General features: G+C 56.2%; 55 protein-coding genes, 1 tRNA gene and 1 other annotated feature (1 of these 57 only partly in view). Of the genes, 37 read left to right on the plus strand and 19 right to left on the minus strand.

Annotation, left to right across the window (positions count from 1 at the left end; all coding sequences use genetic code 11):
• The 3 genes from ACQZ5M_RS00005 to fnrN all read right to left on the minus strand — a co-directional run.
• Window positions 1-513, minus strand: a 513-nt coding sequence (locus tag ACQZ5M_RS00005) for a transposase (RefSeq protein WP_449078792.1), incomplete at its 3' end; no start/stop codon positions are given.
• Between the two features lie 84 nt (window positions 514-597).
• On the minus strand, window positions 598-2085 hold the full coding sequence (locus tag ACQZ5M_RS00010) for a SulP family inorganic anion transporter (protein ID WP_449078793.1): 1488 nt from the start codon (window positions 2083-2085) through the stop codon (window positions 598-600).
• 75 nt (window positions 2086-2160) lie between these two features.
• Window positions 2161-2216, minus strand: a sequence feature (sul1 is cis-regulatory element that is thought to sense ions involved in sulfur or methionine metabolism; They are found in Alphaproteobacteria).
• Window positions 2217-2567: 351 nt separating this feature from the next.
• Complete coding sequence (gene fnrN, locus ACQZ5M_RS00015; protein WP_296018404.1) at window positions 2568-3293, minus strand: transcriptional regulator FnrN; 726 nt, start codon at window positions 3291-3293, stop codon at window positions 2568-2570.
• Between the two features lie 195 nt (window positions 3294-3488).
• On the opposite strand from fnrN, the gene hemN reads away from it, so the two are divergent.
• The 9 genes from hemN (at window position 3489) to ACQZ5M_RS00060 (ending at window position 12610) form a co-directional block, all read left to right on the plus strand.
• The gene (gene hemN / locus ACQZ5M_RS00020; protein ID WP_296018403.1) at window positions 3489-4838 is read left to right on the plus strand and encodes an oxygen-independent coproporphyrinogen III oxidase; all 1350 of its coding nucleotides are present in this window, start codon (window positions 3489-3491) and stop codon (window positions 4836-4838) included.
• Between the two features lie 132 nt (window positions 4839-4970).
• The gene (locus ACQZ5M_RS00025) at window positions 4971-5249 is read left to right on the plus strand and encodes an acyl carrier protein (RefSeq protein WP_027675812.1); all 279 of its coding nucleotides are present in this window, start codon (window positions 4971-4973) and stop codon (window positions 5247-5249) included.
• A 198-nt stretch (window positions 5250-5447) separates the two neighbouring features.
• The gene (locus tag ACQZ5M_RS00030) at window positions 5448-5927 is read left to right on the plus strand and encodes a 3-hydroxyacyl-ACP dehydratase FabZ family protein (protein ID WP_296018399.1); all 480 of its coding nucleotides are present in this window, start codon (window positions 5448-5450) and stop codon (window positions 5925-5927) included.
• 181 nt (window positions 5928-6108) lie between these two features.
• Complete coding sequence (locus ACQZ5M_RS00035) at window positions 6109-7305, plus strand: beta-ketoacyl-ACP synthase (protein ID WP_296104313.1); 1197 nt, start codon at window positions 6109-6111, stop codon at window positions 7303-7305.
• Window positions 7306-7317: 12 nt separating this feature from the next.
• On the plus strand, window positions 7318-8604 hold the full coding sequence (locus ACQZ5M_RS00040) for a beta-ketoacyl-ACP synthase (protein WP_296036711.1): 1287 nt from the start codon (window positions 7318-7320) through the stop codon (window positions 8602-8604).
• A gap of 141 nt (window positions 8605-8745) precedes the next feature.
• On the plus strand, window positions 8746-9774 hold the full coding sequence (locus ACQZ5M_RS00045; protein WP_296018392.1) for a zinc-binding dehydrogenase: 1029 nt from the start codon (window positions 8746-8748) through the stop codon (window positions 9772-9774).
• A 3-nt stretch (window positions 9775-9777) separates the two neighbouring features.
• Window positions 9778-10707: a lipid A biosynthesis lauroyl acyltransferase gene (locus tag ACQZ5M_RS00050; RefSeq protein ID WP_296036709.1), complete on the plus strand. Its 930-nt coding sequence runs from the start codon at window positions 9778-9780 to the stop codon at window positions 10705-10707.
• Window positions 10708-11004: 297 nt separating this feature from the next.
• Window positions 11005-11697, plus strand: coding sequence for a hypothetical protein (locus ACQZ5M_RS00055; protein WP_296018387.1), 693 nt, complete (start codon window positions 11005-11007; stop codon window positions 11695-11697).
• 175 nt (window positions 11698-11872) lie between these two features.
• Window positions 11873-12610, plus strand: a complete 738-nt coding sequence (locus tag ACQZ5M_RS00060) for a PAS domain-containing protein (protein ID WP_296018385.1) — start codon at window positions 11873-11875, stop codon at window positions 12608-12610.
• Between the two features lie 20 nt (window positions 12611-12630).
• Here the strand turns inward: ACQZ5M_RS00060 and ACQZ5M_RS00065 are convergent, their stop codons facing one another.
• A complete protein-coding gene (locus ACQZ5M_RS00065) occupies window positions 12631-13434 on the minus strand; it encodes a TSUP family transporter (protein WP_296081210.1) in 804 nt (267 codons plus the stop codon).
• A gap of 175 nt (window positions 13435-13609) precedes the next feature.
• Here ACQZ5M_RS00065 and ACQZ5M_RS00070 point away from each other — a divergent pair, with 175 nt between their 5' ends.
• From ACQZ5M_RS00070 to ACQZ5M_RS00080, 3 genes are all read left to right on the plus strand, one after another.
• Window positions 13610-14569 carry a nucleoside hydrolase gene (locus ACQZ5M_RS00070; protein WP_449078794.1) on the plus strand — a complete coding sequence of 320 codons (960 nt, stop codon included), beginning with the start codon at window positions 13610-13612 and terminating at the stop codon, window positions 14567-14569.
• Window positions 14570-14845: 276 nt separating this feature from the next.
• The gene (locus tag ACQZ5M_RS00075; protein ID WP_062425410.1) at window positions 14846-16066 is read left to right on the plus strand and encodes an LL-diaminopimelate aminotransferase; all 1221 of its coding nucleotides are present in this window, start codon (window positions 14846-14848) and stop codon (window positions 16064-16066) included.
• A 65-nt stretch (window positions 16067-16131) separates the two neighbouring features.
• Complete coding sequence (locus ACQZ5M_RS00080; protein WP_296018379.1) at window positions 16132-17442, plus strand: homoserine dehydrogenase; 1311 nt, start codon at window positions 16132-16134, stop codon at window positions 17440-17442.
• 518 nt (window positions 17443-17960) lie between these two features.
• On the opposite strand, the gene ACQZ5M_RS00085 is transcribed toward ACQZ5M_RS00080, so the two are convergent.
• Window positions 17961-18036, minus strand: a tRNA-Lys gene (locus ACQZ5M_RS00085).
• A gap of 182 nt (window positions 18037-18218) precedes the next feature.
• Between ACQZ5M_RS00085 and ACQZ5M_RS00090 the strand changes: the two genes are divergently transcribed.
• Window positions 18219-18965 carry a cytochrome c biogenesis CcdA family protein gene (locus ACQZ5M_RS00090; RefSeq protein ID WP_296018377.1) on the plus strand — a complete coding sequence of 249 codons (747 nt, stop codon included), beginning with the start codon at window positions 18219-18221 and terminating at the stop codon, window positions 18963-18965.
• 34 nt (window positions 18966-18999) lie between these two features.
• Window positions 19000-19944: an AEC family transporter gene (locus ACQZ5M_RS00095; RefSeq protein WP_296018376.1), complete on the plus strand. Its 945-nt coding sequence runs from the start codon at window positions 19000-19002 to the stop codon at window positions 19942-19944.
• Here ACQZ5M_RS00095 and ACQZ5M_RS00100 read toward each other — a convergent pair.
• Entirely contained in the window at window positions 19922-21136 is a 1215-nt protein-coding gene (locus tag ACQZ5M_RS00100; protein WP_449078795.1) for a UbiH/UbiF family hydroxylase, read from the minus strand. The two genes, ACQZ5M_RS00095 and ACQZ5M_RS00100, sit on opposite strands and share 23 nt — an antisense overlap.
• A gap of 206 nt (window positions 21137-21342) precedes the next feature.
• Here ACQZ5M_RS00100 and pcsA point away from each other — a divergent pair, with 206 nt between their 5' ends.
• The 5 genes from pcsA (at window position 21343) to ACQZ5M_RS00125 (ending at window position 26942) form a co-directional block, all read left to right on the plus strand.
• Window positions 21343-22074: a phosphatidylcholine synthase gene (gene pcsA / locus ACQZ5M_RS00105; RefSeq protein WP_296036695.1), complete on the plus strand. Its 732-nt coding sequence runs from the start codon at window positions 21343-21345 to the stop codon at window positions 22072-22074.
• Window positions 22075-22269: 195 nt separating this feature from the next.
• Window positions 22270-23832: an ABC transporter ATP-binding protein gene (locus ACQZ5M_RS00110; protein ID WP_449079173.1), complete on the plus strand. Its 1563-nt coding sequence runs from the start codon at window positions 22270-22272 to the stop codon at window positions 23830-23832.
• Window positions 23822-24910 (plus strand): ABC transporter permease, encoded by a 1089-nt coding sequence (locus ACQZ5M_RS00115; RefSeq protein ID WP_296018370.1) that lies wholly within the window; start codon window positions 23822-23824, stop codon window positions 24908-24910. Before ACQZ5M_RS00110 ends, ACQZ5M_RS00115 begins: the two co-directional genes overlap by 11 nt.
• On the plus strand, window positions 24910-25830 hold the full coding sequence (locus tag ACQZ5M_RS00120) for an ABC transporter permease (protein ID WP_296077324.1): 921 nt from the start codon (window positions 24910-24912) through the stop codon (window positions 25828-25830). Before ACQZ5M_RS00115 ends, ACQZ5M_RS00120 begins: the two co-directional genes overlap by 1 nt.
• A gap of 38 nt (window positions 25831-25868) precedes the next feature.
• Window positions 25869-26942, plus strand: a complete 1074-nt coding sequence (locus ACQZ5M_RS00125) for a BMP family ABC transporter substrate-binding protein (protein ID WP_296018366.1) — start codon at window positions 25869-25871, stop codon at window positions 26940-26942.
• A 186-nt stretch (window positions 26943-27128) separates the two neighbouring features.
• On the opposite strand, the gene ACQZ5M_RS00130 is transcribed toward ACQZ5M_RS00125, so the two are convergent.
• A complete protein-coding gene (locus ACQZ5M_RS00130; protein ID WP_003502827.1) occupies window positions 27129-27296 on the minus strand; it encodes a Thivi_2564 family membrane protein in 168 nt (55 codons plus the stop codon).
• Window positions 27297-27422: 126 nt separating this feature from the next.
• Between ACQZ5M_RS00130 and ACQZ5M_RS00135 the strand changes: the two genes are divergently transcribed.
• A complete protein-coding gene (locus ACQZ5M_RS00135) occupies window positions 27423-27845 on the plus strand; it encodes an OsmC family protein (RefSeq protein ID WP_449078796.1) in 423 nt (140 codons plus the stop codon).
• Between the two features lie 28 nt (window positions 27846-27873).
• Here the strand turns inward: ACQZ5M_RS00135 and ACQZ5M_RS00140 are convergent, their stop codons facing one another.
• The 3 genes from ACQZ5M_RS00140 to ACQZ5M_RS00150 are packed head-to-tail and all read right to left on the minus strand — an operon-like array spanning window position 27874 to window position 31015.
• On the minus strand, window positions 27874-28365 hold the full coding sequence (locus ACQZ5M_RS00140) for a peptide deformylase (protein WP_449078797.1): 492 nt from the start codon (window positions 28363-28365) through the stop codon (window positions 27874-27876).
• A complete protein-coding gene (locus ACQZ5M_RS00145; RefSeq protein ID WP_449078798.1) occupies window positions 28362-28712 on the minus strand; it encodes a hypothetical protein in 351 nt (116 codons plus the stop codon). The genes ACQZ5M_RS00140 and ACQZ5M_RS00145 overlap by 4 nt, the downstream gene beginning before the upstream one ends.
• The gene (locus ACQZ5M_RS00150; RefSeq protein WP_449078799.1) at window positions 28709-31015 is read right to left on the minus strand and encodes an FdhF/YdeP family oxidoreductase; all 2307 of its coding nucleotides are present in this window, start codon (window positions 31013-31015) and stop codon (window positions 28709-28711) included. The genes ACQZ5M_RS00145 and ACQZ5M_RS00150 overlap by 4 nt, the downstream gene beginning before the upstream one ends.
• Window positions 31016-31399: 384 nt before the next feature.
• On the opposite strand from ACQZ5M_RS00150, the gene mgtE reads away from it, so the two are divergent.
• From mgtE to ACQZ5M_RS00165, 3 genes are all read left to right on the plus strand, one after another.
• On the plus strand, window positions 31400-32773 hold the full coding sequence (gene mgtE / locus ACQZ5M_RS00155) for a magnesium transporter (RefSeq protein ID WP_296018424.1): 1374 nt from the start codon (window positions 31400-31402) through the stop codon (window positions 32771-32773).
• 63 nt (window positions 32774-32836) lie between these two features.
• Window positions 32837-33223 (plus strand): MerR family transcriptional regulator, encoded by a 387-nt coding sequence (locus ACQZ5M_RS00160; protein ID WP_296018356.1) that lies wholly within the window; start codon window positions 32837-32839, stop codon window positions 33221-33223.
• Between the two features lie 293 nt (window positions 33224-33516).
• Window positions 33517-35295: a putative bifunctional diguanylate cyclase/phosphodiesterase gene (locus ACQZ5M_RS00165; protein WP_449078800.1), complete on the plus strand. Its 1779-nt coding sequence runs from the start codon at window positions 33517-33519 to the stop codon at window positions 35293-35295.
• Between the two features lie 44 nt (window positions 35296-35339).
• Here ACQZ5M_RS00165 and ACQZ5M_RS00170 read toward each other — a convergent pair whose 3' ends face one another.
• Both ACQZ5M_RS00170 and ACQZ5M_RS00175 read right to left on the minus strand, forming a co-directional pair.
• Complete coding sequence (locus ACQZ5M_RS00170; RefSeq protein ID WP_449078801.1) at window positions 35340-36299, minus strand: heparan-alpha-glucosaminide N-acetyltransferase; 960 nt, start codon at window positions 36297-36299, stop codon at window positions 35340-35342.
• 64 nt (window positions 36300-36363) lie between these two features.
• The gene (locus tag ACQZ5M_RS00175) at window positions 36364-37062 is read right to left on the minus strand and encodes a DUF599 domain-containing protein (RefSeq protein WP_449078802.1); all 699 of its coding nucleotides are present in this window, start codon (window positions 37060-37062) and stop codon (window positions 36364-36366) included.
• A gap of 533 nt (window positions 37063-37595) precedes the next feature.
• Here ACQZ5M_RS00175 and cobU point away from each other — a divergent pair.
• From cobU to ccoP, 5 genes are all read left to right on the plus strand, one after another.
• Window positions 37596-38120, plus strand: coding sequence for a bifunctional adenosylcobinamide kinase/adenosylcobinamide-phosphate guanylyltransferase (cobU, locus tag ACQZ5M_RS00180; protein ID WP_449078803.1), 525 nt, complete (start codon window positions 37596-37598; stop codon window positions 38118-38120).
• A 226-nt stretch (window positions 38121-38346) separates the two neighbouring features.
• A complete protein-coding gene (gene ccoN, locus ACQZ5M_RS00185; RefSeq protein ID WP_449078804.1) occupies window positions 38347-39969 on the plus strand; it encodes a cytochrome-c oxidase, cbb3-type subunit I in 1623 nt (540 codons plus the stop codon).
• A gap of 11 nt (window positions 39970-39980) precedes the next feature.
• Window positions 39981-40712 (plus strand): cytochrome-c oxidase, cbb3-type subunit II, encoded by a 732-nt coding sequence (ccoO, locus tag ACQZ5M_RS00190; RefSeq protein ID WP_296077266.1) that lies wholly within the window; start codon window positions 39981-39983, stop codon window positions 40710-40712.
• Between the two features lie 11 nt (window positions 40713-40723).
• Window positions 40724-40876 (plus strand): cbb3-type cytochrome c oxidase subunit 3, encoded by a 153-nt coding sequence (locus tag ACQZ5M_RS00195; RefSeq protein ID WP_296018344.1) that lies wholly within the window; start codon window positions 40724-40726, stop codon window positions 40874-40876.
• A 4-nt stretch (window positions 40877-40880) separates the two neighbouring features.
• Window positions 40881-41744 carry a cytochrome-c oxidase, cbb3-type subunit III gene (ccoP, locus tag ACQZ5M_RS00200; RefSeq protein WP_296077263.1) on the plus strand — a complete coding sequence of 288 codons (864 nt, stop codon included), beginning with the start codon at window positions 40881-40883 and terminating at the stop codon, window positions 41742-41744.
• A 44-nt stretch (window positions 41745-41788) separates the two neighbouring features.
• Here ccoP and ACQZ5M_RS00205 read toward each other — a convergent pair whose 3' ends face one another.
• Window positions 41789-42139 (minus strand): VOC family protein, encoded by a 351-nt coding sequence (locus tag ACQZ5M_RS00205; protein WP_296036666.1) that lies wholly within the window; start codon window positions 42137-42139, stop codon window positions 41789-41791.
• A complete protein-coding gene (locus ACQZ5M_RS00210) occupies window positions 42136-42549 on the minus strand; it encodes an SRPBCC family protein (protein WP_296077259.1) in 414 nt (137 codons plus the stop codon). Before ACQZ5M_RS00210 ends, ACQZ5M_RS00205 begins: the two co-directional genes overlap by 4 nt.
• Before the next feature lie 112 nt (window positions 42550-42661).
• On the opposite strand from ACQZ5M_RS00210, the gene ccoG reads away from it, so the two are divergent.
• From ccoG to gndA, 5 genes are all read left to right on the plus strand, one after another.
• Window positions 42662-44245: a cytochrome c oxidase accessory protein CcoG gene (gene ccoG / locus ACQZ5M_RS00215; RefSeq protein ID WP_296077257.1), complete on the plus strand. Its 1584-nt coding sequence runs from the start codon at window positions 42662-42664 to the stop codon at window positions 44243-44245.
• Complete coding sequence (locus ACQZ5M_RS00220; RefSeq protein WP_296077254.1) at window positions 44242-44742, plus strand: FixH family protein; 501 nt, start codon at window positions 44242-44244, stop codon at window positions 44740-44742. Before ccoG ends, ACQZ5M_RS00220 begins: the two co-directional genes overlap by 4 nt.
• Window positions 44739-47039 carry a cation-translocating P-type ATPase gene (locus ACQZ5M_RS00225; RefSeq protein ID WP_296077248.1) on the plus strand — a complete coding sequence of 767 codons (2301 nt, stop codon included), beginning with the start codon at window positions 44739-44741 and terminating at the stop codon, window positions 47037-47039. Before ACQZ5M_RS00220 ends, ACQZ5M_RS00225 begins: the two co-directional genes overlap by 4 nt.
• Window positions 47036-47191, plus strand: coding sequence for a cbb3-type cytochrome oxidase assembly protein CcoS (gene ccoS, locus ACQZ5M_RS00230; protein ID WP_296077245.1), 156 nt, complete (start codon window positions 47036-47038; stop codon window positions 47189-47191). Before ACQZ5M_RS00225 ends, ccoS begins: the two co-directional genes overlap by 4 nt.
• A gap of 148 nt (window positions 47192-47339) precedes the next feature.
• Window positions 47340-48776 (plus strand): NADP-dependent phosphogluconate dehydrogenase, encoded by a 1437-nt coding sequence (gene gndA / locus ACQZ5M_RS00235; protein ID WP_296077242.1) that lies wholly within the window; start codon window positions 47340-47342, stop codon window positions 48774-48776.
• Between the two features lie 110 nt (window positions 48777-48886).
• Here the strand turns inward: gndA and ACQZ5M_RS00240 are convergent, their stop codons facing one another.
• Window positions 48887-49921 carry a GlxA family transcriptional regulator gene (locus ACQZ5M_RS00240; protein WP_296018327.1) on the minus strand — a complete coding sequence of 345 codons (1035 nt, stop codon included), beginning with the start codon at window positions 49919-49921 and terminating at the stop codon, window positions 48887-48889.
• 363 nt (window positions 49922-50284) lie between these two features.
• On the opposite strand from ACQZ5M_RS00240, the gene ACQZ5M_RS00245 reads away from it, so the two are divergent.
• Window positions 50285-50701, plus strand: coding sequence for a response regulator (locus ACQZ5M_RS00245; RefSeq protein WP_296036652.1), 417 nt, complete (start codon window positions 50285-50287; stop codon window positions 50699-50701).
• Between the two features lie 178 nt (window positions 50702-50879).
• Here ACQZ5M_RS00245 and glgX read toward each other — a convergent pair whose 3' ends face one another.
• Window positions 50880-52955 carry a glycogen debranching protein GlgX gene (glgX, locus tag ACQZ5M_RS00250; protein WP_449078805.1) on the minus strand — a complete coding sequence of 692 codons (2076 nt, stop codon included), beginning with the start codon at window positions 52953-52955 and terminating at the stop codon, window positions 50880-50882.
• Between the two features lie 135 nt (window positions 52956-53090).
• Window positions 53091-53291, minus strand: coding sequence for a hypothetical protein (locus ACQZ5M_RS00255; protein ID WP_296018320.1), 201 nt, complete (start codon window positions 53289-53291; stop codon window positions 53091-53093).
• A gap of 180 nt (window positions 53292-53471) precedes the next feature.
• Between ACQZ5M_RS00255 and ACQZ5M_RS00260 the strand changes: the two genes are divergently transcribed.
• Together ACQZ5M_RS00260 and ACQZ5M_RS00265 are read left to right on the plus strand one after the other, a co-directional pair.
• The gene (locus ACQZ5M_RS00260) at window positions 53472-54419 is read left to right on the plus strand and encodes a LysR family transcriptional regulator (RefSeq protein ID WP_296018318.1); all 948 of its coding nucleotides are present in this window, start codon (window positions 53472-53474) and stop codon (window positions 54417-54419) included.
• 122 nt (window positions 54420-54541) lie between these two features.
• Window positions 54542-54703 carry an entericidin domain-containing protein gene (locus tag ACQZ5M_RS00265; RefSeq protein WP_296018316.1) on the plus strand — a complete coding sequence of 54 codons (162 nt, stop codon included), beginning with the start codon at window positions 54542-54544 and terminating at the stop codon, window positions 54701-54703.
• Window positions 54704-54764: 61 nt separating this feature from the next.
• Here the strand turns inward: ACQZ5M_RS00265 and ACQZ5M_RS00270 are convergent, their stop codons facing one another.
• Complete coding sequence (locus ACQZ5M_RS00270) at window positions 54765-55502, minus strand: ParA family protein (RefSeq protein ID WP_449078806.1); 738 nt, start codon at window positions 55500-55502, stop codon at window positions 54765-54767.
• 220 nt (window positions 55503-55722) lie between these two features.
• On the opposite strand from ACQZ5M_RS00270, the gene ACQZ5M_RS00275 reads away from it, so the two are divergent.
• Window positions 55723-56478, plus strand: a complete 756-nt coding sequence (locus ACQZ5M_RS00275) for a phosphodiester glycosidase family protein (protein ID WP_296077233.1) — start codon at window positions 55723-55725, stop codon at window positions 56476-56478.
• On the opposite strand, the gene ACQZ5M_RS00280 is transcribed toward ACQZ5M_RS00275, so the two are convergent.
• Window positions 56473-56646 carry the 3' end of a hypothetical protein gene (locus ACQZ5M_RS00280; protein ID WP_296036641.1) on the minus strand. The gene runs 180 nt beyond the window's last position, so 174 of the gene's 354 nt are visible here — the last part of the coding sequence; its start codon lies beyond the right edge, outside the window — the gene reads right to left on this strand; its stop codon occupies window positions 56473-56475. The genes ACQZ5M_RS00275 and ACQZ5M_RS00280 overlap by 6 nt on opposite strands.

Here is a 56646-nt window from a genome sequence, read left to right on the forward strand (position 1 = left end):
GTAATCGGCACGCGATTTCTGAAGCAGGGCCAGATCGTATTTGCCCTTGTTGGCATTCGCCTTCAGGTGGGTGGAATCCGTATAGAGGACAGTCCCATCCACCAGACCGTGCTTGATCGCCTGCTCCACGATCGCATCGAAAATGTCCTGGGCCACGGATGTATCGTTAAAGCGACGGCGGCGGTTTTGTGATAGCGTCGAGGCATCGAAGACAGGGTCCGTCAGCTTCATGCGCAGAAACCAGCGATAGGCGACGTTCACCTCGATCTCGCGCACCAACTGCCGTTCCGAGCGCACACCGAACAGGTAGCCGATGAACAGCGCCTTGAACATCAAGGTCGGGTCGAGCGGTGGACGACCGTTGTCGGCGCAGTAGAGGCCCGCAACACGATCATGAATAAATGAGAAGTCGATCACCGCGTCGATCTTGCGAAGCAGATGATCTTTAGGGACCAGGCTATCGAGCGTCACCATCTCAAGAGCAGTCTGTTCAGGAGCAGGTTTCTTTAACATGTCCCAATGACTCATAAACCCCCAGCTCACGCCAGGGGTTTGTCAGCAGTCTGGGGCCATTCAAGAGAATGGCCCAAACCTTTGCTAGTGTAGGGTTGCACTGGCGGCCAGCCGTTCGCTTTTGTCGTGAAGCGCGAACTTGTCGACCATCTCTGCGCTGGCCTGGTTGAAGCCTACCACGTCGACCTGAATTCCGGCTCGTCGATATTTCAATACCACCTTGTCCAGCGCGCCCACTGCGGTGATGTCCCAGAGATGGGCAGCGGAAACATCAATGTTGATCTGGTCTGCCTGTTCGTTGAAATCGAAGGCGCGGATAAAGTTCTCTGCCGAGGCAAAGAAGATTTGGCCTTCCACGACATAAGTCACGGTTTTCGCCACGGTCTCTTCGCTTCGAGTGACTCGAAAGAGCTTGGAAACCTTTCCGGCAAAGAAGATGCCGGACAGTAGAACGCCGACGATAACGCCCTTTGCAAGATCGTGCGTTGCCACGACAGTGACGACCGTTGCGAGCATCACAACCGATGACGGCAGCGGATTCTTGCGCAGGTCGAGAATGGAGCGCCAGGAAAATGTTCCGATCGACACCATGATCATGACGGCAACGAGCGCTGCCATAGGTATGATACGGACAAGGTCATCAAGCACGACAATCAGAAACAGCAGAAAGGCGCCTGCGACAAATGTCGAAAGCCTTCCCCGGCCACCGGAGGTCACATTGATCACGGACTGCCCTATCATTGCGCAGCCCCCCATTCCACCGATCAGCGCTGAGGCAATATTGCCAGCGCCCTGGCCCACGCATTCCTGGCTCTTGTTGCTCGGCGTATCGGTCATGTCGTCGACGATTTGCGCAGTGAGAAGCGACTCAAGGAGGCCAACGGCTGCGAGTGTGACGGAATAGGGGAGGATGATCCGAAGCGTCTCCCAAGTCATCGGCACCTGCGGAAATGTCAGGATTGGAAAGCTGGACGGGAGCTCGCCAAGGTCGCCCACTGTGCGCAGTTCCATTCCGGTCCACCATGCGATCACCGTCAGGACGGCAATCGCAACCAGAGGCGAGGGTATTGCCTTGGTCACATACGGAAAGAGATAGATAATCGCGAGGCCACCTGCGATCATGACATAGGTCAGGCTGGGAACACCGATCAGTTCAGGCAACTGCGCCATAAAGATCAGAATGGCCAAAGCGTTGACAAAACCCGTAATGACCGAGCGGGACACGAAGCGCATCACGCGGCCGAGTTTCAACCAGCCAGCAACGATCTGTATGACACCCATCAGAATCGTGGCAGCGAAGAGATATTGAAGCCCGTGTTCTTTGACGAGAGAGACCATAACCACGGCGGTTGCGGCCGTCGCAGCCGAGATCATTCCGGGACGACCGCCGACGAAAGCCGCGACACAGGCAATGGCAAACGAGGCGTAAAGTCCGACTTTGGGATCGACACCGGCGATGACTGAAAAGCCGATCGCCTCTGGAATCAGAGCAAGCGCGACGACGATGCCGGAGAGCACGTCTCCACGAATATTGGAGAACCACTCCTGACGGTAGTGTGTGAAAGTTTGCATGAATGAGTTACCACAGTTGTTGCAACGGGCCGAGCGGGACTCGGTCCTTAAAAGATGAAACAGGTTGCGTTGCTGTGTTGTCTGGCGGATCGGCGGCCAGAAGAGCCACCCGGATTTTCACCGGGTCCTTGTGGATGGATGCCTTATAACGGACATGCGCTTCTGGCGCAATCAGTGAATGTCGAGTGACGACCTTCGCTGTACTCTGCACATATCTTAACGAATTATGACTGCGACGCAGCGTTTTCGATACATCTATCGCACCTACCGATAACCGAATTCCTTAAATGAAAAGAGTGTCTTATCGGATATAACGTGCTCTCAGGGAGGCCATTCGATGGCAGGCGCTGGGGAGCGTGACGATGAAGTGCTTTTTTGTGATGTTGATCCTGACGGGAACGATTTTTACACCGGCGGAAGCGAAAGCGCCCTATATGTTCGGCGTATCGCTCAAGAACCTGCATTGGGACAGATGAAGACCGTCAGTCGTTTCCTGCAGCGTCATTGAGCGCGTCGAGATCAGGCACTGTGATATGCCGGTTGTTCTCGATCCGAATGATGCCTTCTTTCTTGAGCCTGGTCATTTGACGGCTGACGGTTTCGATGGTCAGACCGAGAAAATCTGCAATATCGGCGCGCGACAGCGGCAGATCGAAACACGAGGCGTCGCCTTTTTCGGGATCGATATGCTTTGCGATCAGATAAAGGAAGCTTGCGACTTTTTCCTGCGCCGATTTACGCCCCAGCGTCAGCATCCAGTCTCGCGCTTCGTCGAGTTCCTTGAGCGACTGGCCGTGCAGCTTACGCTCCATATTCGGCACATCGACGATCATCCGGTCTACCACGCGGCGCGGGAAAAGGCAGATTTCCACGTCCGTCGCGGCTTCCGCCGTCATGCTGCTTTCTGCATTGAAGGGACGGCCCAGAAAATCGGGCGCAAATTGCAGCCCGACAATCTGCTGACGGCCATCCGACATCATTTTCGAAAGCTTGACGACCCCGCTCAAAATGTTGGCGTAGTAGGGCACCAGTTCGCCTTGGCCGAGCAGCTCACTGCCCGTCTCGAATTTCCTACGGCTGGACTGACGGTTCAGCTCCACAAGCTGGGTCGGCGTGAGCACACCACATAGCCCGCCATGGCGCGCTTCGCATGCGCGGCAAACGACAGGCATATCCGAGTTATGGATGGTCTTCTGCAGAGTGTCCATTTATCACGTCCAAGTCGAACGGGCCTGTTGTCAGGTCATCCCAAAGCCCGTCACATCGATCCCCTCAAGCGCGTGTCCCCACACCGCTTCTGAGCAGAATGTTTATTAGCTGATTTGATCGAAGTCAAAGTTGCAAACTGTCGCAGCATGTATCTCTTAGTCGCAGAATTGATACATGCTAAAAAAGGGCGCGCGATGGCCGAGCATCTATTGAAGAAATATTCCTCGGCCGTGCCCCGCTACACGAGCTACCCGACAGCACCGCACTTTCATGAAGGCATCGGAACGGGTGAATATGCGGCCTGGCTTCAGGCGCTTGATTCGCAAAACCGGCTGTCTCTCTACATTCATATACCTTATTGCGACCGGCTTTGCTGGTTCTGCGCCTGTCACACGAAGCATACGCTCCGCTACGAGCCGATCGCCTCTTATCTCAAAGCGCTTCGCAGCGAAATCGAGGCCGTGGCTGGTCTGGTAGCACCAAGTGTTCAGGTCACCGCAGTGCATTTCGGTGGCGGCTCCCCGACGATGTTAAAGCCCGAAGACCTGATTGAGCTAATGGGGCATCTTCGTTCGGTGTTCTCATTTGCCCACGATGCTGAAATCAGTGTGGAGATCGACCCCAACGATGTCGATGAGGGACGCTATGATGCGCTTGCCGAGATCGGCATGACCCGGGCGAGCATTGGCGTGCAGGATTTCGATCTGAAGGTACAGACCACCATCAACCGAATGCAGAGCTTCGAGCAAACGCAATCCGTAGTCGATGCGGTACGGGCGAGGGGTGCTCACTCGGTCAACTGCGACGTACTCTACGGCCTTCCGCACCAAACACTCGACACTCTGCGCGCCACTATCGAGAAGATCGTGTCTCTCAGCCCCGACCGCGTTGCGCTGTTCGGCTATGCGCATGTGCCATGGATGAAAAAGCATCAGACGATGATTCCGCAGCAGGCGCTGCCGGATGTGCTCGCTCGATACCGGCAGATGAAGACCGCAGCCGAAATGCTGGTAGAGGCAGGTTACGAGGCAATCGGAATCGATCATTTCGCCAGGCCCGGAGACACTCTGGCGCTGGCGGTGAAGGAGGGAGAACTTCGGCGCAACTTCCAGGGTTATACAGATGACAGTGCGGATGCGCTGATCGGGCTTGGTGCATCGGCCATAGGCAAGCTGCCACAAGGCTACGTGCAGAATATGGTGGCGACAGGGGAGTATGAGCGAATGGCCGATGCCGAAGGCCTATGTGTCGTGCGCGGCATCGCGCTTTCGGCAGAAGACAGGGTCCGCGCGTTCGTTATAGAAAGGATCATGTGCGACTTTGCACTCGATCTTTCCGCTTTGACTGCGCTTTATGGAGAGCTGGCTTTGCCGGCCATCGAGGAAGCCAAGCTGTTTGCTGCGGGCGATCGCGATGGGCTCGTCCATCTGGAGGCAGATCATTTCGCCTTGACGGAAACCGGCAAGCCGTTTGCGCGCAGCATTGCCGCGACGTTTGATACCTACCTCTCGAATGGGCGAGGGCGCCACTCTCTGGCGGTTTGACTGTAGGGAGTGCGCAACACATATCATCCAAAATATCGCGCTCTATCACGAAACCATTGGCTTTTTGATGCAACTTCCCTATGTGGTGCCTCTGAAGAGACCTTTATAAGTAAGAACACAAAGGATACGGGCGTGACAGCTACATTCGATAAGGTTGCCGACATCATCGCTGATACTAGCGAAATCGATCGCGAAACCATTACGCCGGAAAGCCACACCATCGACGATCTCGGCATTGACAGCCTGGACTTCCTCGATATCGTTTTCGCTATCGACAAGGAATTCGGCATCAAGATTCCGCTCGAACAGTGGACGCAGGAAGTCAACGAGGGCAAGGTTTCGACCGAAGAATACTTCGTTCTGAAGAACCTTTGCGCCAAGATCGATGAGTTGAAAGCCGCAAAGGGCTGATTGACGCCGGTGCCCGTTCTGCGGGCATCCTCTGCGTCAGTCCACTCGCAAGCCTGAACTGGAGCGCCGCATTTGCGGCGCTATGCCATTTCTGGGGCTGCAGATCCGATCAGATCCGATCGCAGCTGATTGCATTCCAAGCCCGGAGGGCGGCGCAACGGCAGTTCATGGCTCTGCTCTCTATTTTACGGACAAGACATGCTTCTCGAATATTTTCAGATGGTGGACCGAATCGAGTCTATCGACAGATCCGCCCGCATCTTGAAGGCTCGATCCATCGTGCCCGATAAAAGCCCGGTCTTCGAAGGGCACTTTCCAGGCATGCCACTCGTTCCAGGTGTACTCTTGATCGAAACGATGGCTCAGACCTCCGGCATGCTGGTCCTTGCCATGACGGACTTTGCCGCCATGCCGTTCCTGATGTCCGTCGACAACGCCAAGATGCGCACATTCGTCGAGCCTAATGCCGAACTGGATATCGAAGCCTACCTTGAGCACGACGGATCGGGTTTCGCTGTGACCAAGGCCAAGATAATGTCAGCCGGCAAAAAGGTCTGTGATGCGCAGTTGAAGCTCCGCACCATGCCATTTTCAGAGATTCCACTCGCGCCGATCGTCAAGAAGCGCGCAGAGGAAGTGGGCCTGATGGCGGCCATCGCGGCCGATACTTCTCGCTGATTGAAAAAGCGCTATATGCGCCTCCAAAATGCTGAAAAATCACGCAATGCGTAAGGTCCGGTAGCCTTCGCCATTGCAAAGCCGCACCGCGCGCATTATTCCGCATGGCACGTGCGGCGTCTTAGCCGTTTTTAAGAGCTGGCCCGGCGAAGTGTTCCGGAAAGGCGACGAAGGATCACGGATGATGAAGTCTGACAATGATGTGGTGATTACCGGGGTTGGTATCGTGACCTGTCATGGTGTTGGCAAAGATGCCCATATCGCTCTTCTTTCAAGTACAGCGACGCCTGAGCCGATTGTCGAGACGGAAAAGTTCGCGCCTTATCCGATCCATCCTCTGCCGGAGATCGACTGGTCGGCGCAAATCGGTCGCAAGGATCAGCGCCAGATGGAAAACTGGCAGCGCCTTGGTGTGTTCGCCGCCGGTCTTGCGCTCGACGATGCCGGTCTGAAAGAAGACGCAGAAGCTTGTGGCACGATGGACATGATCGTCGCAGCCGGAGGTGGGGAGCGAGACATCAATGTCGATACGCTGATCGTCGACGAAGGCTTGAAGCGCAACGACCGCGAAGTCATGCTCAACGAGAAGCTGACGACCGAGCTTCGTCCGACGCTGTTTCTCGCCCAACTTTCCAACCTGATGGCTGGCAACATCTCCATCGTTCACAAGGTCACCGGTTCGTCGCGGACCTTCATGGGTGAGGAGGGCGCTGGTATTTCGGCTGTCGAGACCGCCTTCTATCGCATCCGTTCCGGCGAATCGAGCCATGCGCTTGTTGGCGGTGCATTCGCGGCGGAACGTCCGGATATGACACTTCTGTTCGAAGCGATCGGCGCGCACGCTCAAGGCGACTGGCAACCTCTTTGGTCCCGCGCGGACGGGGAGGGTGGTGGCATGATCACCGGGTCGGTCGGCGCGTTTCTTGTTCTGGAATCGCGCAAGCGCGCCGAGGCTCGTGGTGCGCACATCTACGCGCGCATCGACGCAATCGAGGGCGATCGTGGCAGCCGCGACGATGGAAAGCTTGAGAAGCGTTTAGAGCGTCTGCTTGCGCCTGCAAATGATGCCGCGCAAACCATCGTTTTCTCCGGTGCGAGTGGACTTGACGGATTGACCGCCCGCGAAAAGAACATCCTTGAAAAGGCTTTGCCGCATGCTGCTATCCGTGGATTCGGCGGCGTCACCGGCCACGGTCTTGAAGCGCAGTTCCCCCTTGGCCTGGCGCTCGCTGCGCTCACTCTCCAGAGCGGCGCAAAAGTGCCGCCATTCGACGCTGTTGCGGAAAAGCCTATGGCATCTGCCGTAACGGAAGCGGTCGTCACCACTATCGGTCACGTGCGCGGCGAAGGCGTCGCCGTTCTTTCTAGAGACGCTTGAGGAGTTCAGACCATGGCATCCAGCAATTTCCGGGATCATCTTGGCCGTCCTATCGTCGCCGTCACCGGCATGGGTATCATCACCTCCCTCGGGCAGGGATTGACCGATAACTGGGCGGCTTTGACCTCAGGCAAATCCGGGATCCACAAGATCACACGTTTTCCCACCGATAATCTGTCGACCAAGATTTGCGGCACGGTGGATTTCATCGATATTCCTGTGCCGAATTCCGTCGAGCGCTCTTTCGCTTTCGCCCGTGAAACCACAATCGAAGCGCTGGCGCAGGCAGGTCTGTCCGGCGATTTCAACGGCCCACTATTTCTGGCGGCTCCGCCCATCGAGCCGGAATGGAGCGCCCGTTTCGAGCTTGCCGACCGTTCGCCACCAGCGGCAAAGCCAGGCGATGCCTATGACCGGTTCATGGCGGCATTGCGCCAGCGTCCCGATCCGGCCTTCCAGGAGGCTGCTCTCTTCGGTGCGATCTCCGAACGTCTTTCTGATCGGTTCGGCACACGTGGCCTTCCGGTAACGCTTTCGACGGCTTGCGCTTCCGGCGCAACGGCAATTCAGCTTGGCGTGGAAGCCATTCGCCAGGGCCGCACGGACCGTGCGCTGACGGTCGCCACCGACGGTTCAGTCAGTGCAGAGGCCTTGATCCGCTTCTCGCTCCTCTCCGCACTGTCCACGCAGAACGATCCGCCGGAAAAGGCATCGAAGCCTTTCAGCAAGGACCGCGATGGATTCGTCATTGCCGAAGGTGCTGCGACACTGGTTTTGGAATCGCTGGAAGCAGCTGTTGCCCGCGGTGCAAAGGTCCTGGGCATTATCAAGGGTGCAGGGGAGAAAGCCGATAGCTTTCACCGCACACGCTCCTCGCCAGATGGCGGCCCGGCAATTGCCACGATCCATGCCGCACTTGCCGATGCAGGTGTATCTGAAGCCGATATCGGCTATGTCAATGCGCATGGCACCTCGACGCCGGAAAACGACAAGATGGAATATGGCTCCATGCTCGCGGTCTTCGGTGAGGGTTTGAAGTCGATCCCCGTCTCCTCCAACAAGTCTATGATCGGCCACACCCTGACGGCAGCAGGTGCAGTTGAAGCTGTGTTCTCGTTGCAGACCATGCTGACTGGCACACTTCCGCCGACGATCAACTACACCAATCCCGATCCGACGATCGCGCTGGATGTGGTGCCGAATGTGAAGCGTGATGCTCAGGTGGGTGCCGTTCTGTCTAACTCGTTCGGCTTCGGTGGCCAGAATGCAAGCCTTGTCATGACGCGGGAACCGGCCTAATCGGTTCCCCCTCTGTATGTGTCCGACTTTGGACAATGTCTGTGCGAAATGGATGGGAGTGGCGTGTGCGTGTTCATCCGGTATGGCACGGCACTCTCAATCGACAAACGATGTAACGCCCTCGGGCGGAGGACTTTTATAATGCGCGCTCTTCAACTCGTCGACGACCGTAAGCTTGAGAAGGTGGATCTGCCAGAGCCAGAAGCACCGGCACCGGGGGAAGTCACGCTTCGCGTCAAGGCGGTTGCGCTGAACCATATCGATGTTTGGGGCTGGCGCGGCATGGCCTTTGCGAAGCGTAAGATGCCGCTGACCATCGGAGCAGAAGCTTCCGGCGTGGTGGAAGCAATCGGCCCGGGTGTATCCAATGTTCTTCCTGGGCAGCTCGTGTCCATCTACGGCGCACGCATCTGTGGTCGCTGCCATCACTGCGTCGCCGGCCGTGACAATCTTTGCGAAAATGTCGGCGGCGTTCATGGTTTTCACCTTGATGGCTTTGCACAGGAGAAAATCAACATTCCGGCGCGCCAACTGGTGCTTGCACCACCCGGCGTCGATGCTGTTGCGGCAGCACTTGCTCCCGTGACCTTCGGCACGGTGGAGCACATGTTGTTCGACAACGCCAAGCTTCAGCCCGGCGAGACGATCCTTGTTCATGCGGGAGGTTCCGGTATCGGCACTGCCGCCATTCAGCTGGCGAAAAAGATGGGTTGTACCGTCATCACCACGGTCGGTTCGGATGACAAGATCGAGCGTGCCAAGGCACTCGGTGCAGATCACGTTATCAACTACCGCGTTGATCGCTTCGAGGGTGTCGTCCGCAAACTGACCAAGAAGAAGGGTGTCGATGTCGTCTTCGAGCATGTCGGCAAGGATACCTGGGCAGGGTCGATGTTCTCGTTGAAGCGCGGCGGCCGTCTCGTCACCTGTGGCTCCACCTCGGGCGTTTCCACCGAAATCAATCTGATGATGCTGTTCCAGCAGCAGTTGAAGCTGCTCGGCTCTTTCGGTTGCCGTATGCAGAACATGGCCGACGCTATGCAAAAAATGGCGCGTGGCCTTGTCCATCCGGTCATCGATACAGAAGTTACCTTTGACGATATCGACAAAGCTCTGGAGCGTATGGAGACCCGTCAGGTTTTCGGTAAGATCGTTCTGCGGATGGATTGATCAGTGAAGCTTCTTGTGACGCGCATTGTTCTCGCGCTTGAAAATTTCCGCCAGTGGTTCAACGCGACGATTGCGTTCGGTTTTCTGAGCTTGCTGAAACTGCTGCCTGCAGATCCGGCCATCCGCTTTGCGGATAGACTTGCACGCAAGATCGGCCCGAAGACGCCGCGTCACAAGTTGATGCTCTTCAATCTGGCTCGCGCCTATCCTGAAAAGTCTGAAGCGGAGTGCCTGGAAATCGCATTGGACAGCTGGGGAAACATGGGGCGTCTTGCCGCCGAATATGTTTTCCTCGACCGCCTCTTCGATTTTGATCCGCAGCAAACAAAACCCGGTCGCATCGAAGTCGTCGGCATCGATACCTTCCTTGAGCTGCGTGATAATCCGCGTCCTTTTATCGTCTTCACCGCCCATACCGGAAACTTTGAGTTGCTGCCGGTCGCCGGATCGGCCTTCGGGCTTGATGTGACCGTTCTTTTTCGCCCGCCGAACAATCCCTACGTGGCGGAGAAGATTTATAATTTCCGCAAAGAACGGATGGGCAAGCTCGTGCCGTCGCATGCGGGCTCGTCTTTCGCACTGGCGCGCCAGCTGGAAAGGGGCGCAGGTGTTGGCGTCTTGGTGGATCAGAAGTTCCGCAAAGGCCTTGTGACTCAGTTCTTTGGACACAACGTGCAGACCAATCCGCTGCTTGCCAAGCTGGTGCGGCAGTTCGGCTGCGATGTCTATCCTGCGCGTTGCATCCGCCTTCCGGACAATCGGTATCGTCTCGAGATCGAGCCGAAAGTCGAGATACCATTGAATGATAAGGGCAGCGTCGACATTCAAAAGACGGCACAATTGCTGAATGACAAAGTTGAAAGCTGGGTTCGTGAATATCCGGGTCAGTGGTTGTGGTACCATGACCGTTGGCACATCAAGGACCATGTTTAAGTGCAGCCGATCGCACGTCGTTGCTATTTGCAGTAAACTACTTCTTCAATAAAAATGGGGTAACGTGGTAGGCACAAAATAGTGAGGCATTAGCTGCTGCTCGAAGTGATATGCTTATTCTTCCTTACTATTTCTGGCATTTGTAGAAACAGCTCGGATTGTGATAATTATGAATATATTGGCGTGACGATCTTGTACCCACAAACGCCCTGTTTTCCGGGCATGTGATGAAGTTTCATCACGATAAGCCCGGAGAAGATTGGGGACAGGAAGTGCCTTCGTCTCGGGAGTGTTGAGTTGAAAAGATTGATAGAATCGTTCTGGCAGCGTTACAAGGAACTGAAAAGCGCAGTCATCCGCAATGATGCGCCGAAAGTTGCCGCGCTCGACAAGGAGCTCGAAAAGCTGCTCGATAGCATCATCGGACGCAAGAACGCTTCTTCGTCTGAAATTCTCGAACAGTTCCGCTTCGCGATCGACCTTCTCAATGAAGAAGCCGAAGACATCGGCTGCGTTCAGCGCAATTCGGAGGTTTTAAGACGGCTGGTGGATCGCTATATCGGCGCTGGCCTGCCGCGCGACGGGGGCACCGGCACTGAAGAGGATGCGCCCTGGAGCCCCTACGTCATTCTGGATGAAGACCGGTTGGATGATTTGGACGATCGCGTCGTTGTTGTGTCGCCGGGTTACCGGATCAACTACACCAACTCGGCCAATGCCGCCTCGCTACAGTCAGATCGCAGCGATATCATCGGCAAGCATATTGCAGAGCTCGTTGGTATCCACCGTTTTCAGCAGATCTTCCGTCACAAACTGGACGCCTGTTTCAAAGGTGAGGCCGAGAAATATACCTATGCGGAAGACGAACTTGGTCACACCGTGGTCAAGTCTTTCGAGATGTCTCCTTGCTATTCGCCGTCTTACAAGCTTGTGGGGGCCATCGTTGTGGTCAAAGAATTGGAAGATCGCCGCAGCAGGGATGTCGCTTGATCTGTCGACGCAGGTGAAATGGGCGGCTTCTATTTGAAGATACTCCCCAATCAGTAGGCTATTAGAAATGATATATTGACTGTCGTGATCGGTGCAGTAGTTCTGTGCTCGAAAAAAACTATCGTCAATAAGGAATGCAGTTTGACGGGTCTTCGGGCTGCGGGGAAAAAACTTGATGGACGTACAGCTTAAGGAGTTTTTCCAGGCTTTCGCAATCAAAAATCTTCAGTTGAGGCAGGCAGTTAGTCAAGGTGAAGACGATCTTGTCACAATGTTTGATCGTGAGCTGCAGGTCATCATCGCCGACATTCTCTCCTTTACCGCTCTGACGCGGGAGGAGTTGCATCAGCAATTCCAGTTCCTGTGTACCCTGATTAGAGATGGATCCGATGACAGGCTTTCGGTTGTGCGTAAAAGCATGATGATGTCTGCGCTGATAGATCAGTATTTTCTGGATCGACCGACGTTTTCCCAAGTAGATTTTGCGGAGCTATTAGCGGGGCGCGGCAAGCCCGCTAAGCCGGCCTCATACGATCAACCGCTTTTCAGCGAGGTGGTTCTGGATAGCTTGGACGATCGTGTTGTCGTCCTTACGACTGACTATCGCTATCTGTATTCCAATCAGGCAAATGCAAATTTCTTTAAGACCAGCCGCCTATCGATCATCGGTTGTCATCTCGCGGATCTCATTGGTGACGACGGATTTCATGATCAGGCTAAGCCCGCATTGGATAGATGCTTCGCAGGTGAGAAGATTGATTACATTCACCATACGATCCGAAGCGATGGGCGGTTTGCGACGCGTTGTCGTATAACGCCTTTGCGAGCCTCTGACGGCCGTATCATGGCAGCTGTCGCTGTGTTGAAGAATGTAGATGAGATGGCGGAGCTGGAGAGCGGTTCAGTCTCCTGAAATCTTTCGTGAGCGAAAGATTACGATCCGCTGAATTTGCCGATGATCCATCCAAGAGAATAGGGCGCGTTCGTATCCAGGATAAGACGCGCAGCCATGGCGAGACATGAGATTACGAGAAGCGGGCGGATGATCTTCGCGCCATTCTTCATGGCCAGTCTGGAGCCGATCTGAGCACCTAGAAACTGCCCGAAGCCCATGACCAGGCCGAGCTTCCACAGGATCGCGCCATTCAAGGTGAACACCAGGAAACCGCCGAAATTCGAGCCGAAGTTCAAGAGTTTCGTATGAGCTGTCGCCTTCAGCATGCCAAAGCCAGCAAGCCCGACAAATGCCAGCATATAAAATGAACCGGCTCCAGGTCCGAAAACACCATCGTAAAATCCGATCAGAGGAACCACCGTCAGACCGAAGAGAAGCGGCGTGATACGGCGTTGGCTGTCAATATCGCTCAAATTCGGTTTGAATGCGAAGTAGACCGCAATGGCCACGAGCAGGAACGGCATGATCGCTCTGAGAACATCCGCCGGAACGAATGACGCCGTAAAGGCACCGGCCATGCCGCCGACCAAGGCCATCAGCGCCATCGGGAATTGTGTCTTGAGATCGACGTGGCCTTTCCGGGCGTAGGCGATGGTCGCAGATGCCGATCCGAATTGCGCCTGTAGCTTATTGGTTCCAAGCGCCTCCAGCGGCGGTATACCCATGATCAGCATCGCCGGCAGCACGATCAATCCTCCGCCTCCGGCAATCGAATCAACGAAGCCAGCGAAGACGGCGACAAAGAACAAAATAATGAAAAGCTGGAGGGCGACGTCTTGCACGGGGAGGCATCCGGTATGTTTTGCTGGCCGCTTGTGGCACCGAATGCCCTGTCCCGCAACCGCTTTTGCAGGTCACGTTAATGGACGGACGGAAAAGATTGCGCAGTGCGCACAGGAGGTTATTGTGCGCCGAACGCAACTGCAAAGCAGACCGCCGAATTTAAATGAGGGACATATGCAGAAAGTAATTTTCGACACGGATCCGGGTATTGATGATGCAATGGCGCTGCTTTTTCTGCACCGCCACCCTGACATCGATCTCATCGGGGTCACGACCGTTTTTGGAAACGCGCCGATCGAGATTACCACCCGCAATGCGCAGTTCCTCAAGCAGCAATGGATGATCGAGGCGCCGGTTGCGAAAGGCGCTGGCAAGACATTCGATCCATCGCGTGCCGAGGACCATTTCCCCACCTTCATTCATGGCGATGACGGGCTGGGGAACATTGGCGTCCCGGAAACGGTGGACGTGCCGCTGGATCCGCGCGCAGCCCACCATTTCATCATTGATACCGTTAAGGCCAATCCCGGCGAAGTGACGTTGATCGCCGTTGGTCGCATGACCAATCTGGCGCTCGCTCTGAAAACCGAGCCCGATTTCGCGGCTCTGGTGAAGGAGGTCATCATCATGGGTGGGGCCTTCGATATCAACGGCAATGTCAGCCCTGCAGCGGAGGCGAATATCCACGGCGATCCCGAAGCGGCCGATCTCGTTTTCACCGCACCGTGGCCGGTTACCGTCATCGGCCTGGATGTCACCACGAAAACGGTCATGACGTCCGGTTTTCTGGCGGACATGGTCAAGGAAAATGGGGCGGCCGTTCAGCTTCTGTCTGATCTCTCGCAGTTTTACATCAGCTTTTACAATATGCGCACGGGCGACGGCATGGTCGTCCATGATTCTTGCGCCTGCGTTTATTTGACGAACCCTGAACTTTTCGAAACGCGCAGCGGCGCGATCCGGGTCGTTTGCGGCGGTCTTGCCGACGGCCAGACAATTCAGAAGCCGGACGGTGTTACCTTCCCGCCGGGAAATTGGGATGGCCATCCAAGCCAGAAGATCTGCACCAAGATCGAGGCGGTTCGTGTGCTTTCTGTCATCCGCTCCGCAATTGTGCGTGGTGAACGCGGCTGATTGAGTTGAGCCGCCGTTCGCGCGGCGGCTTTGCCTTGCATTTTACGAGAATCTGGCGTTATGCAGGCACGACCGGAACAAGCAGGTTTCACGAGACTCGTTCCGGCGAAACGCCAGTACAGGCGTGGCGTATCGGGAAAACCAATTCGTGTTTTCCACCGCTTGCGCTACAATGAACAGCACAGGTCCGATTTGTTCGTGTCGGCTTATGTTTCAAACCAAAAAACGAACGCTATTGTGGACCGGACAATCCGGTCCATTTCCATGAGGAAAGAGATGGAAGAGTTTCACAAGGTCAAGCGTCTGCCGCAATACGTTTTCGAACAGGTCAACCGTTTGAAAGCGAGCGCGCGAGCGGGTGGCGCCGATATTATCGACCTTGGCATGGGCAACCCGGATTTGCCGACCCCAAAGGCGATCGTCGACAAGCTCTGTGAAGTCGTCCAGGATCCACGCACCCATCGTTACTCGTCCTCCAAGGGTATTCCGGGCCTTCGCCGCGCCCAGGCCGCTTATTATGCTCGCCGCTTCGGTGTGAAGCTGAACCCGGATACGCAAGTCGTCGCAACGCTCGGTTCAAAGGAAGGCTTTGCCAACATGGCGCAGGCCATCACCGCGCCAGGCGACGTGATCCTGTGTCCGAACCCGACCTATCCAATCCACGCTTTCGGCTTCCTGATGGCGGGTGGCGTCATTCGTTCGATGAATGTCGAGCCGGATGAAACTTTTTTCGGACCACTTGAGCGCGCTGTGCGCCATTCGATCCCGAAGCCGCTGGCACTCATCATCAACTACCCGTCCAACCCGACGGCACATGTGGCCTCTCTGGATTTCTATAAGGACGTCATCGCTTTTGCAAAGAAGCATGATCTGATCGTGTTGTCCGACCTGGCCTATTCGGAAATCTATTTCGACGAGAAGAACCCGCCACCATCGGTCCTGGAAGTTCCAGGCGCCATGGATGTTTCGGTGGAGTTTACCTCCATGTCGAAGACTTTTTCCATGCCTGGCTGGCGCATGGGCTTTGCCGTCGGCAACGAACGGCTGATCGCTGCACTGACGCGCGTGAAGTCCTATCTTGATTACGGCGCATTCACGCCAATCCAGGTTGCGGCCACGCACGCTCTGAACGGGGATGGCTCCGATATCGCGGAAGTGCGTAACGTCTATCGCCGCCGTCGCGACGTCATGGTCGATACGTTTGGCAAGGCCGGTTTCGAAGTTCCGCCACCGGCTGCCACCATGTTCGCCTGGGCGAAAATCCCGGAGAAATTCCGCCACCTCGGCTCGCTTGAATTTTCCAAGCTCCTGATCGAGAAGGCTGACATTGCGGTTGCTCCGGGTGTTGGCTTTGGTGAAATGGGCGACGACTACGTTCGCCTCGCGCTTGTAGAGAACGAGCACAGAATTCGTCAGGCCGCGCGCAATCTGAAGCGTTTTCTGTCGACTGCGGACGACACGTTGCACAACGTCGTCTCGCTTAACGCCCATAGATAAGGGCAACCCGCCAAGGTGGCCGGTTCCGGCCGCCTCTTTCATTAAAGCAAATCAGGAACATACCCATGGCAGATTCATTGAGAATCGGCATAGCGGGACTCGGCACTGTCGGCTCTTCGCTCGTGCGCATCCTCCAGCAGAGAAGCAACGAACTTGCGATTACCTGCGGACGCGCAATTGAGATTATTGCCGTTTCCGCACGTGACCGTTCGCGCGATCGCGGTATTGATCTGTCGGGTATTACTTGGTTCGACACGCCGGAAGAACTAGCAGAGAAGGCTGATATCGACGTTTTCGTCGAACTCGTTGGCGGCGCGTCCGGTGCTGCGGAAGATGCCGTACGTGCAGCTCTGTCTCGTGGTCTCCACGTGGTGACAGCCAATAAGGCTCTGCTGGCAAAGCACGGTGTGGAGCTCGCAAAGCTTGCAGAAGAAAAGGGCGCTTTGCTCAACTTCGAAGCAGCTGTTGCTGGGGGCATTCCGATCATCAAGGCGCTGCGTGAATCGCTGACCGGCAACCACGTGTCGCGCATCTACGGCATCATGAATGGCACATGCAATTACATCTTGACGAAGATGGAGAAGGAGGGCCTGTCCTTCGAGGCCTGCCTCAAGGAAGCGCAGCGTCTAGGCTATGCGGAGGCCGATCCTGCTTTCGATATCGAGGGCAACGACACCGCTCATAAGCTTGCGATTTTGACGACGCTTGCTTTCGGCTCCAAGATTGCAGCCGACGATATCTATCTCGAAGGCATCACCAATATCTCGATTGAGGATATCCAAGCTGCCGCGGATCTCGGTTATCGCATCAAGCTTCTCGGCGTTGCACAACTCACTGAGTCGGGCATCGAACAGCGCGTGCATCCGACCATGGTGCCACTCGATTCCGTCATCGCGCAGGTCGATGGCGTGACCAATGCTGTGGCGGTGGAATCCGATATCTTGGGTGAGTTGCTTATGGTCGGCCCAGGCGCCGGCGGCAACGCCACTGCATCCGCCGTGCTCGGTGATGTCGCGGATATCGCCAAGAGTCGTCCCGGCGCCCAGCAAGTTCCGGTCCTTGGCCGTCCGGCCAAGTCACTGACGGATTATCGTCGCGCCAAGATGAAGAGCCACGAGGGCGGGTATTTCATTCGCTTGACGGTGAAGGATAAGGCGGGCGTCTTCGCTTCTATCGCCACGCGCATGGCCGAGAACAACATCTCGCTGGAATCGATTGTTCAACGCTCTCAAGTACCGACGGAAGAAAAAGCACAGACGATCATCCTCGTGACGCATGCGACGATGGAAGACGCGATCCGAAAGGCTGTGAAAGCGATCAAGAGCGAGAAATATCTGGTCAGCGAGCCGCAGGTCATTCGCATCGAACGCACCTGATCGTCCCGCATGCGGCCGTTTCCGCAGATCACCGCGCTTTAGCGATGTCTATTGGCGGAATGCAATTTCAAAAGACAAGATGGCCCTGTTGCGAAAGCAACTGGGCTTTTTTGTCGAAGCTGCCTCGTGTGCGAGGCGACATCAATCGGCACGGGGCTGGCATAGCGGATTTTTCCTTCGCCGCAGCCGCAAAACTATTTTCGGCAGGTGTTGGGCAGTCTGCCATGCGGAAGAGACGGTAAAAGAAGAAGCGCTCGGAAGGAAGTCCGGACTTTGATCGCGAATCCCCAACACGTAGACAGAATTCGATGTAAGGCCCAAAAATCTGGATTGTAAAAATACCGTAATAAACACGTAATAGGTGTATTTCACTGGAAGTAAGATATCTGACTTACTCGGTAATAAACGTGCAGACGCACCATATGTCCATCCCGACAGTACGCTCCGAATTGCAACCGCAACTATAGCAGTGCTTAGAATGCTAACTGGAGTGTACGCCGGTAAATGCTTGATTGTGGTGGTGAGAGCGCAGGGATTCGAACCCTGGACCTACTGATTAAAAGTCAGTTGCTCTACCGGCTGAGCTACGCTCTCCCTTGTGGGGCGAACCGCCCTTTGGAAGTGGGCGGAACATATGTAGAGGCACGTTTGCGGTCAACCCATAAAAACGGGATTATCTCATCTTTCCGCGTTTTTTTGACGCAACCGCAAAAAGGTGATTGGTGGCAAAGGTTTGGTGGCGCTACAAGGCGTCGTGAACCGTCCGGAGTGCCGCATTGTCCATTGCCGATATATCCCTTCTCACCGCGCTTTTTGCTGGAGCCCTTTCGTTTCTGTCTCCTTGTGTACTGCCTTTGGTTCCGCCGTACCTTTGCTACATGGCGGGTATCTCGGTGGAGCAGTTCAAGGACGAGCGCTTTGAGGCGAAGCCGCAGGTCCGCAAAGCAGTGCTGCTAGCGGCGCTGTTCTTCACGCTGGGGTTCGCAACTGTTTTTGTAGCACTTGGCGCCGGCGCCTCCACGATCGGGATGGTGCTACGTCAAAATCTCGATATCCTTGCCAAGATAGGCGGTCTCATTATCATCCTGATGGGTCTGAATTTCCTCGGCGTTTTCCGCATCGGCGTGTTCTCACGTGAAGCGCGTTTCCAAAGCGGTGGTAAGCCTGCCACGCTTTCCGGCGCCTATCTCATGGGACTTGCCTTTGCCTTTGGGTGGACACCCTGCATCGGCCCCGTGCTCGGAGCCATTCTGGGGGTCGCCGCTTCAAAACAGACCGTGGGCGAGGGTGCTATGCTGCTTGCGATTTATTCGGCAGGTCTTGCGATACCGTTCTGGATCGCGGCTGCTTTTTCGGGCAGTTTCATGCGTTTTCTTGCCCGCTTCCGCCGCCATCTCGGCCTGGTCGAAAGAATCATGGGCGTGCTGCTTGTGCTCACTGGCATCGCCTTCATGTCAGGTTTCATTACCAGTGTCGCGATCTGGTTTCAGGAGAGCTTCCCAATACTGATGAAAATCGGCTAGGTTCAACCAACACAAAAATCGCGGCGAGGGAGCCATGGCTGAAATCGCCGGATTGTTGTTTCCGTTTTTCGGGCTGATTCTCATCGGCTACGTGGCGGCACGCATAACGCGACAGCCTGCCGAAGCACTCGGCTGGCTGAACACATTCATCATTTATGCGGCACTGCCCGCGCTCTTTTTCAAGCTGGTGGCCAGAACTCCGGTCGATCAACTTGCGCGGATGGATTTCGTTGCGCTGAGCTTGGCTTCGACCTACACAATATTCATTGGCCTTTTTCTCATCGGCTACTTTGTACGCCGCAACAGTTTTGCCGACTGCACCATCCAGAGCTTTGCAGGGGCCTATGGCAATATCGGCTATATGGGCCCAGGGCTGGCGCTCCTGGCGCTCGGTGAGCGCGCGGCTGTTCCCGTCGCTCTGATCGTCTGTCTGGAAAATGCAGCACATTTCATTGCGGCACCAGCACTTATGGCGATCGCCGGCGGTGACAGGCGATCAGGCTTGAAACTCGCCGGCGACGTAGCCCGCAAAGTGTTGACGCATCCCTTCATTCTGTCCGTCATCGTCGGCTTCCTGGCTGCCGTTCTTGCCTGGCAGCCGCCTCCACCCGTGCAGCAACTGGTGGATTATCTGGCGCAGTCGGCGGCACCCTGTGCGCTGTTTGCAATGGGGGTGACGCTGGCCCTGCGACCCTTGAAGCGTGTTCCGATGGAGATCAGCTACATTGTCCCGGCAAAGCTGCTGATTCATCCGCTGCTGGCTTATGTCCTGATGTCGTCCTTCGGAAACTTCGATCCAGTATGGGTATCGACAGCCGTTCTCCTGGCGGCCCTACCGACAGCAACAAATGTCTTCGTCATCGGCCAGCACTACCAGGTCTGGCAGGAGCGGGCATCTGCGACGATCCTCATCTCCACAGTGCTTTCAGTGTTCACGGTTACGCTCGTGCTGTATTTTATTCGCGCAACGAGCGTCTAAGGCTACCGACGATCAGGGAGGGCAACGCCTTGATACCACGGCCAGGTTCGATGCCCTCGCGCATCACCAGACCACGCAGTGGCCCGACATTCCCGAGAACATGCAGGCCTGCCGCACGGGCCATCTGCATGGGTAACATGCCGGAGAGAAGCGACCGGTTGAGGAGATCGACACTGAGTGTGCGGCTGAACACGTCCGCACGGCGACGGCGATCGAATGTGGTGCCCGCATCCGCCGGTATCACACCACCCGTCAATGTGCCCAGCATGTCGGTCAAAACGATGATGTCGCGAAGGCTTAGATTAAGGCCCTGTGCGCCAATTGGCGGAAAACCGTGACCAGCCTCACCGACGAGCGCGACGCGTCCCTTGCCGAAAGAGCGGGCGGTCATGCTGGAAAGCGGCCATGTTTGCGTGCCTTCTTCAACCGAGACCGTACCGAGCATCGATTGCATGCGCTCTTCGACCCGCGCGCTTGACGCCTCCAACGGCAGTGCTGCGAGCTCCGCTGCCTGCTCTGGTTTGACGACCCAGACAAGGCTGGACCGATTGCCGGGCAGCGGAACCTGGGTGAATGGACCGGTGGAGGTGTGGAACTCGGTTGAGATATTGCCGTGCGGCCTGGTGTGCGAGAAGTTGAGCACCACGGCGGTCTGCGGATAGGACCAGCTGCGCACGCCAATCCCCGCCGCTTCACGGACCTTGGAATTTCTACCGTCTGCGCCGATGACAAAGCTGCTCGAGATTGCAGCGCCATTGGACAGCATCAGTGAGACGTCGTGAGGCCCGACCTCCACCGCATCGACAGAGGCATCGATAAGCGTGATGTTGTTCTCCTGCGCGACAGCATCTGAAAGCACTCCAAGCAGGGCGGCATTCGGCATGTTCCAGCCAAAGGCTGCCAGTCCGATTTCGGACGAACGGAATGCCACAGTGGGTGCGCGCAGCAATCGATCTGTCCCATCGATGATCTGCATCGTCGCGAGTCGTGCAGCGGACGGTTCGATTTTTGTCCAAACACCGAGCCGGTCGAGAAAGCGGATGGACTGATCCATGAGGGCCGTCGTGCGACGATCGGTCCGGTCGGATTGCGGTGCTACAAGCGCAACGTTTCGGCCAGCGCGCGCAATGGCAAGAGCGGCGATTTGTCCTGCAAGTCCAGCACCGACAACGGCAACCTCGAAGTTCTTCATCGTCCTATTCCACTCCTGCAGTCGAGGCTCAAAACATAGTGTCTTTGTTTCGCCAAATCCAGAAGCCATCTGCCGTCAGTTCGGCATGGCCATGCGGCAACACGCTCGTTAAGTTCGAGGATAAGCATTCTCGCACGGTTGCAAAGAGCGGTGAATGGTCGCATATCGGATGGAAGAACGAATAAGAGCGGGGCCATTGCGCTGTCATGAAGATTTTCAACTACAGACGCGTGCCTTATGCCGAAATTCGAGCCTTCTCCGTTCACATTCTGACAGCCTCGGGTTCGTTCCTTGCTTTTCTGGGCGTCGTTGCTGCCGCCGAGCATCGCTTTGTGGACATGTTCTGGTGGCTTGGTCTGGCACTTCTCGTGGATGGGATCGATGGTCCGATTGCCCGAAAGGTGCAGGTCAAGGAAGTTTTGCCCAACTGGTCCGGCGACACGCTGGATAACATCATCGATTACGTTACCTACGTTCTGCTGCCTGCCTTTGCTCTTTATCAGAGCGGCATGATCGGCGAGCCTTGGTCCTTCGTCGCTGCTGGCATGATCGTGGTTTCGAGCGCGATCTATTATGCCGACATGGGGATGAAGACCGATGAGTACTTTTTCTCCGGCTTCCCAGTGGTTTGGAACATGGTCGTGTTCACGCTCTTCGTCATCGATGCCAGCGCCACCACCGCAATGATCATCGTTACCATTTCGGTCGTCCTCACCTTCCTGCCGATCAACTTCCTTCATCCGGTCAGGGTGAAGCGCCTTCGATGGCTCAACATGGCAGTGTTCCTGCTCTGGTGCGTGCTGAGCGGATACTCGCTGCTCCTGCATTTCCAGTCGCCGGATTGGCTCATTGCCGGCGTTGTGGTGACGGGGATCTACCTCTACTGCATTGGAGGGATCATGCAATTTCTACCCTCGCTCGGCGCAAAGACGCGCTGATAAAATCAGTCGTTTAAAAGCATGGACCGGACTGTCTTTTTCAGTTGTATAGCGATCCAAAAAAGGTATTTAGTACCAATAAAGGGCAGTGCCCAATTTTAGTGCAAAGGTGTCGATCTCGTCGTTAAGCGCTCGAAGAAGTGCGGCGGCCGGTGAAAAGGGGAACAGGTGACGGTATCGGTGACGTCCGGGGCTATGCCCCTTTTGTCCGTGCGCCAGCTGACCAAGCTGTTTGGAACATTCGCCGCATGCAATGCGATCGATCTAGACATTGCGCCGGGTGAAATACACGCTCTTCTCGGCGAAAATGGCGCCGGAAAATCCACGCTAGTCAAGATGCTCTTTGGTGTACTGGAGCCGACGAGTGGCGACATTGTCTGGAATGGAAACTCCGTGAGAATCGGATCGCCTGGCGAGGCACGCAAGCTTGGCATCGGCATGGTGTTCCAGCACTTCTCGCTGTTTGAAGCCCTGACCGTTGCCGAAAATATCGCGCTGTCGCTCGACCCTAAGATTTCGCTGAAGGAAATTGCCCGGGAAGCTGAAGCGCTTTCCAAGGCCTATGGCCTGCCGCTCGATCCTTACGCGCATGTGGCCGATCTTTCCGTGGGTGAGCGCCAGCGTATCGAGATCGTCCGCGCTTTGTTGCAGAACCCACGTCTCATCATTCTCGATGAGCCGACCTCGGTTTTGACACCGCAGGAGGCAGACCGCCTGTTTGAGACGCTGGAGAAGCTGAAAGCCGAAGGACGCTCGGTGCTGTACATCAGCCATCGTCTGGAAGAGGTGCAGCGCATTTGCGACCGCGCAACGGTTCTGCGTCATGGCAAGGTGACAGGCGCTTGCGACCCCCGTCAGGAAACTCCGGCCTCCCTGGCGCGGATGATGGTGGGCTCCGATGTCGCCGGCATTCAGCGTGACGATGAATGCACCATCGGTGACGTCGCGGTTGAGATCATTGGTCTGTCCGTTCCCGCCCGTACGCCCTTTGCCGTCTCCCTGAAGAACATCGCCATGAAGGTCCGCGCGGGCGAGGTCCTGGCAATTGCCGGGATCGCAGGCAACGGGCAGGGCGAATTGTTCGATGCCCTGTCCGGCGAATATCCTGTCGCTAAAGACGATACGATTTTTTTGCGTGGCAAACCGGTTGGTCGCATGGGCATCAGTGGACGCCGTCTTCTTGGCGCTGGCTTCGTTCCCGAAGAGCGTCACGGCCATGCTGCCGTTCCCAATATGAGCCTGTCCGATAACCTTTTGCTGGCGCGCTGTCGCTCCGATAGAAAGGCGTTCCTGAGCGGCGGCTTTCTGAGTGTAGTGCGTCATTCGGTAATCAAAAACGCCGCCAAGCGTATTTCCGAAAAAATGGATGTGCGCAAAAGCGGGGACGATCCTCTAGCTGGCTCGCTCTCTGGCGGTAACTTGCAGAAATTCATCGTCGGTCGCGAACTTGATCGACAGCCATCGGTGCTCGTCGTCAACCAGCCGACATGGGGCGTAGATGCAGGTGCGGCCAGCCGCATTCGCCAGGCCTTGGTCGATATGGCGAAAGCTGGCTCGGCGGTTATTGTCATCAGCCAGGATCTCGACGAGATTTTCGAGGTTGCCTCCAGCATTGCGGTCATCTCTGATGGGCATCTATCCAATGCTTATCCGGCAAAAGACATGACGCGCGAAAAAATCGGTCTGTTGATGGGCGGCGTCCATGCAGGCAATACGGGGCAGGCAGGGCATACGGAGCAGGTCGTTCATGCGCATTGAACTTGAAAAACGCGCAGGGGTCTCCAAGCTCTTTGCAATCCTGTCTCCGCTGCTGGCACTGGTGTTAACGCTTGTCGTGGGTGCCATCATTTTCGCCGCCCTCGGCAAAGAGCCTGTCGGAGCGCTCTACAGCTTCTTCATCGAGCCTTTGCTGGAAGTCTGGTCACTGCATGAGCTGGCAGTCAAGGCCGCACCTTTGATCCTGATCGCCGTCGGACTTGCCATCTGTTACCGCTCCAACAACTGGAATATCGGTGCCGAAGGGCAGTTCACAATCGGCGCGATCACGGGCTCCATACTGCCGGTGCTGAACCCTGAATGGCAGTCGCCCATGATCCTGCCGCTGATGCTCATCATGGGAGCCGCAGGTGGCGCTCTTTATGCTGGCATTCCGGCATTGTTGAAGACACGGTTCAATACCAATGAGATTCTGACCAGCCTGATGCTGGTCTATGTCGCGCAGCTCTTTCTCGACTGGCTGGTGCGTGGTGCGTGGCGTGATCCACAGGGTTACAATTTTCCACAGACAAAGCCTTTCAACGAAAGCGCCGTCCTACCTGAACTGCTGGACTCCGGCCGCGCTCATTGGGGTGTCGTCTTTGCGCTGGTGGCGGCCGTCGCGCTCTGGTTTATGATGCGCTACATGCTGAAGGGTTTCGAGGTTACCGTGCTTGGCCAGTCGGCGCGGGCAGGGCGCTTTGCCGGCTTTTCCTCGCGCGGCATGGTGTGGTTCTCGCTGCTTCTCTCCGGCGGACTCGCAGGCCTTGCCGGCATATCGGAAGTCTCCGGTTCCATCGGTCACCTCCAACCCTCCATTTCGCCGGGCTACGGCTTCACAGCCATCATCGTCGCCTTTCTTGGGCGCTTGAACCCGCTCGGCATCATCGCCTCCGGTCTCGTTCTTTCGCTGACCTATCTCGGCGGCGAGGCGGTTCAGATGTCGCTGCAGATCTCGGACAAGGTGGTGCGCGTATTCCAGGGGCTACTGCTCTTCTTTGTCCTGTCCTGCGATACGCTGATCCTTTACAAAGTTCGCATTCGCTGGGCGCGCAACTCTGCCCGTGAAGGAGCCGCATGATGGATATGTTTCAGGCGATCCTTTTGACGGTTATTACCGCGGCCACGCCTTTGGTTATCGCAGCGCTTGGCGAGCTCGTTACAGAGCGTGCCGGCGTCCTCAACCTCGGCGTCGAAGGCATGATTGTCATCGGCGCGGTCTGTGCTTTCGCCGCAGCCCATATGAGTGGCTCTCCCTATATCGGTATTCTCGCTGGCATCGCCGCCGGAGCGCTTTTCTCGCTACTCTTCGGCTTCCTGACGCTGACCCTTGTCACCAACCAGGTAGCAACCGGCCTCGCGCTCACCATTCTTGGGCTCGGTGTGTCCGGCATGCTGGGTGAAAGCTTAGTTGGTGTTCCCGGGGTCAAATTGCCTAACATTGTTTTTCCGGTGCTTTCGGACATTCCGTTCATCGGTCCGATTTTCTTCCGGCAGGATTTAATCTTCTACCTGTCGCTTGCACTCGTCTTCGGAATTAGCTGGTTTCTGTTCAAAAGCCGCACCGGCCTGAAAATCCGGGCAATTGGTGACAGCCATTCTTCAGCCCATGCGCTCGGCATCAACGTCATCCGCACGCGCTATCTCGCAGTGATGTTCGGTGGTGCGTGTGCGGGTCTTGCTGGTGCTCAGCTCTCGCTCGTCTACACGCCGCAATGGGTTGAGAACATGTCCGCCGGACGTGGGTGGATTGCGCTGGCGCTTGTCGTCTTCGCATCGTGGCGGCCGTGGCGGGTCTTGGCAGGTGGCTACCTGTTCGGCGCGGTCACGATCGGCCAGTTGCACGCTCAGGCCTTCGGTATCGGTGTACCGTCGCAACTTCTTTCAGCGCTTCCTTATGTAGCAACTATTGTCGTGCTCATCATCATCTCCCATAATCGGCGCACCACGCTGATCAATACACCGGCATCGCTCGGTAAACCGTTCGTGCCGGATCGCTAAGAAATCCGAATGTCATGCCAAACCAAGCAGGGGTAAAAATGAAAAGACTCATTATCGCACTGGCCGCGTCCGCAGCGGCAATCATCGGCGTCGTGCCTGCCGCGCAAGCGGCCGACGCCAAGAAGGTCTGCTTCGTCTATGTCGGTACACGCACGGATGGTGGCTGGACGCAGGCGCATGATATCGGCCGTCAGGAGCTGCAGAAGCATTTCGGCGACAAGATCGAAACGCCGTTCCTCGAAAGCGTTCCGGAGGGCCCGGATGCAGAGCGCGCAATCGAGCGTATGGCTCGTTCCGGCTGCGAGGTTATCTTCACCACGTCGTTCGGTTTCATGGATGCCACCGTCAAGGTTGCCCAGAAATTCCCGAAGGTGAAGTTCGAACACGCAACCGGCTTCAAGACCGCAGCAAATCTCGCGACCTACAACTCTCGCTTCTACGAAGGCCGTTATATTCAGGGCCAGATCGCTGCAAAGATGTCGCAGAAGGGCGTCGCAGGCTATATTGCTTCCTTCCCGATTCCTGAAGTGGTGATGGGCATCGACGCCTTCCTGCTGGGTGCGCGCTCCGTCAATCCCGACTTCAAGGTCAAGGTCGTCTGGGCCAACACCTGGTTCGACCCCGGCAAGGAAGCCGATGCGGCTAAGGCTTTGATCGACCAGGGCGTTGATATCCTGACGCAGCACACGGACACCACGGCACCGATGCAGGTTGCTGCAGAACGCGGCATCAAGGCTTTCGGTCAGGCTTCCGACATGATCAAGGCTGGTCCTAACACCCAGCTTACGGCGATCGTCGATACATGGGGCGCTTACTACATCAAGCGCACACAGGCGCTCCTCGATGGGACCTGGAAGTCCGAGTCGGTCTGGGACGGTCTGAAGGATGGCATCTTGACGATGGCGCCTTACACAAACATGCCGGATGACGTGAAGAAGATGGCCGAGGAAACCGAAGCCAAGATCAAATCCGGCGAGCTGCATCCATTCACCGGTCCGGTGAAGAAGCAGGATGGCACGGAGTGGTTGAAGGCTGGCGAGAAGGCTGAGGACGGCGTTCTGCTCGGTCTGAACTTCTACGTCGAAGGCGTGGACGACACGCTGCCGAAGTAAGTCTAAAGCCTTAGATTGGGCAAGGGCGTGCGGTTCACTTGCGCGCCCTTTTCTATGAGGCAGTCACGACTTCGCTCAAAAGCAAGCGTCCCGTCCTTCCAAAAAAGCAAAAGCCCGCCGATGGAACGACGGGCTTTTCCAGATCCGTGTCGCACGCTTGAAGCGTTGCGTCAGACAGGGCGGTTATCAGAAGACTGCGAGATATTTCAGCAGCGAGATAATGCCGATGATGATCACGATGACCTGAGCGATCTGCTTTGCGCCGCCGCCGACGGGAAGACGAGCAATAAGCCACAGCACGAGTACGATGACCAGAAAGGTGATCAGAATGCTGACTAGCGTCGAGGTAACCATATGTCCCAGCTCCTATTTCCATTTCGTTTAACGGCCCGATCACCGTTGCGTGAGTAAAAGCCTCAATTTATTGTTTGGTTCCATTGTGCAAAATGAATTTGCGGGAAATGGAGATTGGGTGCGGGCGTGAGCGAGCTACGGGTGAAGAAGCGGGATGTGGGCGCCGTCGCGCTTCTAGGTCGCAATGGCCATCCGCAGATTGAAACGCCAACTGGCGGAAATCTGTCGGTGGTCACGGCGGCGTCCGATCCGGGCTTTAATCCCCTCGACCTGCTCTATTCCTCTCTTGCCGCCTGTCTGGTCTTGAGTGCGCGCATCGCCGCAAGCCGCATGGGTGTTCTCGACAGGTTTCAGGCGGTCGAGGCAAAGGTGACTGGTGAGAAGTCCGACGATGAACCCGCGCGCATTCTGCGTTTTGACATGCGGCTTGCGATCACCGGCAATTTCGACGAGGAGACCAAGCAGGCAATAGCGCATGAAGCGGAGAGAATTTGCACCGTCAGCAATACCCTGCGCGGTGAGGCAGAATTTCGTCTGGATATTGCCTGACATAGACGAAGACTGCGCCGGGCATCAGTCAGCGCTGTGCCTTCTCCCATTTGCGGATTAGTCGATCGCGCTTGAGTTTCGACAGGCGCATTATCCAGAAAATGCCGTCAAGCTGATCGATCTCATGCTGAATGCAGATGGCGTGAAAACCTTCAGCCGTCTCTTCGTGCTCAGCACCGTTCATATCCTGAAACCGAATAGTCACCTGCTGGAGACGTTCAAGTTCTTCGGTAAAACCAGGCATGGAAACGCTTCCCTCGACATGACGCATCGTCTTTGCCACCATGCTTGTAATCTGGGGATTGACGTAAGTCAGGATCGCTCCGGGTTGTAATTCCAATACGAAGATCCGTTCGAATACACCAATGTGGGCCGCGGTGATCCCCACGCCTGGGGCTGCGCGCATGGTATCGACAAGATCCTGCTGAAGCGCTGCGAGATTAGGCCCGAAGGCCGTTACCGGTTCACACGGCTTGGAGAGGGCAGGGTCAGGGTATCGAACGATTTTTCGAATGGTCACGGCGTCTCCGGGAGGGCGGAATTGGAAACCGAATGTTCATTGACTGCGGTCGATGCGGCAAGCGCGATGGTCTGCGCTCGGACCGTCAACTCCACGAATGTCCTTTGTGTCCGGTCATCCCGCCTGACAACATGCAGCATGGTACCCGAAAGCGTGGAGATTTCACGCAGCACAAGCGCATGGGCGATACCAAGGCTGTTTGCGAGGCTGCGGCTGTCACTTCCAACGCCTTGGTCTATTGCCGCGAGAATGGCTGCGCCTGTCGGCTGCAATTCACCGCGGGCAGCCTTCAGCAGCCTGTCCACCACCGCCATGAAGCGCGTGGCGGCCTCGTCTCTCTCCATCAAGCCGCCTCGTCCTGTTGGCGCAAACGAACCGAAACCAGCACCGACTTGGAGGTCGGCGTGAAGCTGCCTTCGCCATAGCTGTGCAACGGCACGAGCACGTTGAGCTCCGGATAGTACCCGCCCACGCTTCCCTGTGGAATATTGTACGGTACGAGACGGAAGTTCCGGGCAATACGCTCGATGCCATCACCATACTCACCCACAATATCCACTCGTTGCTTGGCATGCGCGCCGATTTTATCCATGTCCTGCGGGTTCATGAAAAGAACCTGGCGCTCGCCATAGACGCCGCGGTAGCGGTCGTCCAGCCCATATATTGTGGTGTTGTACTGGTCATGACTGCGCAACGTCTGCAACACGAAGATATCGTTTTGTGCCAGAGCCTCCTGATGATCCGTCCTTTCGGGTAGCGGACCGGCAAAGAAGACCGCTTTGTGTTGCGGCGTATTCCACTCTCTCTGAGCGGCAGAGTTAGGCAAATGGAAACCACGTGGCACCCTGACACGCGTGTTGAAGTCGTCGAATCCAGGAATAACCCGCTCGATCATGTTCCGGATGAGGTCGTAATCATCGGCAAGCTCATTCCACTTGACGAGATCATTTCCGAGCGTGGCCTCCGCAATTCCAGCAACGATCGCGATTTCCGAGCGCAGTGCCGGCGAGGCTGGCTCATTGATGCCACCCGAGCCGTGAACCATGCTCATGGAATCCTCTACGGTTACGATCTGCGGTGAGCCCTTGGAGTTGCGATCTATTTCCGTACGTCCCAGGCACGGCAGGATGAAGGACGTCTCTCCGGGCACGAGATGGGAATGGTTGAGCTTGGTTGCGATATTGACGGTCAGCTTCTGTTTTTTGAAGGCTTCGACGATCCGCGGACTGTCAGGGGTGGCACGCAGGAAGTTGCCGCCGAGCGCGATGAAGACTTCGGCTCGTCCATCAAGCATTGCGCTGATTGCCTCGACCGTGTTGTGTCCCTGGTTGCGTGGCATCGCAACTCCAAGCTCTTTTTCCAGCGCATCGAGGAGTGCAGCAGGGGCCTTTTCATCGATGCCAACCGTGCGATCGCCCTGGACATTGGAGTGACCGCGGACCGGGCAGAGACCGGCACCGGGACGCCCTACATTGCCCCGCAGCAGCATGAGATTGGTGATCTCGCGAACGATGATCACGGAATGCTTGTGCTGTGTGACGCCCATGGCCCAGGTGGCGATCACCGATTCGGCATTCATGTAGATGGCGGCGGCTTCCTCGATCTCCTCACGCGTCAGACCTGACTGGTCAAGAATGGCGTCCCAGCTCGTCGCGTCAACGGCCGCACGATAGGCCTCGAACTCCACGGCATGGTCGGCGATGAAGGCATAGTCGATGATCGCCGGCTCGCCTTGCGCACGCGCAGCCGCGTCGGCCGCGAAAACCACCTTGCTAATCCCGCGAATGGCCGCCATGTCGCCGCCCTGACGGGGCTGGTAATAGTTTGTGGCAATCTTTGTATTGCCCCCAGTGATCATTTCCAGCTTGTCCTGTGGGTCACTGAAACGCTGTAATCCCTTTTCTCTGATGGGATTGAAGACGGCGATGCGCGCGCCGCGAAGGGCTGCGCGTCTGAGATCGCCCAGCATGCGGGGATGGTTGGTGCCGGGGTTCTGCCCGATGACGAAGATCGCGTCGGTCTTTTCGAAATCTTCCAGAAGAACCGTGCCCTTGCCAACGCCGATCGAGGCTTTCAAACCAACGCCGCTGGCCTCGTGGCACATATTGGAGCAGTCCGGAAAGTTGTTGGTGCCATAGAGACGAACCATCAACTGATAGAGAAAGGCCGCTTCATTGGACGCTCGACCAGACGTATAGAATTCGGCACGATCCGGACTGTCGAGGCCACGCAGGATGGTGCCGATCTCGCGGAAAGCATCGTCCCAGGACACTGGCACGTATCGATCGGAAGCGTGATCGTAACGTAAGGGACTTGTCAAACGACCTTGTTTTTCCAGCTCGTAATCCGACCACTGGCTCAGCGAGGAGATGGTATGCTTGGCAAAAAACTCGGGGTAGACGCGCGCCTCCGTGGCTTCCCAGGAAACGGCCTTGACGCCATTCTCGCAAAATTCGAAGGATGAGCCATGTTCCGGGTCACCCCAGGCGCAGCCAGGGCAATCGAAACCGTCGGGTTGATTGGTCTTGAGGAGCGCCTTCGCGTTGGAGAGGGGTGCTCCGGATTCTAGCAAGCGCTTGCCAACGCTTTTCAGCGCGCCCCAGCCGCCGGCCGCGGATGAGGGCTTGCCGATGAAATCCATCTTGCCCATGAAACGTCACTCCTTGAAGGCTTTGTCTCGATCGGTGTCAAAGCAGACTTGCCCGATCCTTAGTTTGCACTGCAGCATAACTGTCTAGATAGGCGATTGCCTAACATATATCAATTCGATCTCTGGTATGGATGCGCGCTGCGTTTTTCTATTGGCGACATCATATTCGTGCGTTGACGACACGAAGTTGTCGGTAGCTCGCCAGAAGGGCGACAGGATGGTGATGAAACCACTTCTTGCCTAACGGGTTGTTGACTTTGTTGTTCTAAACGACAATCTCCAGCCCGTTCGCAAAGCAGGCTATCGACCGGAAGAAGGGGGCGCAAGTTGACACAAGCCGACACCGATCATCCCAAAACGGAAGAAGCCAAGCGACCAGAAGTCATGGCCGACATCTATTCGGAAGACGGATCGATCCGGTCGGATTTTCTGGCGATGGTGGGTGCCGCGATCACTGATCGTGATGTGCTGTTCCTGCGCGAGAACGTAGCCCGCCTGCACGAATCCGAACTGGGCGACCTGCTGGAATCGATCCAGCCCGAGCAGCGCCATGCGCTGGTGCGCCTGCTCGGCGCAGACTTCGACATGACGGCGCTGACCGAGGTGGACGAAGCGATCCGTCTCGATATCGTCGAGCAGATGCCGAACGAGCAGATCGCCGCCGGTATTGGTGAGCTCGATTCGGACGATGCCGTCTATATTCTTGAGGATCTGGATCGCGAGGATCGTGACGACATCCTCTCGCAACTGCCTTTCACCGAACGCGTACGGCTTCTGCGAGCGCTGGACTATCCCGAAAGCTCCGCCGGTCGCCGCATGCAGACCGAGTTCGTTGCCGTTCCGCCCTTCTGGACGGTCGGCCAGACGATCGACTATCTGCGTGAGGAGGAGGAGCTACCTGAATCCTTCTCACAGATCTTCGTCATCGATCCGACCTTTAAGCTAGTGGGCGTGATGGATCTAGACCGGCTGCTGCGTTCGAAGCGGCAGGTGAAGATCGAAACCATCATGCACGAGACGAACCATCCCATACCGGCGGAGATGGACCAGGAAGAAGCCGCCCAGCTTTTCGAGCAGTATGACCTCTTGTCTGCGGCTGTCGTGGATAGCAATGGCCGTCTCGTCGGCGTGCTCACCATCGATGACGTTGTAGACGTCATTCAGGAGGAAGCGGAAGAAGACTTATTGCGTCTGGGCGGCGTCGGTGATGAAGAATTGTCCGACAGCATCGCCAGCACGTCACGCTCACGCGTGCCGTGGCTTGGTATCAATTTGATGACGGCGTTCCTCGCAGCGTCGGTCATCGAGCTCTTCGACGCCACTATTCAGCAGATAGTGGCACTCGCCATCTTGATGCCGATCGTGGCGGGTATGGGCGGCAATGCCGGATCGCAGACTATGACTGTTTCGGTGCGGGCACTCGCCACCAAAAATCTCGATATCCACAACGCCGCACGCATCATTCGCCGTGAAGCGGGCGTAGGTTTGCTGAACGGCGCGCTTTTCGGCTGTGCCATCGGCATCATTGCCGGCCTCTGGTTCCACGATATGAATATCGGTGGAATCATTGCGGCGGCCATGTTGATCAACATGCTTGCTGCGGCCCTGGCAGGTATCCTCATCCCCCTTTGTCTGGACAGGTTCGGCGCCGACCCGGCAGTTTCGTCTGCGGTTTTCGTTACGGCGGTCACGGATATCGTGGGATTCTTTTCGTTCCTCGGACTGGCGACATGGTGGTTCGGCATATCCGGATCATGATGGAAAATTGACTTTTACGTACAGGTCAAACATAATGTCCATCAGCCAGAATGGGACAGCGCTTTGAATAAGTATTACAGCATCACGGAACTAACTCGCGAATTCGGGGTGTCCACCCGTACTCTTCGTTTCTACGAAGACGAGGGATTGATCCACCCCGAGCGCCGCGGACGCACCCGTTTGTTTCGTGCCGCCGATCGCAGGCTCATCCAGGAAATTCTTCGCGGTCGCCGTATTGGTTTTACAATCGCGGAAATACGCGAAATCATCCAGGTCTACAAGGAGCCCCCCGGTGAGTCCGGTCAGCTCGAGCTTCTCATGAAAAAGGTCGACGAAAAGCGTGCCGACCTTCGCCAGAAGCGTCGTGACATCGACGAGACTTTGGTTGAGTTGGACAATGTTGAAGAAGCATGCTTGACGCGCCTCGCGGAAATTGGCGTCGGGACGTAAATCAATCGGCGTCTTATATACGATTCATCTTCTCGAAGTTCGATCATAACCGCCTCTGCGCTTGGATTTATCTTTCATAAATCGATAACCACGCTCGAAGAACCCATGGAACCGTTAAGTCCTATCGTTCCTTTATCACGTAGGATTATCCTGAATTCTTCGAGCCCGGGCATGACGCCCGTCATATCTGTAGCGCCTTTCGTTTTCTTGGCGCGATAATATCCGGCTTACAAAAAATGCTTTTCTGATCGACTTTGGCATTGCTCCCGTTCGGGCATGCTTTGGGACATATGATGCTTGACGAAGCTGCCCGTCTATCTGCTCTGAGAAACCTACGCCTTCTCGATACACTTCCAAGCGAGAGTTTCGATCGTATTACACGTCTGTTGGCCGTTTACTTCGGTCTTCCGATTTCCGGCATTTCGCTCACTGATGCGGACCGCCAATATTTTAAGTCCAAGGTCGGCGTTGAGCATAATGAAATTCCGCGATACCGGGCACCCTGTGCCGAGGTTGCGGAAACCAAACTGCCGCTTGTCATTCGCGACTTGCAAAAGCACGACTACTACGCTGACAGCACAGTGGGACGGTCCGGAGTTCGCTTCTATTGCGGTGTGCCATTGATTACACCGGATGGTCATGGTCTCGGCGCGCTTTGTGTCTTGGGGACAGAACCACGTGAAGTGACCGAAGAGGAAATGGCGGTCCTCACCGATCTTGCCGCAGTGGTTATGGATCAGATTGAGCTTCAGCATGCCTTAGGACGCGTCGACCCGTCTAGCGGCCTTCCGAACCGTCATCAATTGATGAACGATCTGTCTGACCTATCTCATCATAGCGCAGGTACTGAGCAGATTATCAGCCTCCTCGATCTTGCTCAAACCACACAATTCGACCGGATGATCCGCGTTGTCGGGATTTCTCATCTCGATAGCCTTGTCGCAAAGGTCGCGCGGATCCTCAACGAAAATCTGAACGGCCAAACGCTCGCTTACCACATCGGCCCGACGCAGTTCGTCTTCCTGTCACCGCCAGGCACGGGCATGTCCGACCATCTGATCCTCCTGGAGCAAACCATGCTTTCACTGGGCAGCGAGGTGGAGTTTCAGATCACGATGACACCTTCCATCGGCTCCATGGTCTTTGAGGCGGGAGAGTGCACTGCGGAGGAAATCTTACGATCTCTGCAAAGCGCCGTGCAGGATGCTCGAGCGCATCCTTCGAAGATTGCTTTTTTCTCCCCGTCCTTCGATGTGCAGCATCAGCGAAATTTCATGATCCAACGCGAGTTCCCCTACGCGTTGACCGATGACAATCAGCTATCACTGGTGTTTCAGCCGCGCGTGGATGCCGAAAGCGGCATTTGCAAAAGCATGGAAGTCCTGTTGCGCTGGAGCCATCCCGATCTTGGCCCGATTTCCCCAGCTGAGTTCATCCCCGTTATCGAGGCTTCAGCATACGCTCGCGAACTAACCACGTGGGTCGTCAAGGCATCGTTGACGCAACTGGCCGCGTGGAATGCGACGGGACTTAGGCTCAATCTTTCGATCAATCTGTCCGCTATCAATCTGCAGGAAGACGATTTCTGGGATCGGCTCGGCGCTGATCTTGCGCGGTCTGGTGTCGACAGCGACCAGATCGAATTCGAACTGACGGAAACTGCAATGATGATCGAAACCGAGAGGTCTCAGGATCTGCTCAGTACTCTATCGGCAGCCGGAATACGTCTTTCGATTGATGATTTCGGCACCGGCTACAGCAGCCTTTCCTATCTTCAGAAGCTGCCTGTGAACACCGTCAAGATCGACCGTAGCTTTATCAACGACATGAGCAACGGCAAGCGCGAGCGTCTCCTTGTCCAGTCTATGATTACCCTATGTCATTCGCTGGGCTACGAGGTGGTTGCGGAAGGCGTGGAAACCCAGGAAGCCGCCGAACTACTGACCGCCATGGGGTGCGACGAACTCCAGGGTTACTGGTTGTCGAAGCCGCTCTGTGCGAAGGGCGTTGTCGAGTGGCTATCCGAACAGAACCTCTACCGCTTTCGCTACATGGCGCCTGTCTGCGCGTAGCTACGGCTGTGCGTTAACGCAAGGATTGTCGCCGCTCAGACAGGTCATTGAACCTGCGCCGAGCATTGAGAGGCGACGTCTTGGATTTTTGTCTGCTGGTCCAGATCGGCCTTGTTGGCCATCATCGCGTCGAAGACGTTTTCGGCGTGCAGCTTCTCCAAAGTGCAGCCGCAAAAGCTTTGACAGATTTCGAGAGTGTTCTGGCTTTGCATGCAACTGGATTCGCAGCTTTTCTTGTACGCCTCGACCTGATCTACGGGCGGGGGCGGAAAGGTGATCGACGCCAGGTAGACGATGCCGATCAAAACCGGCTGATGGATAAGATAGAAGGACAAGCTGTGGCGGCCGAAGAAGGCGAGAAGATTGCGCCTGCCGCTCGGTTTACGGAAGCGATCCAGCCACCCTCTCGGCACGACGATTTGCGCAGCTCCTAGACCGGCGAGGAACGGCGCCAGAAAGGGAAGCACCGGCACATAATCGTTGGAGCGGGGAGGCGCAGTCGAAAATCCGACCCAGGACAGCCAGATGGTGTTGAAGGCATCGGACGAGAAATGGAACGGTGCCAGGAACGCGAGAAGTGCCACCGCAAACGTTACGATTGCGGGCAGGCGCAGGAAGATAAGGCCAACCAGACTGGCCACGGCGATATTGTGCAGGATGCCAAAGAAAATCCAACCGTCTGGAACGGCGATGTAAGTTGCAACTGAGATGAGCACGGCTGCACCGGCCACCATTGCAAAACGCTTACCGAAGGCTTGCCAGTTTATGTCTCGGCGATGCGCCAGAAACAGGCTGAATCCGGCAAGAAACAAAAACGAGCTGGCGATCCCCCGCGCATAGAGCCGCCATAGACCTTCGGTCGGCGTCTCCGGCGGGATGTAGCCGAACATGGCAAGGTCCCAGGTGAAATGATAGCTCGCCATGGCAATCAGCGCGATGCCTCGCCACGTGTCGAGAAAGCCAATCCGGCCGGATTTCGGAGCCGTTGCTGTTGCCTCTTGCATTCTTCTATCCCTTCGCAACGGTGATATGGCTGACGTTGCGCTTCGCCCTTAAAGTGAGGCTATTTCATGACATAGTTTCATGATCGTCCATGATGGCGAGCCGCGCTTCCGAGTAGAACTGCCGCCTGAGCAGTGCGATGATGATGACCACGGTCATCATGATGAAGACATAGGCGTTGATGAACCATCCGAGGTAGCCGATCGACAGAAAAAAGGTTCGCAGCCCGTCGTTGAAGTTTTTCGCGGCGATGACATTCATGCGGATGACATTCTCCGCAGCGCGCTCCGCCGCTTTGCGATCGGCATTCGCCTCATGCATCATCGGCATGCCGCCGAAAAGGATGGTGCAATAGTTGAACAGCCGATAGGACCAGCCAAACTTGAAAAAGGCGTACCCGAAAAGAAAGGTAAGGCCTATGACCTTGAGTTCAAACGCCGTCCGACCGCCGTAATAGACGAAGGGCATGTCGCGGAATACCGATTCGACCCTATCCGTGGCGCCCAAAAGAGCGAAGCATCCGCCTATTGCGAAGATTGAGGTCGATGCGAAGAAGGCTGTGCCGTTCTGCAAACCGGCCATGATTTGCGTATCGATCATCTTGAGATCGCGTGTCATGGAGTTGTAGATCCACTGCCTTCTGCGCTCCGCCATCGCCTGATTAAGACTCGTTCGTGGGAACGGCGATCTCGCGGTGGTGACATAGGCGTAGGACACCCACAGGACTAGGAAAATAACGAGCGCTGCGTAATCCATTGTCGTCATGTGCGCCCGCCTGTCAGCCTCTGTGTCGCTCACTGTCCGCCAGTTAGTGATGCTGGCGTTGTCACGCTGTCATACCAAGAAACCATCGCAAGGCAATCGTGACTTCGGGACGAAAAAGATCATTTTCATCCCGTGCTAACGATCCGGTAAGATTATACCGCTACACCGATTTGGGAGGTTCCGGATTAGGTAGTGAGTACCGGGCCTCTTTTTCCCCATGACGTTTTCAACCGGGCGGACATGAGCTGCTGCACACCTAGCAGCGTCAAAAATTGACAATCGCCGAATCTCATCCTACTTTGATGAAGCGATCCGGCGCTTTCATCACGAAGCCGGTGTCGACTTGACCGCACAGGGCGGTCGGGCATCGATACTTCTTGGTGACTACCGTTGACGTCCAGCATGATCGACCGGGAGAACGCCTCCATATCTACGAATCGTTCTCTTTTCATGCCTGTCCCGTCTCGGCCTTCGGCATTCGCCGTATCGGCGACCGGATCGCTTTTAACCCTTCTCCGCCCCGCAGGTTCTGAATGAGCGAGATATCTCGTGCTGTGCTCGTGCTGGGCGGTGCGCGTTCCGGCAAGTCGGCATTTGCAGAACGTATGGTACTCTCATCCGAGGGGGCTGCCCATTACATCGCGACAGGGCGTGCTTGGGATGACGAGATGAGGTCGCGCATCGCGACTCATCGTCTCCAGCGCGGAGATCGTTGGATCACGCATGAGGAGCCGTTGAACCTCACTGAAGCGCTGAAAAGTCTTGACCATGCATCCAATACGATCTTGGTCGATTGCCTCACTCTCTGGGTGACGAACCTGATGATGGAGGAGGGGCGGGACGTCGAAGCCGCGTTTAAGCCGCTTATCGACCATGCCGCCGAGGCCCGAGCAAAAATCATCCTCGTATCAAATGAAGTCGGCCTCGGCATCGTGCCTGACAATCGCATGGCGCGGGAGTTTCGCGATCATGCTGGAAGGCTGCATCAGCAGATAGCCGCGATTGCAGCGGAGGTCTACTTCGTTGCCGCCGGTTTACCCCTCAAAATGAAGGGATGAATCCGTCGACACATCGACGGACGCATATCGGCTGGTTCATGCCACGCGATCCCACATCGAACATCGTGTTTCAGTTTCCGACTTCAACCTGCGGTCTTGATTTGGATCAAGGTCGCTTGGCCGTCACGGTGGCAAAGCTGCGACCGACGTGAAAGCATGTTAGCCGCTTCCGAGCTGGTTTCTTCGCTTCTCGTCATATCTGCTTTGACGTTGGGGGAAGCCAACAATGAACTCTACTTTAGGAATTGCGATGGTGGCCGTGGGGGCCTTCCTCGCTTTGCTCGGGGCGGCCTTCGCTCACGACAATCTCTTCGCCGCGCATATGTGGGTGCTGTTCTTCGTGCTGCTGATCGGCACGGTCGTGATGCTGCGCCGCGTCTCCTTCGCAACCGTCGATCCCGCAGTTCAGGCTCGCAAGAAGACTGAATATTTTGACGACGTTATCCGCTATGGCGTCATCGCCACCATGTTCTGGGGCGTGGCCGGTTTTCTGGTGGGTGTCATCGTCGCTCTCCAGCTGGCCTATCCTGACCTCAATATCCAGCCCTGGTTCAATTTCGGTCGCGTTCGTCCGCTCCATACCTCTGCCGTCATCTTTGCCTTCGGCGGAAATGCGCTGATTGCGACCTCCTTCTATGTGGTGCAGCGCACCTGCCGCGCGCGCCTGTTTGGCGGCGATCTCGGATGGTTCGTCTTCTGGGGCTACAACCTCTTCATCGTTATGGCAGCCACCGGTTATCTGCTTGGCATCACGCAGGGCAGGGAATATGCCGAGCCTGAATGGTACGTAGATATCTGGCTCACGATCGTATGGGTCGCCTATCTGATCACCTTTCTCGGCACCATTTTCATCCGCAAGGAACCGCATATCTATGTAGCGAACTGGTTCTACCTTGCCTTCATCGTGACAATTGCGATGCTGCACATCGTCAACAACCTGGCGGTTCCAGTCTCCTTCCTCGGCGTGAAGAGCTACTCGGTGTTCTCCGGCGTTCAGGATGCTCTGACGCAATGGTGGTACGGCCACAATGCCGTTGGCTTCTTTCTGACGGCTGGCTTCCTGGGAATGATGTACTACTTCATTCCCAAGCAGGTAAACCGGCCAGTCTATTCCTACCGCCTATCGATCATCCATTTCTGGGCTCTGATCTTCATGTATATCTGGGCCGGTCCGCACCACCTGCACTACACGGCTTTGCCAGACTGGGCGCAGACGCTCGGCATGGTGTTTTCCATCATGCTCTGGATGCCCTCGTGGGGCGGCATGATCAACGGCTTGATGACGCTTTCGGGCGCCTGGGACAAGCTGCGAACAGACCCTATCCTGCGCATGATGATCATGGCGGTCGCATTCTACGGCATGGCGACCTTCGAAGGGCCGATGATGTCGATCAAGGCCGTCAATTCGCTCAGCCACTACACCGACTGGACCATCGGTCACGTTCACTCCGGCGCGCTTGGCTGGAACGGCATGATCACCTTCGGCGCCGTCTACTTCCTCGTGCCGAAACTGTGGCACCGCGAACAGCTCTACAGTTTGGCGCTGGTCAACTGGCACTTCTGGCTCGCCACGCTCGGCATCGTCGTCTACGCGGCCTCGATGTGGGTTGCCGGCATCCAGCAGGGCCTGATGTGGCGTGAGTACGATGCTGAGGGCTTCCTGGTCTATTCCTTTGCCGAAACCGTCGCCGCCATGTTCCCATACTACCTGCTGCGCGCAACGGGCGGCCTGCTGTTCCTCAGTGGCGCAATCGTCATGGCCTACAACATCACCAGAACCATTCTCGGCCATACGCGTGAAGGGAACACCGGCAAGTCTGCAGCGCCCAAGCTGCAACCCGCCGAGTAAGGAGATCGATCATGTCTATCCTGGACAAACACGGCATTATCGAGCGTAACGCCACCTTGCTTCTGGTCGGATCTTTGGCTGTCGTCTCGATTGGCGGCATCGTCGAAATCGCGCCGCTTTTCTATCTGGAAAACACCATCGAGAAGGTCGAGGGCATGCGGCCATACTCGCCGCTCGAGCTTGCGGGTCGCAACATCTACATTCGCGAAGGCTGCTATGTCTGCCACAGCCAGATGATCCGGCCCTTCCGCGATGAGGTGGAGCGTTACGGTCATTACAGCCTTGCGGCGGAAAGCATGTACGACCATCCATTCCAGTGGGGCTCCAAAAGAACCGGGCCGGATCTCGCCCGCGTGGGCGACCGCTATTCGAATGAATGGCACGTCCAGCACCTGACGGCGCCGCGCTCCGTGGTGCCTGAATCGGTCATGCCGAGCTACGCGTTCCTGAAGACGACGCCGTTGCAGGTGACCAATGTTGCCATGGAACTCAAGGCAAACCGCACGGTCGGCGTGCCTTATAGTGACGAGATGCTACAGTACGCCGAAGCCGACATGAAGGCGCAGGCCGATCCCAATGCCGATACGACGGGTCTGGAGGCGCGTTACCCCAAGGCGAAGATCGGCGATTTCGATGGCGACCCGACGAAGCTGACTGAAATGGACGCTCTTGTCGCTTATCTTCAGATGCTCGGCACGCTGGTCGATTTCTCGACTTATGACGATGCAGCCGGCTATCGATAGGGGGAGATGCGATGGAAACCTATACCGCCATGCGCCACTTCGCCGATAGCTGGGGCCTGCTCGTCATGACGCTCTTCTTCCTCTGCGTCGTCATCTTCACCTTGCGTCCCGGCGGCGGTAAGACCGCCAAGGACGCCGCCAATATTCCTCTCAAGGAGGACTGATAGCATGTCGGATAAACACATAGACAAGATCAGCGGCGTCGAAACCACCGGCCATGAGTGGGATGGCATCCGTGAGTTGAACAACCCCATGCCCCGCTGGTGGGTGTGGACTTTCTACGCCACCATCGTCTGGGCCATCGGTTACACCATTGCCTTTCCCGCCTGGCCCCTGATCAGCGGAGCAACGCACGGCGTTCTCGGCTGGAGCAGCCGGGCCAGCGTGGCGACCGAAATGGCCGATGCCAAGGCAGCCCAGAACACCTATCTGGAGAAGATCGCATCCTCGTCGCTGCAGGACATTCAGACCAACAGCGAACTGATGCAATTTGCTGTCGCGGGAGGTGCTGCAGCCTTCAAGGTCAATTGCGTCCAGTGCCATGGCTCCGGTGCGGAAGGCGGCAACGGCTACCCCAATCTCAACGATGACGACTGGCTTTGGGGTGGCAAGGCCGAAGACATCTACACCACGATCACCCATGGGATCCGTTTTACCGAGGACTCCGAAACACGTATCTCGGAGATGCCAGCCTTCGATGACGTCTTGAAGAGCGACGAAATCCGGGCGGTTGCGGCTTATGTCGTTAGCCTCACCGGGACGCCGCATGATCCAGCGCTCATCGAGCCCGGCAAGCAGATCTTTGCCGACAATTGCGCTTCTTGCCATGGTGCGGATGCCAAGGGCAACCGCGATATGGGTGCTCCCAATCTTGCCGATGCGATCTGGCTGAAGGCACGTGGCGAGGAGGGCATCGTCGCTCAAATTCGCGCACCCAAGCACGGTGTCATGCCGGCCTGGGGCGAGCGCCTAGGTGATACGACCGTCAAGCAACTCGCGCTCTTCGTCCATTCGCTTGGTGGTGGTGAATAGATGAAGTCAAGATGGAGGGGGCGCGCGATGCGGCCCCTCTCTCTCTATTGATCGGACCAGACCGCAAGTTCGTAGCCGTCTTTGTCTTCGAAGTGGAACCTCCGTCCACCGGGAAAGTTGAATATCGGCACCGTAATTCTTCCGCCGGCATCCTCAACGCGTGTTCGCGCAGCCTCGATATCATCGGCAAAAAGAATAACGAGCGCACCGCCTTTAGCATTCACAGGCGCCGTGGTGGTGAAGCCGCCTGTGAGACGGCCATCCGAAAACTCGCAATAGGCAGCACCATAATCTTTGAAGGTCCATCCAAATGCTTTACCATAAAAGGCCTTCGAGACCTCGATATCGCCGACGTTGAACTCGATGTAGTCGATCCTGTTGTTGCGGCTGCTCATACGGTTCCTTCGCTCTTTTCAAGAATGTATTTCAACATTTTCAGATCGGCCATGACGGCGGCTGCATCACGCTCATGATCCGCATCGGTCGTGCCAGGCAATCTCAGGACGGTAAACGTTACTTCCGCCCCGTCACCATTTGGTGTCACCCGTAGCGCGTTATAGACATCAATGCCATCTGGAAGCGTGACCACGTGGTCGACGACGCCGAGGTCGTTTGGTTTAGCGAAGTGAACTCGGACGTCGCCCAAAGGACCGGAGGCGATCCAGTCCTCCCCGTCCTGCCTCAGCCCGCTTGCTAAACCCGCGGCCCACAGCGGCATTTTCTGTATGTCCGAGGCAAAGGCATAAACATCCCGCCATGGCCGGTCGATCGTCGTGTGGACGATCCGTGAAATCATCGTCGCCATCCTACCTCTCCAATCCACAGTGCCTGCGCCACTTTGTCCCTGCTTGACCTAAGTCAAGGATGATGAACCCTCGAAATGCCAAAACGCAAGCACAGAAACGGACCTTGCGATCATGAACCTTTATACCGCCGGCAACACCGGGAATGGCTCTGAGCCAGTCGAGAGGCTGAATGCCGAGCCGGTCAATTCTGCCAAGAACAGAAAGCCGCTCTACGAAGCGCGCAAGAAGATTTTTCCCAAGCGGGCAGAGGGAAAGTTCCGCCGGTTCAAGTGGATCGTCATGCTGATCACGCTCGGCATCTATTATCTGATTCCATGGATCCGTTGGGATCGAGGACCTTATGCACCTGATCAAGCCGTGCTCATCGATATCGGCAGCAGACGGTTCTACTTCTTCTTTATCGAAATTTGGCCACAGGAATTCTACTACGTCGCGGGGCTGCTGGTCATGGCAGGTTTCGGGCTGTTCCTGCTTACCTCGGCTGTCGGTCGCGCCTGGTGCGGCTATACGTGTCCGCAGACGGTCTGGGTCGATCTCTTTCTGGTTGTCGAGCGCGCGATAGAAGGCGACCGAAACGCACGAATGAAGCTTGATGCCGCGCCTTGGAGCGCCCAGAAGCTCGGCAAACGTGTTTCCAAGCATCTGACCTGGCTGGTTATCGGTGTGCTGACAGGTGGGGCGTGGATATTCTATTTCGCAGATGCCCCAACGCTCCTCAAGCAGTTCGTGACGGGTCAAGCGCCGATGGTCGCCTACTACACCGCGGCGATCTTGACGGCCACGACCTATGTCTTCGGCGGATTGATGCGCGAACAGGTCTGCACGTACATGTGCCCCTGGCCCCGTATCCAAGGCGCGATGCTGGACGAGTATTCGCTCGTGGTGACCTATAATGACTGGCGCGGCGAACCGCGTTCGCGCCACGCCAAGAAAGTGCTTGCTGCCGGTGAGCCTGTGGGGGACTGCGTGGACTGCAATGCGTGCGTTGCCGTCTGTCCCATGGGAATCGATATTCGCGATGGTCAGCAGTTGGAATGCATTACCTGTGCGCTCTGCATCGACGCATGCGACGGTGTCATGGACAAGGTGGGCAAGCCGCGTGGCCTGATCGCTTACGCCACGCTACAGGAATATGATGCAAACATGGCGCTTGCGACCGGCGGAGGTGCGCATGCCATTCGCCCCGGTGCCGTCCGCAACCATGACGGCAGCTTTGTCAATTCTATCCGCCATTTCGACTGGCGCATCATTTTCCGCCCGCGCACGATCTTCTACATGACTGTCTGGTGTCTCGTCGGTGTCGTGATGCTGGTCACACTTGCAACACGCGAACGCCTTGCGGTCAACGTTATCCATGACCGCAATCCGCAATATGTGCTGGAATCGGATGGTGCCATCCGAAACGGCTATACCGTGCGGCTTCTCAACATGATCGCCCAGCCACGCACCATCAAGCTGTCGCTGGAGGGGTTGCCCGGTGCGGTGATGAAGGTCAACGGCCTTTCAGACGACGCTGCGCGCAGCTTCGATATCAAGGTCAAGCCGGATGAGGTGACGAGTCTGAAGCTCTTCGTCACCATGCCCGCCGGTGATGAAAAGTCCGCTATCGCCTTCAACTTCATCGCAGCAGATGCCGAAAATGCAGAGAGCGCCAATTACAGAGCTGTCTTCAACGCGCCGGGAGCAAGAAAATGAATACAGACAGACAGGAAAAGCCGGGCTTCGTCTTCACCGGCTGGCACATGCTCACCGTCATGGTGCTATTCTTTGGCACGGTGATTGCCGTCAATGTCACCATGGCGTGGAATGCGGTTTCCAGCTGGAGCGGCCTTGTGGCGCAGAACACCTATGTCGCCAGCCAGCAGTTCAACCGCAAGGCGGAAGCTGCCAAGGCGCGTAAGGCAAGCGGAATTGTGGGTCGTCTTGAACTGCAGGGGGAAGAGATCGCTTACGAGGTGACCCATCCTACAAAGGGACCGGTCGATACGGACTCGGTGACACTGAATTTCCGTCGCCCAGTTGGAGAGAAGCAGGACTTTTCGCTCGTGCTGGAGAAGCAGTCCTCGAACCGGTTTTCAGCCCACCACCAGCTCGCAGCGGGTGATTGGATCGTCGAGGCTGTTGCCGTCAAGGATGGTAATATCATCGTTCATGAAGGCAGCCGGATCGATATCGCCGGAGGTGTGAGATGAGCTGCTGCGCTCCTGGAGCAGAAGGCACTCTCGACCAGGCCGGATTGCGAAACACATTACCGTCGTCCGAGGAGATGATGCTGGCAAGTCGCAGTCTGGGGCATGGACTGCGGCAGATCGATCTGTCTGTGCCAGGCGTCCATTGCGGCACCTGCATCACCATGATCGAGACCACCTTGAAAAAAATGCCTGAGGTGGAGCGAGCACGCGTCAACCTGGCTTCGAAACGGGTTTGTATCGTTTGGCGGGAAGAGACGGGCACCGTTCGGACAGATCCCGGTGATCTTGCAAAAGCCATCGCCTCGACGGGATATGAAGCGCATCTGTTTGGGAGCGCTGAAGACGCATCGGACGCCTTGAGAAACCAGTTGATTCGTGCCGTGGGTCTTACCGGATTTGCCGCAGCCAATATCATGCTGCTGTCGGTATCGGTCTGGTCGGGTGCGGATGCCGCAACTCGGGATATGTTTCACTGGATATCCGCGCTGATTGCAGCGCCCGCTCTGATCTATGGTGGGCGGTTCTTCTACCACTCCGCCTATAATGCCTTGCGGCATGGACGCACCAACATGGATGTGCCGATAGCCTTGGCGATTACGCTCTCTTATGCTGTGTCTCTGTGGGAAACCATGCAGAGCGGTAGTCACGCCTGGTTCGATGCTACTGTCTCTCTTCTGTTCTTTCTACTGATTGGCCGTACGCTCGATCATGTCATGCGCGATCGCGCTCGTTCGGCCGTTGCCGGTCTGGCAAGGCTTTCGCCACGCGGCGCGATGGTGATCCTGGCTGACGACACGCGTGAATATCGCCCGGTTGCCGAACTGGTGCCAGGTGACGTCGTATTGGTGACCGCAGGTGAGAGAGTGCCGGTGGACGGAGTGATCGTAACCGGTAGCAGCGATATCGACATGTCCATCGTCAACGGCGAAAGCGCAGCCAGGATCGTTCACCCCGGCGATAATATCCAGGCGGGTACGTTGAACCTCACCGGGCCCCTGACGCTAAAGGCAACGGCACTTGCACGTGACTCCTTCCTTGCGGAAATCATCGGCCTGATGGAAGCTGCCGAAGGGGGCAGGGCGCGCTACCGCCGTCTGGCAGACCGCGCTGCGCAATATTATTCGCCAGTCGTCCACCTTCTCGCCCTGGTGTCTTTCGTCGCGTGGGGCGTATTGGGCGGAGATTTGAAACAGGCTATGTTGATCGCCATCGCCGTTCTCATCATCACCTGCCCATGCGCGCTCGGCCTGGCTGTTCCCGTTGTGCAGGTCGTGGCAGCCGGTGAACTGTTCAAGAATGGCATCATGGTCAAGGACGGTTCGGCCATGGAGCGGCTGGCCGAGGCGGACACCGTGCTTTTCGACAAGACAGGCACTCTGACACTCGGTCGGCCCCGTCTGATCAATGGCATGGAGATTTCGCAAGAGGCTTTGCGGATTGCAGCCGGGCTCGCGGCCAATTCCCGTCATCCCCTGTCTCGGGCGCTTTACACATCTGTAAGCGGTGCTCTGCCGGTTTTCCCCCATACTCGGGAAGTGCCGGGGTGCGGGGTCGAGGCGAAAATGGAGCGAGGTTTTTACCGGCTCGGCAGCAGACGCTTTTGCTGTCCAGCAAGTTCAAACCAGGCGACTGCCGATGCATCGTCGGAAGTCGTATTGTCGCTGAACGGTGACGAACTTGCCTGCTTCCGCTTCGAGGATCGAATAAGGCCCGGCACCGCTCAGACTGTTACGGCCTTGTCACGCCTGGGGGTGGACCCGGAGATCGTTTCTGGAGACAGGCCGGCCGCCGTGAATGTTCTGGCAAAAAAGCTTGGGATCGAGCGCTGGCATGGCGGCCTTACCCCTGTCGACAAGGCGCGTCGTTGTGAAGAACTGGCCGCCGCAGATCGAAAGGTTCTGATGGTGGGAGACGGGATCAACGACGCCCCGGCGCTTGCCGCGGCGCATGTCTCAATCGCTCCGGCATCGGCGGCGGACATCGGGCGCCAGGCAGCCGACTTCGTCTTCCTGCGCGAGGATCTGCGTTCGATAGTCTTTGCTGTGGACGTATCGCGCCGGGCAGGGCGGCTGATACGGCAGAATTTCGCGCTCGCCATCGGCTACAACATCATTGCCGTCCCAATCGCGCTCGCAGGTCTTGCGACACCGATGATCGCGGCGATTGCTATGTCGACATCATCGATCATTGTCGTGACGAACGCGTTACGCCTCAGCGGATTTGAACGAAGAACGGCCCGCAAACTTCCTGCGAATGATATCGATCTGTCCATGACAAAAGGGCCCAAGACCGCATGAATATGCTCGCTTATCTCATTCCAGTGGCGTTGTTTCTGGGAGGTCTTGGTCTCTTCGCCTTCCTCTGGTCACTGAAAAGCGGCCAATATGAGGATATGGACGGCTCTGCCTGGCGGGCGCTGGAGGATGGCGATGATAAACCTATGGTCTGATGTCTGCACTTTACCCAATGCGAATAAAGCACTTCGACTGAGCAACCAGCGTCATCAAAATTTAACCGTTTAAATCCGCTGTCGCCTTGCCGTTTACAGGTTAGAGTGCCAAAACAGGCGCCATCAAATGCAAAATGGAGACACATCCGTGGAACAGGCAGAAATCGGTTTGATCGGTCTTGGCGTTATGGGTTCGAACCTGGCGCTCAACATCGCGGAAAAAGGCAACAAGATTGCCGTTTTCAACCGGACCCCGGAAGCAACGAAGAAGTTCTATGCGGAAGCAGGCGATTTGCAGGGGCAGATCATACCTTGTGAAACTATCGAGGACTTCGTTGCCGCCATTCGCCCGCCACGCCCGATCATCATCATGATCAAGGCTGGTGAACCTGTCGATCAGCAGATGGAAATTCTAAAACCCTATCTCGAGAACGGCGACATCATGATCGATGCGGGCAACGCCAATTTCCGCGATACGATCCGCCGTTTCGACAATCTCAAGGATAGTGGCCTGACCTTCATCGGTATGGGTGTTTCCGGTGGCGAAGAAGGAGCACGTCATGGTCCGTCGATCATGGTTGGCGGCACCGAGGAAAGCTGGAAGCGCGTCGAAAAGGTGTTGACGTCCATTTCTGCCAAATACAACGATGATCCGTGCGTGGCGTGGCTCGGCAATGACGGCGCCGGTCACTTCGTCAAGACGATCCACAACGGCATCGAATATGCCGATATGCAGATGATTGCTGAAATCTATGGCATCTTGCGGGACGGCCTGAAGCTCAGTGCCGGTGAAATTGCTGACGTCTTTGGCAAGTGGAACAAGGGCCGCTTGAACTCCTACCTGATTGAAATCACGGAGAAGGTGCTGCGCGCCGCCGATCCTATCAGCGGCAAGCCGATGGTTGATCTGATCCTCGACAAGGCAGGACAGAAGGGCACCGGTAAGTGGTCTGTCATCGAAGCACAGAATATGGGCGTCGCCGCGACAGCAATCGAAGCCGCGGTTGCCGCGCGTATCCTGTCTTCCCAGAAGGATGAGCGCGAATCTGCAGAGAAAATCTTCGGCCTTCCGAAGGCTCTTGCCGCACCGGCGGACAAGCAAGCCTTCATCGACGATCTCGAAAATGCGCTTCTCGCCGCTAAGATCGGCGCTTATGCACAGGGCTTTGCCGTGATGGCCGCAGCCTCCAAGGAGTTCGGCTGGAACCTGCCCATGCCGACCATCGCTCGCATCTGGCGCGCTGGCTGCATCATCCGCTCGCAGTTCCTGGATGAGATCACATCGGCCTTCACCAAGGATCCGCATGTCGCAAACCTGATCGTCACGCCAGCTTTCTCCAAGATGGTTCAAGACACGGATGCGCCGCTTCGCCACGTCGTCTCGCATGCGATCCTGTCTGGACTACCGGTTCCGGCTCTCGCATCGGCGCTTGGCTACTTCGATGCCTATCGCCGTGGCCGTGGCACGGCAAACCTCATCCAGGCGCAGCGCGACTTTTTTGGCGCGCATGGCTTCGAGCGTACGGACGGTGTGGATAAGCCTCACGGTCCATGGGGCAGCGGTCTCGATATCTTTGCAAAATAAAACGACAAGGCCCGCTGAAGCGGGCCTTGTTTTTTCCGGTATTGAATATGTTGTAGATCTGCTTACGTGGCCCGAGCGCCTCTGTTTAAAACAGAAACGCTCCAGAGATCTCAGTGGGCTGCCTTGCCCTGGCTGGCTGTCAGCATTCTCGAGGCACTGATCACAAGTTTGCGCTCCGCACGTTCCTGTTGCGGTGTGCGATTGTAGATTTCGCGATAACACTTGGAGAAGTGCGAGGCAGAGACGAAACCGCAGGCAACCGCGACTTCCACCACCGGCATGGCCGACTGCACCAGAAGATGACGTGCTCGATCAAGCCTGATCTCAAGGTAGTAGCGTGCAGGAGAGCGGCCCATTTCCTGGCGGAAAAGCCGTTCTACCTGCCTGCGTGAAAGATCGGCGTCCTCAGCAATGTCGAGAAGGGAAAGCGGCTCGGACAGGTTGCTTTCCATGAGTTCGATGATCGACAGAACTTTGTCGTTTTGGACGCCGAGACGGGCGCGAAGCGGCAGACGCTGGCGATCGTGAGGATTGCGCACGCGATCCGTCAACTGTTGCTCGCAGACCCGGTTGACGAGATTGTCGCCGAAATCCTGCCCGATCAGGTTGAGCATCATATCCAGGGAAGCCGTACCACCGGCACAGGTATAGATGTTGCCGTCGATCTCATAGAGATCTGCATAGACCTCCACCTGCGGGAAGGCTTCCGAGAAGCCAGGAAGATTCTCCCAGTGGATCGCACAGCGCTTACCATTCAGCAGTCCCGCCTGGGCAAGCACATGTGCGCCCGTACAGAGGCTGCCAACGGCAATTCCGCGATTGTTGACCTCACGCAACCAGGCGTTTACCGACTTGTTGACATATTGGTCGATATCAATCCCGGAACAGACCAGAACCATGCTCGGGCGGTTCTCGCCGCTGATGCACTTGCGCTCATCGGCAAGAGAGGTGTTTGCTTCAAGAGCGATCCCGCTGGACGAAATGACTTTCTGCCCATCGAGAGAGGCCAAGCGCCACTCATAGGCATCGTAACCCAGCATACGATTGGCGATACGCAACGTTTCCACTGCCGCCGTAAAAGGCAACATCGTGAACTGGGGAACCATGAAAAATACAATTGAACGCTTCTTGGGAGTTTTGCTCATTATGACCATGCTCCATTTTGCGGAATAACAATTTCTTGCTTGGAAAAGCGTCTCGTTATGTTCCTGGTGCGACATCTTGATGGATGGGTACGACATCTACAGGTCCATGTCAAAAAAACATGTCGCGAGGTGAGGTTGACAAAAGCCAATATCTGGTTTGCGACATGCGAGCCCACGATGTTTTGCATTTTATTAATATTGTTTTCAAATTTGTCCCGCATGCTTTCACCCTCGTCGCCTAATTGCGCGTTCTGTTGACAAAGATGGGACGGCGGAGGTCGAATTGCCGCCGTTCTTGGGTGCCACAGCAGGTAACGGCCTAGCCAAAAGCTGACCGTTTAAGCTTAAAGCGGAGTATTGCGTATGCAGGAAGCTGGCCTGACGGTATTGGTCGTTGAGGACGAACCCATTATTCGATTTGCGCTCGTAGATGCCTTGGAAGAAAAGGGCTACTGCGTGCTGGAGGCTTCCAACGTTTTGGAAGCCGTCGGCATCATCGGCAAGGTGGAGCATATCGCGGCTGTGGTCACAGATATCGATATGCCCGGTGGACTGACCGGACTTGATCTTGTTGAAATTCTCGACAAATCACAGCACCAGATCGCAGTGGTGGTCACCTCAGGAGGGCATGGCCCTGACGGGCTGACACTTCCAGCAGACGCGCGCTTTTTCAGTAAGCCCTATCATTTCGACGACATCCTGTTCGCCTTACGCTCGACCATTGCCGCCAAGGCGAAACTTATGAAGAAGCGGCGCGGGTTTCGTCTCGTTCGTGCCTGAGCAAAACTGCGCAAAGCTGTTGCACGACGCTGCTTCTTTGTGCTGTGCGTCGGGTCTTCGCAAGTATGAGGCAAGAGTAAGGAACTATCGGCCGGTCGCGTTGCGAACCTAATGATAGGCAAAAAAAGAAGCCGGAGCGATGCTCCGACTTCTGCAATGGCTTACAAGATCAGGTCGATCAGGCCGCGCGCAGCAGTATCAAGCTGCGACCCTCCATCGTATAGGTCTGCGAATTGGCGATCTGATTGCCATGGACAGCTGGATCGGCCGTCGTCAACTCCGTGGTCCACCCATGCTCTACTTCCGGAAGCTTGAACTCGACATCGCCATCATGCGGGTTGAACAGGATAAGCACATCGTTCCACTCCTCGTTATCGGACGACTTTTCGCGGCTGAGCCGCAGACCAAGTGTCGTGCTTCCAGGATCGTCCCAATGTTCCGGCTTCTGCTCACCGCCGCCAGGGTTCAGCCATGTCACGTGAGTGCCGTCATGCCAGCTGTCACGGCGAAGGACTGAATGCGACTGGCGCAATTCTATGAGGCGGCGAGTAAAGTCACGGAGGGTGTCGGCGCTTTCCGGCAAACCTTCCCAATGCACCCAGCTCAGATCGCTGTCCTGGCAATACCCGTTGTTGTTGCCCATTTGGCTTCGCCCGAATTCATCGCCGGCAAGAATCATCGGTGTGCCGTGGGACAGGAGAAGCGTTGCCAGAAAATTGCGTTTCTGGCGATCACGCACAGCGTTGATACCTTCGTCGTCCGTCGGACCTTCGACGCCGTAGTTGAAACTGCGGTTGTCGCTATGACCGTCCTTGTTGTCTTCGCCGTTCGCCTCATTGTGCTTCTCATTGTAAGAAACGAGGTCGTTCAAAGTGAAGCCGTCATGAGCGGTAATGAAGTTGACGCTGGCCCAGGTCTTGCGTCCGCGCAGGTCATAGACATCGCCTGAACCGAGTACGCGCGCAGCGAAGTCACCCGCCGTGCCATCCTCATCCTTCCAATATTCGCGCACAGTGTCTCGGTACTTGTCGTTCCACTCTGCCCAGCCGGGAGGGAAGCCGCCGACCTGGTAACCGCCAGGCCCGATATCCCAAGGCTCGCCAACGAGCTTCAGGCGCGACAGAACTGGGTCTTGGCCCACCGCATCGAAGAAACCGCTCCTTTGATCGAAGCCCTCTGGTTCACGACCGAGAATGGTGCCGAGGTCGAAGCGAAATCCGTCGACACGCATGTCTTCGGCCCAGTAACGGAGAGAGTCGGTCACAAGCTGAAGAACGCGCGGATGGGATGTATTGACCGTGTTTCCGGTGCCAGTGTCGTTGATGTAGTAGCGCGGCTGGTCGGGCAGGGTACGGTAATAGGAGAAGTTGTCTATGCCTTTGAAGGACAGGGTCGGGCCGAGTTCGTTTCCTTCCGCGGTGTGGTTATAGACGACATCGAGAATGACCTCGATATTGGCGTCATGAAAGGCACGCACCATATCGCGAAAGCCAGCCATCGCCCGTGGGCCGTGATAGCGGGAAGCCGGCGCAAAGAAGGCGAGCGAGTTGTAACCCCAGAAGTTCTTCAGACCCTTATCCAGAAGATGGGAATCATCAGGGAAATAATGAATCGGCAGTAGTTCGATAGACGTGATGCCCAGGCTTTTTATGTAGTCGACGACGTCCTTGTGACCGAGGCCCTCATAGGTCCCCTTCAACTCTTCAGGCAGAGCGGGATGCAGCTTGGTGAAACCCTTCACATGGGTTTCGTAAAAGATGGTCTTCGACCACGGAATACTGGGCCGGTTATCGCCGCTCCAGTCATAGTCTTTGGGGTCGATCACGCGGCACTTTGGCATCTTGGATGCGCTGTCGGCCTCGTTGAAGGACATATCCTTGTCTTCGCTGTTAAGGTCGTATCCGAATTGCTCCTGACCCCATTCAATCTCGCCGACAACTTCCCGCGCGTAAGGATCGACCAGCAACTTGTTCGGATTGAAACGATGACCGTTTTCCGGATCGTAAGGCCCATATACCCTGTAGCCATACAACGCGCCGGGCTTCAAGCCTGGGATATAGCCGTGCCAGATTTCGTTGGTGAATTCAGGCAGCGTAATGCGCTCGATTTCAGTGTTTCCTGTGTCATCGAAAAGGCAGAGTTCGACCCTTTCGGCGCAGGCACTGAAAAGTGCGAAGTTTACGCCTTCGCCATCGAAATTGGCGCCCAGGCGAGTAAAGTCGCCGGGCCGAATGCTGGAGCCAAACTGGGGCATGGATTTCCTCATGATGAAGTGACATGGGGAAACTGACGTCTTGCGCCTTTGTTCCGCGCTGCAAAAAAATGGCCCGCGGGAACATCCGGCGAGCCACTCATTGCTTTTTATGTGTGCTGTTTAAGCGGTTACTGCTCAACGGCGGATGGTGTCGTTCACGGGCCATCCAATGTCCTTCAATGTATCCATGGGCAAGCTTTCGAGGACGCGACGATTTTGCCTTTGCCGCCATGATGCGTGAAGACGAAACGCAAGTTCTGTAAGGCGTAAGAGCCATTGAGGAGAGCGCAGGCGAAGCGAACTGCCGCTTTCCTCGTGCTGGATTATCATCGTCATTTCAATACTCCTTTGTTTCAGTGTCGGTGACAGAACAGCTATGCGCACCGACGAGTCATCAATCAATTGAATGGCAGTGATGCTACTCATGATATTTTGTGTTGCGATATTCAGATGGGCCGGGTGTTCGGCTCTGCTTGATGAACAGAATGGCGTTGGCTTGACATTCAATCAAACGAAATGATATCGATATATCATTCAGAAAAATTGACGGACACGGTCATGACTGTTTCATTTCGCCAGCCGCTTCCCTTGCTTGACAATGACATTCTGCGAACATTCGTGGCGATTGCAGAGACGGGCAATTTCTCGACCGCGGCGGAAGCCGTGTTCCGCACGCCATCCGCCGTGTCAATGCAGATCAAGAAACTTGAGGAGCAGTTGAAGACCACGCTTTTTTTGCGTGATGCTCGATCTGTCACGCTGACGGCCCATGGCGAAACCCTGCTGACCTATGCAAGACGAATGATTGCGCTGTCGAACGAGGCCGTGTCTCGGTTCGTCATGCCCGAGTTATCTGGTGTGGTGAGGCTGGGCGCGCCTGACGATCTTGGCCAGCGTGGCCTCTTGCCTGGCATTTTGAAGCGCTTTGCCGAAGCCTTTCCAGGAATCATGGTCGATGTCACGATCGATTCCAGTTCTCAGCTATATAAGCGCGTGGATGAGCAACGGCTCGATCTGGCGCTGGTAAATTGCGCTTCACATCCGCTGAGAGACACGGGTGAGGTTCTAATGCGCGAAAGATTGGTTTGGGCGGGAGCAAAATGTGGAACCGCACATCTCCGAGAGCCTTTGCCGATTTCTATATGGGAGGATGGTTGCATCTGGCGATCCGAGGCGATCAACGCATTGGAAAAGCGTAGCCGACCCTATCGCGTCGCATATTTGAGTGGCCACACCCTTGCCCAGAGAGCGGCAATCGAAGCCGATCTCGCGATTGCTCCATTGCCACGGTCCTACATCCAGAACGATATGATCGTCCTGGGCGAGAAGGAAGGGTTGCCACCGCTTGGCAGCTTTGACATTCGCCTGATCATGACCGACAAGGTGTCGCGTCCGATCCAGGCGGTCGCCGACAGCATTCGCAATGCCTTTCGCGATGTTGCGCAGGCAGCGCCCGCCGCTTAAGTCCGCGAAGGTTTCGCGCTCACGTTTTTTTGAAAATGGCTGGAACTGCTTTTGCATCGCGGCGTTGATCATCCGTCTAGGATGACGCCTGCACCGTGCAGGCCTTAGGGGAGTATATCAATATGACGACACGTGCTTTTGCAACCGTTGCTGCTATTCTTGTTACGGTCGCGACCTTGAGTTCTTGTGGCAACACCATCCGCGGTATGGGCCGCGATACGGCAAACGCCGTGGATGCGACGCAGGATGCTGGACGCCGAGTGGATCACGCAGCGCGCCGTTGATATCGCAATCAACGTGAGCGTACAAAGCCGACGATCGCTCGTCGGCTTTTTCGTTTATGGTTCAGGCAGCTTTCTTGGCGAGCTTCGAACCTGCGCCTTTTGTGCCGGCAGCCTTCACCGATTTCGCCGATATGGCCTTAGGTGGGACGAGGCTAAGGACCTCGACGGCAAGAGCTTGGGCATTCTCGCACGCCTTATCCAGATTGCTGACCCGTTCAGGGTTCATCATATGCGGAGCACCGCCAGTGACGAACATGTCGCGATAGGCAGCGCGTTCGACCAGCGGAATATTCAACACTCGCACCATCCTCTCGGCCAGCAATGTTTTAACCGCCTGCATTGATCGTGTGGTGATGATTGGACTGATACGCGTGAGAATCACTGAATGCGGAATGTGGATATCGCACTGGTCGGCGAGGTCCTTCAGGAGACCAAGCACCTGGGCTCCACCCACTGCATCCATCGCACAGCCCTGAACCGGAATGAAAACGTGGTTGGCAAAACCGATCGCCTTCGCCAAAACGGGCGATTGTCCGCCAGGCATATCGATCAGAATATAGCCACCGCGTTTCTTGCTGTCCTTGATGTGGCTTTCGATTGTGTCGTCAGTCACGTCGGAAATCACGGACAGATTCTTCTGAGGCTTGGTGAGACCGTGCCACCTCGATGCCCATCTCTGTGGGTCGGCATCCAGAAGTGTGACGCGGTGTCCCTGCCGCGCTAGCTCGCTGGCGATGATCACGGCAGCCGTTGTTTTTCCTGCGCCGCCTTTGGTATTTGCAAACGTAATGATTGGCATTGTCTGAACCCCTGATGATATGTTCGAGCCTTATCATCGCCCTTAATAAATACCCGCACCGTCACGAGGCGGGACGCATTTGTTGTCTGATTGTAATGATGCGGCCTCAATTCAGACGGAAAGACTGTCTGGAAAGATTCTGTCTGTTCGTTTTTTCCTGCAGCGCTTTTAGCGCCCCAGCAATAGAAACGACGATTCTGTACTTGCGCCAAGGGGAAACATGCGCCGCTTTGTAATATATTTTTTGTCGTTATTTTTTGCTTCTGAGGTAAACGGTACCGGATTACCGAGCTACTGCCAGCGAATCGACCATGCCGGGGCTGCCTATACAGTCTGCAGTTTCGATCCGCGGAAGTCCGATATAAGGATCTACAGTCGTGACGAGGTAAGCGCTGCATCCTATGGCAGCTTCGCCGCGCTTTCTTCAGCCCTATGGCGTCAGCACCGCTTCATGGTCTTTGGGATGAATGGCGGAATGTATCACAACGATATGTCTCCGGTCGGTCTGTTCATCGAGAACGGGACTGAGAAAACGCGGATCAGCACCAGTGGCGGATGGGGAAACTTTCACATGCAGCCCAATGGAGTATTCTTCATCACCGATGGCGAGGCAGGCGTTGCCGAAACCAGCGCTTATCTCAACACCGATCTCCGGCCCCAATTTGCAACGCAGTCAGGTCCGATGCTGGTGATAGACGGTAAGCTCCATCCGCGTTTTCTTCCCGACAGCGACAGCTTTAAGCGACGCAATGGGGTAGGAGTCTCACCTGATGGTATCGTGCATTTCGTCATATCGGAAAAGCCGGTGCGCTTTTACGACTTTGCCACTTTGTTTCGAGACAGGCTGAACACGCCAAATGCACTTTATCTCGACGGCACTATTTCGAGCGTCACCATTCCAGCCATTGGAAGAAGAGACGATCTTTTTCCAATGGGACCGATCATCGCTGTCGTGGATCGCGTGCCGGATTTATAGCGGTGCTTTGGGGTAGGCCTTTTCCAGCCCGCCAGACTTTGCTACGCCAGCCCTGAAAGACGCATAAGCGGGATGCTGGCTGCTCTTGGCAATTTCATGCAAACGAATCTGAAGCCGGGCAGGGGCGTTTCCTCCAAACCACTTGCCGCATTTTTCCAGCTTGAGAGC

Source organism: Rhizobium sp. 22-785-1 (genome assembly GCF_053521965.1).

Excerpts from the sequence above, each read along its gene's own strand:
- hemN (WP_296018403.1), top strand. The coding sequence starts at position 3,489 with ATGGCCGAGCATCTATTGAAGAAATATTCCTCGGCCGTGCCCCGCTAC.
- ACQZ5M_RS00220 (WP_296077254.1), top strand. The coding sequence starts at position 44,242 with ATGAATACAGACAGACAGGAAAAGCCGGGCTTCGTCTTCACCGGCTGG.
- ccoG (WP_296077257.1), top strand. The coding sequence starts at position 42,662 with ATGAACCTTTATACCGCCGGCAACACCGGGAATGGCTCTGAGCCAGTC.
- fnrN (WP_296018404.1), bottom strand. The coding sequence starts at position 3,293 with ATGGACACTCTGCAGAAGACCATCCATAACTCGGATATGCCTGTCGTT.
- ACQZ5M_RS00115 (WP_296018370.1), top strand. The coding sequence starts at position 23,822 with ATGCGCATTGAACTTGAAAAACGCGCAGGGGTCTCCAAGCTCTTTGCA.
- ACQZ5M_RS00260 (WP_296018318.1), top strand. The coding sequence starts at position 53,472 with ATGATATCGATATATCATTCAGAAAAATTGACGGACACGGTCATGACT.
- ACQZ5M_RS00240 (WP_296018327.1), bottom strand. The coding sequence starts at position 49,921 with ATGAGCAAAACTCCCAAGAAGCGTTCAATTGTATTTTTCATGGTTCCC.
- ACQZ5M_RS00225 (WP_296077248.1), top strand. The coding sequence starts at position 44,739 with ATGAGCTGCTGCGCTCCTGGAGCAGAAGGCACTCTCGACCAGGCCGGA.
- ACQZ5M_RS00150 (WP_449078799.1), bottom strand. The coding sequence starts at position 31,015 with ATGGGCAAGATGGATTTCATCGGCAAGCCCTCATCCGCGGCCGGCGGC.
- pcsA (WP_296036695.1), top strand. The coding sequence starts at position 21,343 with ATGAAGATTTTCAACTACAGACGCGTGCCTTATGCCGAAATTCGAGCC.
- ccoN (WP_449078804.1), top strand. The coding sequence starts at position 38,347 with ATGAACTCTACTTTAGGAATTGCGATGGTGGCCGTGGGGGCCTTCCTC.
- ccoP (WP_296077263.1), top strand. The coding sequence starts at position 40,881 with ATGTCGGATAAACACATAGACAAGATCAGCGGCGTCGAAACCACCGGC.
- ACQZ5M_RS00040 (WP_296036711.1), top strand. The coding sequence starts at position 7,318 with ATGGCATCCAGCAATTTCCGGGATCATCTTGGCCGTCCTATCGTCGCC.
- glgX (WP_449078805.1), bottom strand. The coding sequence starts at position 52,955 with ATGCCCCAGTTTGGCTCCAGCATTCGGCCCGGCGACTTTACTCGCCTG.
- ACQZ5M_RS00030 (WP_296018399.1), top strand. The coding sequence starts at position 5,448 with ATGCTTCTCGAATATTTTCAGATGGTGGACCGAATCGAGTCTATCGAC.
- ACQZ5M_RS00195 (WP_296018344.1), top strand. The coding sequence starts at position 40,724 with ATGGAAACCTATACCGCCATGCGCCACTTCGCCGATAGCTGGGGCCTG.
- ACQZ5M_RS00100 (WP_449078795.1), bottom strand. The coding sequence starts at position 21,136 with ATGAAGAACTTCGAGGTTGCCGTTGTCGGTGCTGGACTTGCAGGACAA.
- cobU (WP_449078803.1), top strand. The coding sequence starts at position 37,596 with ATGAGCGAGATATCTCGTGCTGTGCTCGTGCTGGGCGGTGCGCGTTCC.
- ACQZ5M_RS00060 (WP_296018385.1), top strand. The coding sequence starts at position 11,873 with ATGGACGTACAGCTTAAGGAGTTTTTCCAGGCTTTCGCAATCAAAAAT.
- ACQZ5M_RS00165 (WP_449078800.1), top strand. The coding sequence starts at position 33,517 with ATGCTTGACGAAGCTGCCCGTCTATCTGCTCTGAGAAACCTACGCCTT.
- ccoS (WP_296077245.1), top strand. The coding sequence starts at position 47,036 with ATGAATATGCTCGCTTATCTCATTCCAGTGGCGTTGTTTCTGGGAGGT.
- ACQZ5M_RS00120 (WP_296077324.1), top strand. The coding sequence starts at position 24,910 with ATGGATATGTTTCAGGCGATCCTTTTGACGGTTATTACCGCGGCCACG.
- ACQZ5M_RS00265 (WP_296018316.1), top strand. The coding sequence starts at position 54,542 with ATGACGACACGTGCTTTTGCAACCGTTGCTGCTATTCTTGTTACGGTC.
- ACQZ5M_RS00110 (WP_449079173.1), top strand. The coding sequence starts at position 22,270 with ATGCCCCTTTTGTCCGTGCGCCAGCTGACCAAGCTGTTTGGAACATTC.
- ACQZ5M_RS00170 (WP_449078801.1), bottom strand. The coding sequence starts at position 36,299 with ATGCAAGAGGCAACAGCAACGGCTCCGAAATCCGGCCGGATTGGCTTT.
- ACQZ5M_RS00035 (WP_296104313.1), top strand. The coding sequence starts at position 6,109 with ATGATGAAGTCTGACAATGATGTGGTGATTACCGGGGTTGGTATCGTG.
- ACQZ5M_RS00095 (WP_296018376.1), top strand. The coding sequence starts at position 19,000 with ATGGCTGAAATCGCCGGATTGTTGTTTCCGTTTTTCGGGCTGATTCTC.
- ACQZ5M_RS00210 (WP_296077259.1), bottom strand. The coding sequence starts at position 42,549 with ATGGCGACGATGATTTCACGGATCGTCCACACGACGATCGACCGGCCA.
- ACQZ5M_RS00130 (WP_003502827.1), bottom strand. The coding sequence starts at position 27,296 with ATGGTTACCTCGACGCTAGTCAGCATTCTGATCACCTTTCTGGTCATC.
- ACQZ5M_RS00275 (WP_296077233.1), top strand. The coding sequence starts at position 55,723 with ATGCGCCGCTTTGTAATATATTTTTTGTCGTTATTTTTTGCTTCTGAG.
- ACQZ5M_RS00245 (WP_296036652.1), top strand. The coding sequence starts at position 50,285 with ATGCAGGAAGCTGGCCTGACGGTATTGGTCGTTGAGGACGAACCCATT.
- ACQZ5M_RS00255 (WP_296018320.1), bottom strand. The coding sequence starts at position 53,291 with ATGACGATGATAATCCAGCACGAGGAAAGCGGCAGTTCGCTTCGCCTG.
- ACQZ5M_RS00070 (WP_449078794.1), top strand. The coding sequence starts at position 13,610 with ATGCAGAAAGTAATTTTCGACACGGATCCGGGTATTGATGATGCAATG.
- ACQZ5M_RS00075 (WP_062425410.1), top strand. The coding sequence starts at position 14,846 with ATGGAAGAGTTTCACAAGGTCAAGCGTCTGCCGCAATACGTTTTCGAA.
- ACQZ5M_RS00125 (WP_296018366.1), top strand. The coding sequence starts at position 25,869 with ATGAAAAGACTCATTATCGCACTGGCCGCGTCCGCAGCGGCAATCATC.
- ACQZ5M_RS00270 (WP_449078806.1), bottom strand. The coding sequence starts at position 55,502 with ATGCCAATCATTACGTTTGCAAATACCAAAGGCGGCGCAGGAAAAACA.
- ACQZ5M_RS00080 (WP_296018379.1), top strand. The coding sequence starts at position 16,132 with ATGGCAGATTCATTGAGAATCGGCATAGCGGGACTCGGCACTGTCGGC.
- ACQZ5M_RS00175 (WP_449078802.1), bottom strand. The coding sequence starts at position 37,062 with ATGACGACAATGGATTACGCAGCGCTCGTTATTTTCCTAGTCCTGTGG.
- mgtE (WP_296018424.1), top strand. The coding sequence starts at position 31,400 with ATGGCCGACATCTATTCGGAAGACGGATCGATCCGGTCGGATTTTCTG.
- ACQZ5M_RS00045 (WP_296018392.1), top strand. The coding sequence starts at position 8,746 with ATGCGCGCTCTTCAACTCGTCGACGACCGTAAGCTTGAGAAGGTGGAT.
- ACQZ5M_RS00010 (WP_449078793.1), bottom strand. The coding sequence starts at position 2,085 with ATGCAAACTTTCACACACTACCGTCAGGAGTGGTTCTCCAATATTCGT.
- ccoO (WP_296077266.1), top strand. The coding sequence starts at position 39,981 with ATGTCTATCCTGGACAAACACGGCATTATCGAGCGTAACGCCACCTTG.
- ACQZ5M_RS00205 (WP_296036666.1), bottom strand. The coding sequence starts at position 42,139 with ATGAGCAGCCGCAACAACAGGATCGACTACATCGAGTTCAACGTCGGC.